The organism is Rurimicrobium arvi (assembly GCF_039540495.1).
GTDB lineage: Bacteria > Bacteroidota > Bacteroidia > Chitinophagales > Chitinophagaceae > Rurimicrobium > Rurimicrobium arvi.
The window spans coordinates 1-57,671 of the sequence record NZ_BAABEZ010000022.1 but is presented as its reverse complement, the minus strand read 5'-3'; the positions used below and the strand labels follow the sequence as shown (position 1 = coordinate 57,671).

Genomic DNA, 57,671 nt, shown 5'->3' with positions numbered 1-57,671 from the left:
CTGGAGCGCTGCGGTTAACGGAACGCTGAGCGCCGACTTTTACAGCACGCATTTCCGCAACCAGTTTTTTCCTGATTATGATACCGACCCGACAAAGGCTTTTATCCGCAATTTTGAGGGAGTGTCGCACTCCAACGGACTGCAGGTGGAAGCATCGCTGGTATTCTTCAAGCGACTCGAATTCCGAACAGCTTATAATTACCTGGACGTGTACCGGATAGAAAACGGCAGTAAAATACTGCTCCCCTTCAACCCAAGGAACCGGGCAATGGCCGCACTCTCCTACCGGACAAAGCAGGACAGATGGCAGGCAGATTTAAACGCACACTGGTTCGACAGGATGCGCCTGCCCAACACCAGCAGCAATCCCGATGCCTATCGCCGGCCCGCCTTTTCGGTGCCGTATGCAACGGTGAACATGCAGCTTACTTTCCGGTACCGGAAATCGCTGGACATTTATGCAGGTTGTGAGAATGTCGCCAATTACCGCCAGCCCAACCCGATTATCAGCGCAGATAACCCCTTCGGAAAGTACTTCGATCTGTCATCTGTATGGGGACCTACGAGAGGCCGCGAATGGTATATCGGTGTGAAGTATCGTATTCTTTAGTTAAATACCGGGGCGAAATGATCGGGTTTTTAACTTTGATCAGGCAGTCCCATCATCCATAAATACCTTTTAAAAAAAAGCAACACATGAAATCCGGCAAGCTGCAATTACATTTACCCGTTCCCGTGTTACTGAGCCTGGCCCTGCTGCTTACAGGACTGGTACTGGATTATTTCATTCACCCGGCCTTCTTTACCGGCCTTGTGCGGATCATCTGGTATGGCATCGCTTACATTCCTGTAGGATACCCGGTGGCCACACAGGGATTCACGCTCCTGCTGAAAGGCGACGTGTTTACCGAATTTGTACTGATGACGATCGCAACCCTGGGGGCATTTCTGATAGGAGAATACCCGGAGGGCGTTGCGGTTATGCTGTTTTATACCATTGGCGAGCTGTTTCAGGATGCAGCGGTGCACCGCGCCAAACGCAGTATTCAGGCTTTACTGGATATCCGCCCGGAAACAGCGATGCTGCAAACAGCCGGTGGTTTTGAAACAGCCGATCCCAAAAATATAGTTGTCGGCGACATCATACAGGTGAAAGCCGGCGAAAGAGTCCCGCTGGATGCAGCAATGCTGAGCGAAGCAGCACTGTTTAATGCGGCTGCGCTTACCGGTGAAAGTAAGCCGGTGCGTATAACTGCAGGCGGGCAAGTGCTGGCGGGAATGATTGTGCTGGATAAGGTAGTGGAACTGAAAGTAAGTAAACTTTATAAGGACAGTGCCCTGGCACGTATATTGTCGCTTGTGCAGGAAGCTACCGGCCGCAAAGCGAAAACGGAACAGTTTATCCGTAAGTTTTCCCGTATTTACACACCTATTGTGGTATTGCTGGCCCTGTGCATCACAGTGCTTCCCTGGCTGTTTGTGCAGGATTATGTTTTCCGCGATTGGTTATACCGCGCCCTGATTTTCCTCGTGATCTCCTGCCCCTGCGCATTGGTGATCTCCATCCCATTGGGCTATTTCGGCGGTATAGGGGCTGCCTCGGCAAACGGTATCCTGTTTAAAGGATCGAATTTTCTTGACCAGCTCCCGGAAGTGAATACAATTGTAATGGATAAAACCGGTACGCTTACCGAGGGAACATTTACGGTCCGGGAAGCAAAATCATTTGCACAGGCACCTGAAAACTGGCTGGTAATGGCCGCAGCGCTGGAAGCCTCATCCACCCACCCCGTGGCGCAGGCGGTGTCTGTGTATGCCGGAGATCAGGCAAAAGCCCTTCAAGCAAAGGATATACAGGAGATCGGCGGAAAGGGGCTGAAAGGAACGGTAGACGGACAGGAAGTTTCGGCCGGCAACCTGAAGTTGATGGAACAGATGCAGATAGCCGTGCCGGAAGAGCTGCGCCGCATAAGCGATACATTTGTGGCAGTGGCGATCAACCGCAAAGTTGCAGGCTATATCACTATTGCAGATAAGGCAAAAGCAGATGCCCGGCCGGCGGTTGCAACGCTGCAGCAAAACGGTATCCGGGTGGTGATGCTGTCCGGTGATCGCCAGGCAGTGGTAGACAAGGTGGCGCTGGAACTTGGGATTACAGAGGCATTCGGAGAGCTGCTGCCGGAAGACAAAGTGAGCCGGCTTGAAGCCATTAAGGCAAAACCGGGAACCCTGTGTGCTTTTGTCGGGGACGGAATCAACGATGCTCCCGTACTGGCGCTCAGCGATGTGGGTATTGCCATGGGCGGGCTCGGAAGCGATGCCGCAATAGAAACTGCAGACGTAATCATCCAGACGGATCAACCTTCACGTATTATCAGAGCCATACAGATCGGCAAGGCAACAAAGCGGGTGGTCTGGCAGAATATCATTTTTGCGTTTGCGGTAAAAGCAGCGGTTCTGGTATTGGGCGCTGCCGGCGTTGCAACGATGTGGGAGGCCGTATTTGCAGATGTTGGAGTTGCATTGCTGGCAATCGTAAACTCCGGTCGTATACAGCATATGAAGTTCGCGTAGCGGCCTCGACTGTAAGCCATCGTTTTGCTGACTGTTATTTTCCTTTGATTTAATGGAGCAATCGTTCGCTGAACGAACTAATGATGTACATTTAATATTCTAAATACTCCCCCAATGGCAGCAATCCACCCTCACGTTAATTTCAACGGGAATGCAGAAGAGGCATTCAATTTTTACAAATCGGTATTCGGCGGCGAGTTCGCGAATATTGTACGCTTTAAAGACATCCCGGGAGCCGGGCATGTACAGGAGCATGAAATGAATAATATCATGCACATCGCTTTGCCGATCGGCGGAAATATGCTGATGGCCAATGATGTCCCGGAAAGTCTGGGTCGTGTGAATGAACAGGAGAACCGATCAAAAATCGTGATCACCGCCGACAGTCGTGAAGAAGCGGACAAACTGTTTCATGGACTTTCTGCGGGAGGCGATGTGGAAGTACCCATCGGCGACAGTCCCTGGGGATCTTATTTTGCGATGTTCCGCGATAAATACGGCATCGAATGGATGATCGATTTTATGCCCGACAGAGCATAACAATTTCTATATACAATACAGTTCCCGCACTGGCGGTGCGGGAATTGTATTGATCCCTTTTCCGTAACACTACGGATTTTTATCACTATACGCCCTCCTTATTTATCTTTGGCGCATGAAAAAACTGTTACCGTTATTGCTGCTGCTCACAACGCTGGTCTCTTCAGCACAACAAAAACAGGATTATAAAATCATCGCTTATTATACCGGAGATGGACTGCAACTGGAGCAGTTTCCGCTCAACAAACTGACCCACATCATTTACAGTTTTGTAAAACTGCAAAACGACAGCCTTGTATTGCGGGACTCTTCTCAGGAAAAAACGGTACGGCAAATTGTGGCACTGAAAAGGAAATACCCACATCTGAAGATTATGGTATCGATGGGAGGATGGAGTGCCTGCGCGCCCTGCAGCGATCTGTTCGCAGATGCACAGCACCGCGCAACCTTCGCCCAAACGACTGTTGCTTTACTCCGTAAATACAATCTGGACGGTGTGGACCTCGATTGGGAATACCCCGCCATTGAAGGATTTCCCGGTCATAAATATGAGACCGCGGACAGGCTGCATTTCACGGAATTAATACGAACCATCAGAAAAGAAATGGGTAACCGCTACCTGCTGAGTTTTGCCGCCGGTGGCTTTATCAAATATTTGGAGCAGTCGATCGACTGGCCGGCAGTATACCCGATGGTGGATTTCATCAACCTGATGACCTACGATCTTGTGGGAGGATATGCTACTGTAACAGGTCACCATACCCCACTCTACAGCTACCGCGACAGACAGGAATCCACCGACAAGTGCGTAAACTGGCTGCTGGACCATGATGTGCCCGCGTCCAAACTGATCACCGGTGCTGCATTTTATGCACGGGTTTGGGAAAAGGTACAGCCGGAAGGCAATGGCTTATACCAGTCGGGGGTATTCAAGGAAGCTGTCGATTACAACCGCTTCAATGCTTATTTCAGCGACAGCTCGGGCTATACCTACTATTGGGACGACCGCGCACAGGCGCCTTACCAGTATAATCAACGCAAACAACTTTTTGCAACATTCGACAATGAACGGTCTGTCTCAGAAAAAGCAAAATACGTACGGCAAAAGAAACTCGGTGGTATCATGTTCTGGGAACTCACGCTGGACAAGCCTTCCGGGGGGCTCGTGGAGCATATATGGGAGGTATTGCGGTAGCGGTATCGTTACCGGCATTTAAGAATCAGGAATCCGACTTTAGAGTTTTAGCAATAACCTGTCTCAGACGGTCCTCATTTTTGTCTCCCCAATTCCCCAATTCAGCAATTATCGGAATTAAGGTTTTTCCAAAATCCGTAAGGCTGTACTCCACTTTCGGCGGCAGTACAGGATAAATTTTCCTGCAGATCAATTCGTGATCTTCCAACTCCTTTAACTGCATATTCAGTACGCGCCTCGTGGCCTCGGGTATTTTTCGTTGTAACTCACTCGGACGCAAATGCCCCTGACTGATAAACCACAACAATCGGATTTTCCATTTACCATACAATACTTCACCAATAAGGTCAAGACCACAATTCAAATTCAGGGGAATTTTCCTTTCACGCATATCGCTAAATTAACACAAGGTTTCCGGTATGCAATAGGGATAATATTATCCCTATGCCATTCCGGTTTCCCTTATTGCCAGAGACTCATATACGGTCCAATTTTGTAAAAAATAAAACAATGGATCAAGCATTCAATTTCAACAATGAGCTATCAGGCAAAATTGCTTTGGTTACCGGCGGCACCAAAGGAGCAGGCAGAGCAATTGCCGAAAGGCTGTTACAGGCCGGAGCCACAGTAATTGTCACTGCACGGAATACCCCGGAAAAAGAAAACAGCAAATTGCATTTTATCGCTGCAGATTTAAGTACGGCAGCCGGATCTCAGCATGTAATAAGTGAAGTGCTGTCTACCTATGGCAGACTAGACATTCTTGTAAATAACCTGGGCTCCTCGGTCACTCCGGCCGGCGGCTTTGCTGTCCTGACGGATGAAGACTGGGAATCAACCCTGCAGGCCAATTTGCTTGCCCCCGTCCGGATGGACAGAGGATTTTTACCTCAGATGATACATCGCAAAAACGGGGTGATTATTCACATAGCTTCTATTCAGGGCAAACTGCCGTTGTATGATTCAACCTTGCCCTATGCAGCTGCAAAAGCAGGATTGATCAATTACAGTAAAAGTTTATCCAATGAAGTTACTCCGAAAGGCGTTCGCGTGCTTACCGTTTCACCGGGATGGATCAATACCTCAGCATCGAAAGACTGGCTGAGTGAAATTGCAAGAAATGCAAACAGCACGATAGAACAGGCGCAACAAGGTGTTATGGATGCACTGGGCGGAATACCTTATGGCAGGCCTACCGAACCCGAAGAAGTAGCCGAACTGGTGGGCTTTCTCGTGTCTCCGAGAGCCAATTACTTATCAGGAACCCAATTTGTAGTCGATGGCGGAACAGTGCCAACAATCTAATAATCTTCAAAAAAATCAGAAATGAATTTACCTAAAGTAGTAACCGATTTAATCGATGCACAAAATACATTTGACAGTGTTGCCTATGCAAACTGTTTCTCCGAGACCGGAATAATGTGTGACGAAGGAAAAGATTTTGAGGGGAGATCGGCAATCCGGCATTTTATAGAGGAAGCAAACAAAAAGTATCAGTCAACCATGAAGCCGCTTGATTATACAGAAAGCGGCAATTCCGGTATCCTTTCGGCGGAGTGTTCCGGCACCTTTCCGGGCAGTCCGCTCATTCTTAAATTTCATTTTAAAATTGATGACGGACAAATTCAGTATCTGAAAGTGACCGGATAAGCGATAAAGATGAGTGGCTGACTGGCCACTTTTTCTTTTTTAGGGATTTTCACCCGCAAATACGATTTTACCTTTCCTGAATTAAATTCAGTATTTTAGTTTTCCTAATACCCGCTTATGAAAACACAATTATTCCTTATCCTTTCGATTTGCCTGTTTCCTTTTCTGCTGAAGGCCCAGGGCGAATGTGGCAGCAGTATTGCGCAGCAAATGCTCATTCGGCAAATGCCGGCGTACCAGCAGCAGATAGCGCTCCATAATCAACAGTGGGCGGAGCAACAGACGGACCTGCGCACTGCCAAAAAAGTAATCAGCGGTAAAGACACCGTATATGAAGTGCCGGTAGTATTTCATATCATTCATTCCGGCGAGCCGCTTGGTTCGTTGTACAACCCTGCCGACAGCGTGATAGACAGTGTACTGGTATTCCTCAATAAAACATTTGCCGCTACCTGGCCGAGTCATCCCGATGTCACTGCCGGAGGTGTGCGTATCCCGATACGTTTTGTATTGGCCAAACGAACTCCAGACTGTAAACCTACCAATGGAATTACCCGTACAGACGGACGCTTCATCAAGGATTATGAAAGATATGGAGTCAGCATTGGCGCCCGCGAAGACTCACTGAAATCGGTAACTGCCTGGCCTAATACCCTGTATTACAATATCTGGATCGTCCGGCGCATAGAAGGATATGGAGGCTTTGCATACCTGTATTCGAGCGCAGGAAGACGGGATGGAACCATGGCGGATATCTCTTCCGTAACCCGCATTTCGGCAGCATGGGGATATAACTATATTCTGCCACATGAACTGGGACACGCTTTTTCTCTGTACCACACCTTCGAGGGTGGTTGCCTGGATACTAATTGCCTGATGAACGGAGACCTTATCTGTGATACGGAGCCTCACACCGTTCAGGGATGTGTAAGCGGCACGAATGCCTGCACCGGTAAACCCTATGGCAATACGGTCTACAACTACATGAATTATTCTAACTCCTGTGCCGACCGTTTTACACCGATGCAAAAAGAGCGTATGGTATATTCTGTTCTGGGGGATCGTCTCAGTCTGCTTTACTCTGAAGGGGCTACCCCGCCTGACCCGTCCTTTGTCGCTCCCACTGCGGCCTGCATCATCCCGGCACTGCCCAAAACAGGCAGAAATATCGGCCCGGCCCGCGTGATGCTTGACAGCTTGTACAGTAGCACGGGAGGTTTCTCCCAGGACGGTGATACCGGCTATCTCGACAGAACCTGCTTTTACCCGCCTGTACATCTTCAGGAAGGAAAGAGCTATGCACTGCAGGTAGGTTCCGGAATTGAATACCAGTACCACCGCGCGTGGATTGATTATAACAATGATGGCACATTCTCTGCATCTGAGGAGGTGATGAAAACAGGTGCTTTCTATGGCAATTATACCCTGCAGACCGATACTTTTACAGTCCCGCGCACAGGGGTGGTATACAACACTCCGCTTCGCCTAAGAGTATCCGCCGACGTCACTGCTTCTTTTACGGCCTGCAGCCTTATGATTGGTCAGGCTGAAGATTATTCGGTAATTGTGCATCGCGATACGACAAGTGCTATTCCTTCGGTGTCGGCAGAAAATGACATCCGGGTATTTCCCAATCCTGTGGCTGATCAGCTGCACATATTGTCCCCGCAACCGCTGGATCTGTTCCTGTACAGCCTGGAAGGCCGGCTCCTGATGCAGACCCATGCGCAGACCACGCTTCAGGTAGGTAGTCTGCCGAATGGCTTTTACCTGCTCCGCATGGCAGACGCCCACACGGGAGCCACCATCCGGTACCATAAATTACAGAAATGGAGCAATTAGCTTTTTGCAGATCAGGCCGGGCGGTATATTGTTTTGGCAAGTCACGCCGGATAAGCCTCCCGGCGGACCCGTGGGGAAGATATGGGGGGCTGCGGTAGCGGATGCCGGTATAATAATAAGATCTGTGCGCGCTCCGACCAGCGAACAAAAAATCAGAAAGGATGCACCGGCTTCTGTAATTTAGTCATCAATAAGACCCTGATTGCGCTGTGCAGAATTGAAGATGTGTGTTTTATTTTCGCTCCTGCGCAAAGCGCAATAACCCGGACAGATGTAATGACAATAAATAACAAAATAGTAGAGTACATCAACAGGTCTGTAAACCTTACAGATCAGGAGGCAGATGTTTTCAGTGCCGCTTTCAGAGAAGTAAAAATCAAGAAACGTCAATTCATTGTTCAGCCCAACTTCGTTGTGAAGAGCAGAAACTTTGTCACAGAAGGTTCGTTCAGAGCTTATGTTGTGGACGACAAAGGACAGGACAGTACGATAGCTTTTGCCATTGAAGACTGGTGGATTACGGATTACAATAGTTACATTCTGCAAAAGCCGGCAACGATGTTTGTAGTGGCGTTGGAAGACAGCGTAATTTTGGAAATCTCCTATGAAAAGGAACAGGCGCTCAAACAGCAGAACCACAAGTTTGAAACTTTTTTCAGGATCCGGGCAGAGCGCACCGCCGCTTTTATGCAGCAGAGAATAATATCCAATCTTACGCTTTCAGCCGAAGAACGCTATGAAAACTTCATAGACAGGTATCCTCAGATTGTGCAACGGGTACCGCAATATGCACTGGCATCGTACTTAGGGATGACAACCGAATTTTTATCCAGAATAAGGAACAAAAAGACCGCAAAAAAATAGTTGATCTACTTCAACCGAATTTATTGACGTACTTCATTTTTTACTTTTTACAGTCGTTGGATTTTTGCACTGTCAATAACGACAACTAAAATTTAATAAAAAGCAAAATGACAACTACAGCGAAAAGAACCTTCACGGTTCCTGCAAAAACAGAAGTATCTGAAAACAATCAGGGTATTTTTGACAACCTTCAAAAAGCACTGGGCTTTGTGCCGAATCTGTATGCTTATTTCGCCAAAAGCGACACGGCACTGGGCGACTATCTTGCTTTACAAAACCGCAAGAGCTCTTTAAAAGCCAAAGAAAGAGAAGTAATCAACTTAGTAACAAGCCAGATAAATGGTTGCCGTTACTGCCAGTCTGCTCACACAGTCTTAGGAAAAATGCACGGCTTTACAGACGAGCAGATTGTAGAAATCCGTAAAGGTTCAGCGGGTTTCGACAGCAAACTGGATGCGTTGGCAAAATTTACGGCATCCGCAGTAATCAACAGAGGAAGAGCTACAGAAGAAAGTAAAGAAGCATTTTTTGCAGCAGGTTATAACGAAGCGAATATGATAGATGCGATTATTGTTGTGGGCGACAAAATCATCAGCAACTACCTGCACAATCTTACAGACTTCGAAATCGACTTTCCGTTAGCAGAATCAATTTAGGCCACGCGCAGTCACACATCACGAAATATCGGATGTCGTGCAAACGGAAGTACAATCGGTATTGTACTTCCGTTTTGCTTTTCTGTAGACGGCGACGAGAGGGTCCATTACCTACAACTAGCAAGCCCGGCTGCGTGATGATCCTGGAACGCACGCCGGACAAGCGTTTCCGCGGACTCGCAGATGATATATGGTAGTGCTGAGGTAAGAAGCATGATTGCGTGACAGAATATCTGCTCAAATGCGAAGCGTGCTCCGTGCCGGCATTGACTTGTTATTAACGCTCACAGCCTGAGATTCAGGTAAGCAGCTGGTTCATTTGGGCTACCTTTGTTGTCCTGTTTAGGGTCACATTTCCGGGCAATCGAACATGAGAAAAACAACAATTGTAAAGGGCTATTTCAATCTTTTCATCAATGCAGTTATCGCGGGTATACTGGCCTCGCTGTTGGCTATATCCCTGAAAGAAATGACCGCGCATGTGCAGGAAAGCCTTTATGAGCTCTGCAGAAAGCATCCTTCCCTGTTTGTTATATTTCCTTCGGTGGGCATCACCCTTATCTACTTTACCCGGAAGTATCTGTTCAAAGGCAGGGAGAACAAAGGGATCAAAGAAATTTTCGAGACCTTGAAAAAACGCAAAAATGAACTTCCTTTATACAAAATACCATCCCATTATATCAACGGCTTTTTAACGGTGATATCCGGTGGTTCTACCGGAGTGGAAGTGTCTACTGTTGTGTCCACTGCCGCTATCGGCGCCAACACGTACAAAACAGAGAGAGCCGTGAATGCCTATAAAACCGAACTGGTTTGTGCAGGCGTTGCTGCCGGCGTTGCCACTTTGTTCTGCAATCCGATAGCGGGCATGCTGTTTGCCGTGGAAGCTATCTCAAAAAAAGCGTCTAAGACTATCCTGTTTAGCAGCGGTATTGCGGTTTTGGTTTCCTGGGGCATTATTTACCTGTCCGGCAGCAAGCCATTGTTCAACTTCAGTGTCACCGGTTGGTACCGGACTGCCCTACCCTACATGATCCTGCTGAGCATATTGGCGGGTTTCCTGGCGGTGTATTTTACCCAAACCGTTATCCGGATCAAAAGCAGGTTTGCCGCGATCCGCAACAATTTTTTACGCGTGAATACCGGCGCCGTTTTGGTGGGCATCCTGATTTTTATATTCCCCCAGTTATATGGAGACAGCTACCATGCATTGCCGGAATTACTAAAGCACAGCGGGTCATTTTCTGTAAGCTTCCTTGGTTTGCTGCTGTTGCTGATCTTCTTAAAACCACTGGCCGCATCCCTCACTCTGGGAGCAGGCGGCGATGGCGGCGTTTTTGCCCCAAGTCTGGTTTCGGGAGCCGTATTAGGGATATTGATAGCGATTGTATGCAATCACTTCCTTCATACCCATTTGATCGTTCTGAATTTTGCGCTGATCGGCGCCGCTGCTATGCTGAGTGCGGCCATCCATGCACCGATGACTGCTGTATTTTTAGCATGCGGACTCACACCCGGCGGCTTCATACTGTTTATTCCGATACTGATCGGCACGATGCTTTCAAAAGCAGTTGCTCAAAAGCTCTGCAGCTATACGGTATATACTTATCCGGGAGCACTTATATCCGGCAGATAGTGGAAAAGGTAAAAGAAGTAGCAATGTTATAAGCTGAAAAACCTATGCAGATTATTTTCACTGCTGTTGAAACTTATTTTTTCAGATAGAATTCAAAATGTTTCTTATCGCAGATCGCACATTTATTTACTAAATGAAAACTATCTAATAATGCCACAGCCGAATTGTCCTTTGGTTTAAAATTAAATGCCCCATCAATTTCCACAGGGTGTTTCAAAATAATTCCATGATAAATGATCGTATCAGGTGCTTTGTTTTCACCAGCAGACTTTTTGATTTCCGTTCCGGCAGGATATCTTCCGTCCAGCTTTGGAAAAAGGCTATTAAATTCTTTATACAGAAACGGAAAGTGCCGGAGAGCGCGAAAATGCCTGAAATATTGCTTGCCCTTCTTTACATCTGAATTTTGAAAAATCATTACCGCAGACTTTTTTCCGGAAGCAAATAACGCACCATTTACTTCGTAGATATAATACTTATTTACAGGGGTTCCACATGGCCCGATCGTTAATCCCTGAGCAAACAATTCATTAAAACCCAATACGAAAAAGACGATAAGTATGGATAATTTTTTCATGTTGGGTATGGTTATAAAAGGCACGCACGAAAATTTGCTAATCACACGACAGAGTCAATTCTCTTTACCGCAGTTACTTCCCGATGCACAAAGTACCACAACCACTGTTAGCAATACTTTCAGCGTTTTGGAGACGGTAAAGTGCTAAATAAACAAATTAGCGTGCCTGATTCCAATCAATTCAATATACTGCTCCTGCATTGCTTTGCTTAAAAAACTTTGTTTAATAAACCGTATCCAAATTGGTAAAACGCTTGCAAATCTGATGTAAATATTTTCTACAGATTTGGTGTTAATCCCCATATTAGCAGCTAATGTATCAAAATCACTTTTCTTTAGTTTACGCTTCTTGCCATTAATATTAAGCGCAGATTCGTCCTTATCATCAGGTATCACTAAAGCTGTGCTTAATAAATCGTAGGCAGGTGATAATTCATATTCACCGAAAGAATTTTCGATTAGTGCAAAATTCTTCAAGTGCATATCTGCATTGCCAGTCAGATAACAAAACACAACAAGCTCAAATAAGCGTATCAATTCTATACCCTTGTTTGCGGTATATTCTCTTGCTGTTTTTCCTATATTTTCAATAGAACCCCTGTATTTATGTTCCGTCAGGTTTTCGGTTAATTGACAAAAATCCTCCAAGGCTACTTTACCATTCTTATTTCTATCAAAACGTTTGGTGATGTAGGTCAGTTCACCCGAAGCTAACCGGATCAAGCAATGCTGAGCAGTTTTTATTTTTGCCAAACTTGCCAAATGCATAGTTAAATCTTCATTTTGTGGCAATTCCCGATACTCTGTAGATGGTGGTTTTAAAATGTAATCTCCATGCAAGCCAACAATCGTCAATCTGGATGCTTCATTTTTATGCTTTTCCAAATGCAGAGACAGCTTAGGCTGAACACCAGTCACAGCAACACTTTTAATTACAATCTGCATTGCCAATTCTTCTAATTGCTTTAGATCAAAATCAATAACAGGAGGTATCTCTGTACCAAACATCTTTTTAGCACATGCAGGATGAAAATCTTGTTTGTTTTCATCAAGACCTTCATAACAATAAAGGCAATTTATTCTCTCCTTCATGCTTCAATGGATTGAACGGATACACAGCCGATACAGTCTTTGCACAACGTAAGTAGCAGACCAAATCTATCTCTTGCATTAATTTTCCAGTTTGCTACAGCAATATTCAACAACCAGCCTTCAGGTATTAATCCATCAAAAAAGGGGAATAAAATTTTATTTTGATAGGCCTCTTGTTGAAGCGGCAAAGTAAGGCTGATGGACTTGGCGGATTCATTGTTCAAATATGCTTCATCATACTTAAATGTAAACCCTTCATCATTTTCGGCGATCACTCCTGCTATTAAATTATTGTAGTATACTCTACCTTGCCTCATAAGTCAGTAGTTTTGATTACACCAATAGTAGCACCAAATAAAGCTAATACTTGATTTACTTTATCTAATCTAAGGGTTTTCTTACCTTGCTCCAATTCACGCAGGAAACGTAAACCAACACCAGCCTTCTCTGCTAATTCAGGCTGCGTTAATTTCAACTGCTTTCGCTTCTCCTTGATGAATTGATCTATTGAATAATTCATTTTATACCTTTTAGGGTGCAAATATAAGAACTATATTTTCAATTATACCTTTTAGGGTATAAAGATAAGAGAACAATAACATAATATACCCGATAAGGTATAATATTAAATATCAATAAACACAACTGCTAAATTTCCATAGGGACTTGAAAGCTACCCTTTAAACCGTAGCACGTAAAAATAAAAATGCAATTCTAAAAAAGGAAAAGGCATTCCCAGACCCGGGAAAGTGGCGGATTGCCGGAAAAACCTTGCTTTGACTTACGTTTGTTTCTTATAGTTCCCTCTTCCTTATCACAATTACTTCCCGATACAAAACTTCCCGAAAATAGTGCCTAAAATATCGCGGTCGATTTCGACTTCGCCGGTGATGGTGCCCAGAAAATACAGGCAGCGGCGGATATCCAGCGCCAGCAGTTCGCCGGAAATGTCCATCGCCATGCCGCGCTCAATCTCGTCCAGACACTCCGCTACTTTCAACAGTGCTTCATGGTGGCGGGCATTTACCACCACGGTGTTCTCCATGGAAATATTCTGATCAATTGCTGTATCGTACAACGCGTCTTTCAACAGTTCCAGGTGCTGCTTCTCTTTTGCGGAGATCAGCAATGCCTGCGGGAAAGCCTCCATCCAGGACCTGCGCTGCGCTTCGTCGAGTAAATCTGCTTTATTCAATACAGGCAGACTCCGGATGCCTTCCGCTTCCAGTCCGGCCAGCTGCGCGGCAATAGTTTCCCGGTCGCTGAGCAACACATCGTGCAACGCGATCACCACATCGGCCTGGCGCATTTTCTCCAGGCTCTTCCCCACCCCGATCTTCTCGATCTCATCTGTAGTATCTTCCCGCAGCCCGGCAGTATCAATAAGCCGGAACAGGATACCGCGGATATTCATCATCTCCTCTATCGTGTCGCGCGTGGTACCGGCAATATCGCTCACGATCGCACGCTCTTCATTCAGCAACGCATTTAACAGGGTACTCTTACCGGCATTGGGTTTCCCGATAATAGCCACGCTTACCCCATTCTTAATAGCATTGCCGAGACTGAAAGACTGTACGAGTTGCCGCGTGGCCTGCTGCATCGTACCGATTAGTGCAGCCAGCTGGGTGCGATCGGCAAATGCTACGTCTTCCTGACTGAAATCGAGTTCGAGTTCAATAAGCGCAGCAAAGTTGATCAGTTGCTCCCTCAATTGCTTCAGATCGCCGGAGAATCCCCCGCGCAATTGTTTCAATGCAGTCTGCTGCGCCGCAGCACTGTCTGCCGCTATCAGATCGGCTACAGCTTCGGCCTGCGTCAGGTCCATTTTTCCGTTCAGGAAGGCCCGTTGCGTGAACTCTCCCGGCATGGCCATGCGCGCACCCTGCGCAATACAAACGGCAACAATCCGCTGCAATATATACAGCGATCCGTGTGCGGTGATCTCTATCGTATCTTCCCCCGTAAAACTTTTAGGTCCGCGGAAAAGACCGGCCACCACTTCGTCTATATGCTGCTCCGCATCGGTACCTTTTCCCTCGGCGATATAGCCGAAATGCAGGGTGTGCGTAGCCTGCAACCGGAGGTCTTTCCCTTTGAACACTGCATTCACAATTGAAAAAGCCTCTTTCCCGCTCACGCGCACCATACCGATAGCACCGGCGCCGGGCGCTGTGGCAATCGCAACAATAGTATCCTGGGTATTCATTCAGATAATTGAAACTGTAAATTACATTTTTACTCGTTCAGGCGGTGCTGCCTGTTTTCCATCGCCACCGCACGATTCCATTCGATACGGTGCACCAGGCTATGTTGTCGTACTGCACAGTCGGGCATCGTGCAAATAGCACAGGAAAAAGGTTTGCAGGCATCTATATGCACAAAGCATTCCACCTTACCTCCAAAATGCGCGCGCACCACCTCTTCCATATGGTGGATTTCCTCCCCTGCCTGCTGCACGGAATAATACCAGGGCAATGTCAGGTGTGCATCTATATGCAGCACCGAACCGTATTGTATGCTGCGGAGATTGTGCAGATCGATCCAGGCGGGACGGCGATGTTCATTCAGCACAGCGATCACTTCATCCAGCAGGGCTTCATCGGCCTCATCCATAATACCGCCAAGCGATTTACGCAGTACTTTATACCCGGTAACAATGATGATCACGCCAAACACCATAGCGATCACCTGATCCAGCCATGCCCAACCGGAAAGCCGTACGATCAGCAATCCGGCCACCATCGCAAAAGTGGAATAGGCATCCGATTTGAGATGTGTGGCTGCCGCTTCCACCGTCATACTGCGATGCTGCCTTGCGACGCGCAGCGCATATACGCCCAGCAGGAAATTGATCACACCGGTGATTGCCGTTAAGATCATACCACTGTCGAGACGGGATAAAGGATGCGGAAACAGGAACGCGTCAACGGCTTCATAGATGATCATGATGCCGGCGATAAGCACCAGTGCGCCTTCCAGCGCGGCGGAAACATATTCGGCTTTACCGTGTCCGTAAGGATGGTTTTCATCGCTCGGACGCGATGCAAGCGAGAGACTGTACCATCCGATAAAACCGGTGATCACATTAACGGTACTTTCCAGTGCGTCGGTGAATATGGCGACGGAATGCGTAAGATACCAGGCCCACATCTTGCCGGCAAACAGCAGGACGGAACATAAGGCTATCAGCCTCTGAATGCGTAAAGTAAGGTTCATCGGAATGCCGCAAAGATAAGGCAATTATACCGCCCGTCAGGGCTCTGCCGGCGGCGGGGGCAAAGGGCCTTCTGTATCTTCTTTTTCCTCAAGCGGGTCCGATTCCTCCTTGCCCACTTTCACCTTGGGGTTGTCGCTCGTACCCGTGATGGTCATCGGAATACCTATGATACCAAGGGGTGGCAATCCCAATCGTGCTTTGAATTTCAGATGATGGTCGAAATCGCTCTGTCCCTCTATCCGGAAGCGGAATCCCGCCATTTTGATCTTTACTTTTTCCAGTGTGATGATGTTTTTAGCAACCGTGGTTTTAAGGTCCACGTTTTTCACATCCGGGTCTTTCAACCCCTCTTTACCGCTCTCCCGGGATGCATTGTTCAACAGCTTAAAACCTTTGAATTTTACATTGCGTACGGAAAGCACGCCGCCTCCTTCCAATGAAGGATACACCGGAGACATGTTTTTATCAAGTCGTCCGCGCAACTTGTAATCAAGTGAAATAATCCCCTGCGCCGATGCTGCGGAAGGTGCCATCTGGTGAAACAACTTCACTTCTTTGTAGGCGCGATGCACATCAAACTCCTTTGCCAGAATCGAAAAGTCGAACCAGGCTTTTTGCGTACCCGTATTGCGGTACGATGCATTCAGCGCTATACTGGTTCCTACCATCATGAAGCCGGTATTGTTCAGCCGCAGCTGCCCGCTGTCGATCATCATTTGTCCTGCGAATTGCTGAAGGATCAGCCCGTCGTAAGCAATGGTCTTTGCCTGCGCATTGAAGACCATGCTGATATTGCGTGGGATCACAATCACGCCCGATGTATCCGCCGCGGCAGTATCTGCAGCTGCGGTGCTGCTCATAAATTCATCCACGAGCAGGTAGTGCGACTTAAGATCGAATGAGCCTTTCAAGGATGCATTATCGCTTAATGCATAATTGATGATATGCTCCAGGTGACCATTTAAAGTAATGTCAGACGAACCGTATTGTGCGCGGAAGCGCTCAAACCAGCATTGGTCGTTCCGGAAACGGAAGCGGCCTTCCCGCAGCACAAATGGTTTCGGCAGGTATTTCAGCTCCCGGATCTCAATGTCTCTGAGCAGCAATGTTCCTGAGTTATTGAGCTTACCGAAGCGCTTTTTCATTGCATCGCTCTGCGTGCCGGCAAAATGCAGATCCATCTGTGCAAAGCCGCTTACATTCAGTCCGTCCTGTACAAACACTGAATAGATCTTCCCGATGTCCAGTTCACCTTTTGCGGTAATATCGTAGTGCAGGTCACTCAGATCAGCCAGCTGCGCCTGCAATACAAAAGGTTTTCCTTCGAAGTCGAACGAAAGCGGGGCAACGGCAATCTGCATCTCTTTCGCTGTGCCGCCGGTATTGCTTACCTGCAATGCCAGTTGGATATTGCTGACCGGATGCGGATAATATTTCGTCTGCACGGAACCCTGCTGCAGATCCAGCTTCATGCCGATTTTCGGAAACTGTTTGTGCTCCGGTGCATAAGGACCTTTTGCGGTGAGCTCCAGCGCCATTTGTCCGGAAAGCGTAAGACTGTCCATCGGCAGGAACTCCCTTATCTGCGCAAGGTTTACCCGGGAGCGGATTTCCGCATCCATCAGGTAGTTTTCGAGATTAGCGACAGAGATATGTCCCTGTACAAAATTATTCAGTGCCGTTGCTTTTAATCCGTCGATGCGCAAATTGGTGTGGCGGTAATTGCCATCCTTACACGAAGCAAGGATATTGAAACTGATATCCCTTATACCCTGCGGCAGTTGCGCCATTTTAAAGTAACCGCTGCTCATGGCAGCGTTGCAGGTGAACACGGGAACCTGATCGATAACACTGTTCCCCTTCACGTCCGTATGATAGCGGAATGGTCCGTTCACATCTGTTTCCAACCGGAAATGCCCCCGCAGATCGGCCGTTTTAAAACCGGTAGCCTGTTGCAGCTTTGCCAGATCCATATCCATACGGACACGTGCTTTTACAAGCGGACTGTCCAATCCCAGCGTATGCACTTGTGCATCAAAATAACCCTGATCCATACGGAACGAAAAGGTGTCGATATCGATGCCGAGGCTGTCTGTATTCAGGGAAGGCATACGTGTATGTAAAGCGAAATACAGCGAAGATGCCGGACTTTGCTTCTGATAAGCCACGTAGCCGTCACGGATATTCATATCGAAATGCATATCCGGCTTTTTGTTCAGCGAAGCGATATAATCCCCTTTAAGGCTGAAAGCCAGATCGGCCTCACCCTTTACGTCAGTTTGCTCCAGCCATTTGAGGTAAGCAGGAGGTAATGCTGTTACAAGCGCATACAGGCTGATTTTATCTGCACCTGCTTTGAAGTTCATGGAATATCCATTGGACAGGAAACTGAAATCGCCTGTGAAAGCCAGTTTCAGCTTATTGATGCGCAGATCGTTTTTACGGAACAGCAATACCAGGGAATTGGTATTTACCTGCGTCAGCAGTTCGGCATTGATCTTTTTATCGCGCAGGTATTCTTCTCCGTCGAAAGAGAAGTCCAGCGCATCTATATTCAGTTGGCTGGCCAGATCGAACACCGCATTGCTCAGGTCTCCCCTGCCTTCATAATTAAATCCGTCTGCATTCAGGTACATCGGAATCGACCGGTCGTGGTACGTAAGGTGGCAGCGGCGGATGGCGATCATACGGATCTTCAGACTCGCACTTGCTGAGTCATTCACCTGTTCCTGCTGTTTCTGCTCTTTTGTTTTGAGGATATTATAGTTCGCATTACCGTTTGTATCCACCTGCACATTCAGGCGCGCATCGTCCAGGTAGATTTCATCCACCAAAACAGTATGTTCAAACAACACGCTGCGCAGGTTTACGCCGAATGCAATTTCCTCCGCTGCCGCCAGCGTGTCATTGGGGTAAGGCGGAGCACCCTTCAGCGAGAAATCGTGCAATGTGAGGGTGAGGGAAGGAAAATGATCGTAGAAGGACAGACGTACCTTCGAAAAGTTCATTTTCCCGTTGATATTATTGTTGGTCCATGTCTTGATCCCGTCGGATATAGTCCGGGGAAACAGGTAAGGGAGCAAAAACAGCAATAATAACAGCGATACGACTCCGATACCCAGATATCTGAGTACCCGGAGCAGACGTTTGCCGGCCTTTTGTAGCGTCATAACGGTGAGATGGCGGATCAGGAATGGTTTTCCAGACTTTGCCTACGGAGCAGGTATTTTCCCAACACGTCAAATTCGATATTCACTACGGTACCTGCTGCTATGGCAGAGAAATTGGTATATTCAAAAGTATAAGGGATGATCGTCACGGTAAGCTCGTCGGTGCCGAGATTAAACACGGTAAGACTGACGCCATTCAGGCATACGGAACCCTTTTCTATCAGGAGCGCGGCGAAAGCCTTATCGAAGCGGAATCGGAACAGCCAGCTGCCTTCAAGCGCCCGTTTTTCAATACAGGTGGCGGTGCTGTCTACATGACCCTGTACGAGGTGTCCGTCCAGCCTGTCGCCCAGACGCAGGGATCGCTCGATATTCACGTGATCGTTCACCTGCCAGAGGTTCAGGTTGGTTTTGCGCAGCGTTTCCTCTACTGCCGTTACGCGGTAAAAATTCCCTTCTATTTCCACAACCGTAAGGCACACGCCATTGTGTGCGACAGACTGGTCTATTTTCAGTTCGGGCGTAAGCAGGCATTCCATCCAGAAATCAGTGTTGGTGCCACTGCTGATGATGCGGTCTACCCGCGCCTGGGTTTCAATAATTCCGGTAAACATGGTTACTTTTTGTAGGCTCTTCCGCGGTGTACCGCAGTGAGCGTATCGCTTTTAATGGTGAATTCAATATATAATGAACTGTCGGCGGGCCGGTAATCCAGGGTGCCGTTCAGCGTATCCAGTTCCCGGCAGAATAGTTGTGTACCGCCTGCAAGTACAGTATCGGAAGTGGCGTGGTAATAGCGGTTGGCCGTAAAGGGCAGACTGCGCGAACTGCAATAACCGGTAATGTCGAAGCGTGCAGAATCCCTTTTCACGATGGAGAAACCGATACTGCCGTAGAGGATCGCCGAGTCGATACCATCAATATAAACGGAATCCTCGAAAGTATAGTTACCCGTAAACGGATCCGAAGGAAACACGCAGGTGCTGTTGTCTTCAATACCGGGGAAATTCCAGTTGTAGTTGACAGCCGAAGGAATATTGCAATAGGTATTTGTGAAGCCCAGATCCTGCGCCTGCTTATCCTTCCATTTCTGGCAGGAGCTTGTTGCCGTAATTACCGGGAACAACAGAATAAAAATGCGGAAGGATCTTTTCATATGGCAACAAACGCCTGAAGCTGCGGCAAAAGTATTGAAAATAAAAAAAATTTGCTGTGAATAGTAATTATATTAATTTTGCGACTTCTCATTAAAAAAACTACCAAAAGGAGGTATATTAAAGTATGTTAATCATAGATGCTAAAGACTGCGAAAACATTGACAAAGCGCTGAAGAAGTACAAGAAGAAATTCGAAAAATCCCGTACTCTGGTTCAGTTGCGCAGACGTCAGGCGTTCGTTAAGCCGTCTGTAAAACGCCGCACTGAAGTGCTTAAAGCAGTTTATGTTCAGCAAATGACCAACGGTCAACTGGACTAGTCGCAGTTTTTGCTCGTCAAAAATAAATTGTAAACCGTTACCCAAATAATTATATTTGTGGTAACGGTTTTTTATGTGCGCGTTGTTTCATAGTTATTTTGAGGATTACAGACACTACCTGCGGTTCGAAAAGCGCTACTCCGCTCACACCCTCGCTGCATACCTCTCCGATCTGGAGCAGTTCCGGTATTACTTATATCCCGATCCAAACAACAATCTTACTGAAGAAAACCGCCTTCCGCTCCGCGAAGTAGGACTGACACAAGTGCGCAACTGGCTACACTCCCTGCGCGAACAAGGTCAGGAAGCGCGTTCCATCAACCGGAAACGCTCTTCGCTGAACGGCTATTTCCTCTTCCTGATGCGCCTCGGGCATTGTGATAAAAATCCCGTGGCACTCATGCACGGTATGCGCCTGCCACAAAGAATCCCCCAGTTTTTGCGTCCTTCCGAAACAGAACAGCTGTTTGAGTCCGTAACTTTTCCCGAAGGCTTTGAAGGCCAGACGGAAAGGCTGATACTCGAATTACTGTATAGTTGCGGATTGCGCCGCAGCGAACTGAGCGGACTCAGAGAAACGGATATCGAGTGGAGTCTGCAACAGCTGCGGGTATGGGGTAAAGGCGGAAAAGAACGACTGATACCATTGGGAGTGGCGTTGCTGGATCAGTTACGCGATTACCTCTCCGTTAAAGAGCAGCAAAGCGACTGCAACCGTGATGCACTGTTTGTCACGCAAAGCGGTAAAGCAATCAATGACAGCCAGGTGTACCGGCTGGCAAAAAAATACCTGGCACAGGTGAGCAGCCTGAAGCAGAAAAGTCCGCATATCCTTCGCCACACCTTTGCCACGCACCTGTTGAATAACGGCGCGAACATACAGGCGATCAAAGAGTTACTGGGACACAGCAGTATTGCGGCCACGCAGATTTATACGCATCTTAACATTGACAAACTCAAAAAAGTTCATAAATTGAGTCATCCGAAAGGGTAACCAATCATTTTTAATAACCTAAAAAAAAGTCAAGATGAACATTCAAATTCAAACCGTACATTTCGATGCGGACAACAAATTGCTCAGCCATGTGAACAAACGCATCGAAAAACTGAAAACCTTTCATGACCACATCTTAGGAGTTGAGGTGTATCTGAAATTGGACAATGTCGTTCATCAAATCAAAGATAAAGTTGCCGAGATTAAAGTAATAATCCCTCGTCATACCTTCTTTGTAAAACACGAGAGCAAAGTTTTTGAGGAGTCTTTCGACTGTGCATTCGACGCTCTGGTGAACCAAATCAAAAAAAGAAAAGAAAAAGCACTGGCTTGATTTTCAGGCACACAAAACACAGTAAATCCGGTTATGAAAATAATCGGATTTTTTTTTCAGATGTCTTGCAAGACTAAATAATTAGCATTACTTTCGTGATTATACTATTTCGCACTCATGAATTATAATTGGACTAAAGCGTTACTTTCATCTGTAGTGGCAGCAACCCTATTCACCTCTTGCAAACCCACCCCGGATACGGATACTCCGTTTCCCCCCACTGCTTCTACAGCTGTATTCATTGGCAGTCAGAACCAATTCATTTATTCACTGAACCCGATGACGGGAGCCAAGAAATGGGAAGTCAATGTAGGCGCCCCCGTTTATTCTTCTCCGGTACTTTATAATAATATTCTGTTTGTAGGTACTCCCTCTTCCACCTTATATAAAATAGACCCGATCACCGGAACGAAAAAATCTTCCAAAGTGGCCATCGCCTACGGAATGACCACAACACCTATAGGTCAGGAAAACCTGCTGATCTATACAACCGGCAACCGGATCGCTGCCATTGATATTACACCCGATACAACCGAATGGTTTGTCGATTTCCCCGGCACGCTGAACTCTTCGCCGATCGTAAGCGACAGTATGGTCATTTTCGGATGTGACAACGGTACCGTATATGCGCGGAATTTCCGCAATGGTAATGCTATCTGGTCTTCTGCAAATTTCTCCACTCAATTTAACTGTTCCCCAACCGTTGATACCGGAAACGTGTATATCGGCGGGGAAAATGGTGTGATGTATTGTCTTGACCGCCGCACCGGAAGCCTTAAATGGCAGTTTGCATCCGGCGCAGGCAAACCCATCAAATCCTCTCCTGTTGTTTTCGGCGGCAGTGTGATCTTCGGTAACGACGATTATAAACTGTTTTGCCTCGAAAACGTATTCGGAACACCACGCTGGACCGTTAAAACCGATGACCGTATCCGCTCTTCACCTTATCTCTACGGAGATCGCGTTTATGTTGGCAGCTACGACAAAAAACTGTACGTGATCGATGTGCTGAACGGCGCAATCCGCTGGATCAAAGAAACAGACGGCCTGATCGCTTCTTCCCCTGTATGTTATCAGAACTATGTGTATTTCGGCAGCTACGACAAATACCTGTACGCTCTCGATACCGCAAAAGGATCACTGCTCTGGAAATATGCGGTAAACGGTCTGATCGACTGTTCTCCTTCTATCGATCCTAACGATGGTAAAGGAATGGGTATCAACTCCTCTGTAAGCGGCGCCTCTGTTTACTAATAAATACGCCTTTATAATACTATTTTATAGCGACCGGTATACCGGTCGCTTTTTTTTGCCCCTCAGGATTGAAGATACGCCGGCAGCGAAATCCCGATAATATGATTCCAGCCTGCTTCGAAATTGCTCCGCGCGAAATCGGGCAGCTCCGGAAACGATGATAAGCCGCTATGCGTGAGGCGCAGCAATGTCTGAGCTCCCTGCTCCTCCAGTGCAAACATAACATAAGAAATACCATCGTAACCTTCGTACCGCCAACTGTAAGCGAGTCTCCGCTCCGGTACCACTTCCGTTATTTCGCAAATATGGACATATTGTGTCCCGTCCTCCGGTCCGCCTGTAAACGAGAAACGGAAACCCGGCTCAGGAATAAATTCCGATAATGCGAAATACCATTTTTTCATTTCCTCCTTATTGGTAAGCGCACGCCATACCCTTCCCCGTGAAGCGGGTAACAATCTTTCGACAATCAGTAATTGATCAGACATGATATATTATTTAAAATGATTATTGTGTATCGGATAACTGCTGCTCCGGAAAATCAAGGTGACGTTGCTCCATACGCTGCAGCCAAACACGTAAATCTTTAAGGCCGTCGGGTTGAAAACGGCACACCTGATCCCTGCCCTGCTTTTCCAACACCACCAATCCACACATCTGTAAAGCATGTATGTGTTTAGCCGCAGCCTGTCGACTCATCCCAACAGTATCGGCAACCATACGCATATTTGCAGATCGCTCTGACAGGTATTCGATAATATTTCTTCTCGTGGGATCCGATAAAGCGAAAAACACCTGCTGTTCCATATATATTTTAATATCGATACAAACAAATATACGCAACTTAAAAGTTTCTTTTCCTTAAAATATCCATTCTCCCTTAAAGCTTTGGCGTGCAGTGATTGCATGAGGAAAAGCCAAATAAGAATTTGTCAATTTATCCATTTAACTTCGCGACACAAATTTTTGGCTACTTTTCTGTTTTACAATGAAATATCCTGAATATAAGCAACTAAATATGCCTTCGATAGAGGCGGATATACAAAAGATATGGTCGGAAAATGATACATTTAATAAGAGTATCAGCACACGGGACGGGGCTACCCCGTTTGTGTTCTACGAAGGTCCGCCCAGCGCAAACGGGATGCCCGGTATTCACCATGTCATCTCCCGCACGCTGAAAGATCTGGTGTGCCGCTATAAAACCATGCAGGGATTCCAGGTAAAACGGAAAGCCGGATGGGATACACATGGCCTTCCGGTAGAGCTGGGTGTGGAGAAAGAACTGGGCATCACCAAAGAGGATATCGGTGTTAAAATCACTGTCGAAGAATACAACCGCAAATGCCGCGAAGCGGTAATGCGATACAAGGATCAATGGGATAACCTGACCCGCAAAATGGGTTATTGGGTAGACCTGAGCGATCCATATATCACATTCGATAATAAGTACATAGAAACGCTATGGTGGGCTTTGAAAGAATTGCACAAAAAAAATTACTTATATAAGAGCGTCTCCATACAACCGTACTCTCCTGCTGCGGGAACCGGACTCAGTAGTCATGAAGTGAACCAGCCCGGTACTTATAAAGAGGTAAAGGACACTACCATCGTGGCAATGTTCGAAGCAATCCGCAACAGCGAGAGTGAACAGCTATTCGCGGCATTGCCGGCATCGGAGGAGAAGTTGTACTTTATGGCCTGGACGACTACCCCCTGGACCTTACCTTCCAACCTGGGACTGACCGTCGGACCTAATATCGATTATGTGCTGGTGCATACGGTAAACCCTTATACTCACGAGCGTATCAATATCGTTCTGGCCGAAAATCTGCTGAAAAAATACTTCAAACAAGAGTTTGAAAATACTGATTTTCAGGAATATAAGAACGACGGAAAAAACCTGCCCTACCAGATCCTCAAACGCATGAAGGGCCGTGAACTGGAGAACATGCGCTACCAGCAGCTATTGCCTTTCGAAGCAAATACAGCAGCGGTAGCCGGAGGGGATCCGTTCCGTGTGATCCTGGGCGACTTTGTTACCACCGAAGACGGTACCGGCATCGTACACACGGCACCTGCGTTCGGCGCAGATGACTATAAGGTGGGAAAAGCAGCCAATATCGGATTCCTGGTAATGGTCAATAAAGAAGGAAAGTTCATAGACGGACTCGGAGAACTATCCGGAAGATATGTAAAAAATTACAAAGACGATCCGGACTATAAAGAGGTGGACGTGGATATAGCAGTCCGACTCAAAACTGCGGGACAGGCATTTAAGGTTGAAAAATACGCCCATACTTACCCCCACTGCTGGCGTACAGACAAACCAATCCTGTACTATCCGCTCGATGCCTGGTTCATCCGCACAACCGCGGTAAAGGATCGTATGATCGAACTGAATAAGACGATCAACTGGAAACCCAAAGCAACCGGGGAAGGCCGTTTCGGAAACTGGCTGGAAAATATGGTGGATTGGAATCTGAGTCGCAGTCGCTATTGGGGAACCCCACTACCGGTCTGGAGCAACGAGGACGGAAGCGAACATAAATGCATCGGTTCCGTAGCTGAATTAATGCAAGAGATCAAATACGCTAACGAAAAACTTAATTTACAACAAAATACGTCAGACTCTGATATCGATCTGCACAAACCGTTCGTTGACAATATCGTGCTCGCCGACAGCCAGGGCAAACCCATGCGCCGCGAGCCGGACCTGATTGATGTATGGTTTGACAGCGGTGCAATGCCTTATGCGCAATGGCATTATCCTTTTGAGAACAAAGAGCTGATCGATCAGCAACAGGCATTCCCTGCCGACTTTATCGCGGAAGGCGTAGATCAGACGCGCGGATGGTTTTACACATTGCATGCACTTGGCGTAATGCTCTTTGATAACGTAGCGTACAAAACGGTTGTTGCCAACGGACTGGTTCTGGATAAGAACGGCAACAAAATGAGCAAACGCGTCGGAAACGTAGTAGATCCTTTTGATACAATCGAACGATTCAGCGCCGATGCCACCCGCTGGTACCTGATTACCAACGCATCTCCATGGGACAGCTTAAAATTTGATTTAGAAGGCATTAAAGAGGTTCAACGGAAGTTTTTTGGAACCCTGTACAATACGTACCAGTTCTTTGCATTGTATGCAAACGTAGACCGGTTTACTTTCAAAGAAGCGTATATACCTGTTGCAGAACGCCCGGAAATCGATCGATGGATACTCTCCTCGCTGCAATCGCTCATCAAGAAATGTACGGCCTACTTCGACGATTATGAACCGACCCAGGCGGGCCGTGCAATAGAATATTTCCTGGATGAGCAACTGAGCAACTGGTATGTACGTCTTTGCCGCCGTCGTTTCTGGAAAGGGGAATACGAAGCCGATAAGATCGCTGCTTACCAGACACTGTACGAATGCCTCGAGCAGATCAGCCTGCTGATGGCTCCTATATCTCCGTTCTTTGCGGATTGGATGTTTAACAATCTGAATAAGATAACCGGCAGAAATAACAGTGAATCAGTTCATTTGTCGAAATATCCTAAACCAAATGAGGCGTATATAGATCTGGAGTTGGAAGAGCGCATGGAATTGGCGCAGCTTACCTCTTCGCTGGTACTTTCTATCCGTAAAAAGGTGAATATAAAGGTGCGCCAGCCTTTGCAAAAGATCATGGTTCCTGTTTTGAACGATTCTATTGAAAATCAATTGAAACAAATTGAAGCATTGATCAAAAATGAAGTGAACGTAAAGGAAATCGCCTACATACGGGAGGCAGAAGGTGTGATCAGCAAGAAGGCAAAGGCTAACTTTAAAACGCTGGGCGCGAAGCTCGGAGGTAAAATGAAAGCCGCCGCTGCCGTTATCGGCAACCTGGATCAGCACCAGATTGCGCAGTTTGAACGTGACAGGAGCTTATCTCTGGATATCGACGGTGCTATGGTTACATTTACTCCGGAAGATATAGAGGTGGTTGCCGAAGACATACCGGGATGGTCTGTTGCCAGCAAAGACGGACTTACGGTGGCCCTGGATGTGACGATAACGGATGAATTGCGGGATGAAGGAAATGCACGGGAATTCATCAACAGAATTCAAAAGATCCGCAAAGACAATGATTATGAGTTAACTGACAAGATCACTGTTTCCGTGGAAAAAAATGACCTATTAAACTCTAGTATTATAAAGTTTTATTCGTACATTTGCGCCGAAATTTTGGCTTCAGATATTATATTTTCCGAAAATATATCTGACGGAGTTGATGTAGAAGTAAATGAAACAACCCTTAAAGTTCAAGTTTTAAAAAACAACTAAACAAGCATGGCCACAACTAAGAAAAATGCTGCTAAAGCGCCTGCAAAAAAAGCGGCGGCTCCGGCTAAAAAAGTTACAGCTGTAAAAAAAGCAGCACCGGCTAAGAAAGCGGCACCAGCTAAAAAAGCTGTTCCGGCTAAAAAAGCAGCTCCTGCCAAGAAAGTTGCTCCGGCTAAAAAAGCGGTGCCTGCGAAAAAAGCAGCTCCGGCTAAAAAAGCCGCGCCAGTTAAAAAGGCAGCTCCGGCTAAAAAAGTTGCACCAGTAAAACCAGCTCCCGCCAAAAAAGCAGTTCCGGTAAAAAAAGCGGCTCCCGCTCCAAAACCAGCTCCTGCTAAAAAAGCGGCTCCTGCAAAACCGGCCCCTGCTCCTAAACCAGCTCCAAAACCGGCTCCGGCTCCTGTAAAAAAGGAAGCTCCGGAAAAGAAAGCATCTTCAGGCCGCAGATCTGCACCAACACCTAAAGTCACTAAAATCATCAAACCTGTATTGAATAATAGCAGCGGAACCCCGGTTCACCCTGCCAAACCGAGTCCTGCCCCTGTAGGCCGTAACCTCCGTGAAGAGAAAAAAGCTCCTGTAATTGTGGCTCACCGCCGTCTGCAAAATGAAAGCGGAAGAGAAGAACGCCAGGCGTCTTTCAATGAATTCAATCGTTCCCTGCTTGACGAAGCGCCTAATGCGCCGATAGTAGGCAAGCGCTACAGCGACGAAGAATTAGCCGAATTCCGCGACATTATCAACTCCCGTCTGGAAAATGCCCGTAAAGAGCTGGCTTACCTGCAGGGATTGATTATGCGCAAAGACGGAGAAGGTACCGAAGATTCGGAAAACCGCTTTAACGCGGAAGACGGAAGCGGCGCTATGGAACGCGAAACTGTTTCTCAACTGGCCAGCCGCCAGATCCAGTTTATCACCAACCTGGAAAAAGCGCTGATCCGTATCGAAAACAAAACTTATGGTGTTTGTCGCGTAACGGGCAAGCTGATCGATAAAGCGCGTCTGCGCGCTGTACCGCATGCCACATTGAGCATTGAGGCAAAAACTACCATGAAAAAATAACGATTGCCAGTAACCTGGTAATTTCTGAGAAAACGCGTGCTACGGCACGCGTTTTTTATTAACCCAAGTTTCACAGCGGCAAAAAAAATACCCCCGGCAAATCCGGTATTTTTGGCATTATTTTTTAGCTTGCAGACTATTCTGAGAAAAAATACCTAAACAGACAATATGAAAAAATTAGTCCTTGTGTTTTCCGCTTTCGCGATCAGTACCGGAGCTTTTGCTCAAAAAGCAAAGATCTACACTGCGAAGGAATATATGAATGACGGAGACATGGCCAAAGCAGTCAGCGTTATCAACGAAGCTGTGAACAGTGAAGCAACCAGCAGAAGCGGCGACGCATGGTTTACCCGCGGAGAGATTTATGAAAAACTGGGAGATAAGGATTCCGTGGCTTTCGAGGAAAGCAAAAAATCTTACCTGAAGGTAGTGGAAGTAGATCCGAAATATGACAAAGGTCTGATCAACGCAAAGCTCGGCCGACTGGCGGAGATCTCTTTCAATAAAGGAGTGAATGCTTATAATGCCGGCGATTTTGCCGGTGCGGAAAAAAATTACGGCTTTGTACTGTCCCTGTATCAACTGAACGACGGTAAACAATTTGCAGGAAACGACGCATTTAAAAAGATTGCCGCAAGCGCTCAGCGTTTTGAAGCGTACAGCGCCTACAACCAGAAGAAAGATGACCGCGCGATCGCGATGCTGGAAAAAGTAAAGGCCAATCCCGATGCGCGCGAAGTATATACTTACATTGCGCTGATTGATGCTTATGCAGATAAAAAGGACAATGCTGCAGTGGAAAGAACCATTGCGGAAGCGAAAGCCGCCTATCCGAAAGATGAGCAGATCAATGCCCGTGAACTGAACTATTATGCCAATTCCGATAAAGCAGATGTATTCCTGAAAAAACTCGAGGAATCGGTTCAGAAAGATCCGGACAACGCAGTACTTCAGTTTAACCTCGCAGTAGCCTACAGCAATGCCGCTAATCCGCGTAATGCAGAAAACCAACCTGTAGCGAAACCTGCAAACTCAAAAGAACTGGAAGCTAAGGCTGAAACAGCCTATAAAATGGCTATTGACGCAGAACCGGGTAACGCGGACTATGTATACAATCTGGGCGCACTGTACTTCAACAATGCTGCCGATCTTACCAATCGTATGAATGAGATCACCGGTACCTCTGAAGCAGAGAATCGTAAATACGATGAATTGAAAGGACTGCGTACACGCGAGTTTTCAAAAGCGCTGCCTTATTTCCAAAAATCATATGACCTGCTGAATCCTAAAGTGGGCAATATGAACCAGGATCAGTTCAACACATACCGTGGAACACTGATCGCTTTGCAAACGATTTATGAAGATCTGGGTCAGAAAGAAAAGAGCACCACAATCGGTGCCAAGATCGCCGAGATCACTAAATAGCGGATATAGTCCCTGTTAAGTAATAACATAAAAATGCCCCGGAACAGAAATGTTACCGGGGCTTTTTATAAGCTTAAAATCGCAACAACTAAGCGCCTTTCTTAGCAGCAGCTTTCGCAGCCTGCAAAGGTCTTGCAATACGGCTTTTACCGTAGCTTCCTTTAGTACGCTTTCCTTTAGTTGTACGTTTGTCTCCTCTTCCCATTGTAGGTAGTTTTTATAAGTTACAGATTAATTAGGCTGCAAAAATAAAAAAAGCAAGCAGTATTTGGTACTGCTTGCTTTTCTTTTAGCAGGAAAAATTATTTTTTACCGCTCGCGATTTTTGTAGAGAACTCTTTACCGGCTTTAAACTTAGGCACTTTGCGTGCTTTGATTTTAATTACAGCTCCGGTTTGAGGATTGCGTCCATTGCGGGCTGCGCGCTCAGATACAGAGAAAGTACCGAAACCTACCAGGGTAACGCGGTCGCCTTTTTTCAGAGTTGCAATCACTGTGTCAGTGAAAGAATCCAATGCAGCATTAGCTTGTGCTTTTGTGATGTCTGCATCTTTCGCAATTTTGTCGATCAAATCCGCTTTGTTCATTTGAATTGATTTTTTGTTTTGTTGAGAAAATAATTTTTTTGTGTGTGAGGCAAATATACAGCGGTTTGTTACATTTCAAAATTTTGGTTGAACTTTTTTTTTGCTCAAACCCTTATCAGTAGCGAATTGTAACAGATCGCCGGTCTGAAAAGCCCTGTTTTTATGTAATCATTCCGCATGCTGATCTGCAAAGCGGTACCAGATAAGGCTATTGCAGTTGCATAATGCTGCGGAACGCCACAATTTTGTCCCCCCAGAGCTTCAGTGTTTCCGCCCGCATAGCCGACGCAAAATCATTGATATAGCGGTCGTAATCGGCACGGGATGCGCAATAATATTGTGCGCAGAATGTTGGTCCGTCGCTATCATCCTGCTCCAGTAAACGGAACATCTTCGCATCGGTAAAACAACCCGTATCCATCAGCATCGGAATATGCTCGCGCAGCATCCATATACGCCAGTCGGCCGCTACAGCCGGATCCACTTTGATCGTTACGTTATATACTATCATTGCTTTTTGTGCCGAAAGTACGTATTCGCAACGGAATGTTCCGGAAAAAAAGAACGCCCGTACTCAGCAGCACGGGCGTTGAATAACAGTTGTACATGCGACTAAACTTTGCGCAGTACGATCCTCCGTTGCAGCGCAAAGGTGTTTTTCGAAACAGCGATAAGCATATTATCGATGCCATTGAACAAATTGAGCATCGCGCGCGGCAGTTGTACCGTTTTAGTCTTGGCCGTCACACCGCCAGATAGCGGGAAAATGAAAAATTCAGAGTAATGCTGCGACTCAATCCGGAAACGGAAATTGGATTCGAACAGTTGCTGATCGTCGAACAGCAGATTCGGTAATACATTGTTCCCCGACCAGAGATTGTCGGGATCATTGCAGACGCAGTTTTTATCAAACGGATCAACATTATAGTTGTATCCTTCATGCTTCATAAGCTTTAATATCAACCGCAGAAAGAAAGAGCCGTTGATCTCCTGGATCAGCAGCTTTCCACCCGGTTTGAGCACACGGTGGCATTCGTCGAGGAATTTATACGGATGAGCAAGATGGTGAATCATATTGCTGCTTACAATAAAATCCAGGCTACCCGATTCATACGGCATATTCAGCGCGTCTACCTTACGGTCCAGCCATTCAAAGTCTGCATAATCCGTTACTTCATAGTTGCCCTTTGTAATAAACAATTTCGACAGTCCGTTGCCGGCGCCCACTTCAATACCGGTATCTCCATCGTTGATATAATCGTTCATCCAGCCATAGCGCTTTTCGAGCAGGTAATTGAGATTGCCCGGTCGGTTGCGGATGAAATCAGCCCTGGAAGCGGATACGTCGTCAACGTTGCTCATTTTATTCTGAGAAGCGTCGGGAATAAATGTCTTATTCAGGAACAGGGGTTTCTTAAACATGTTCGTTGTCTTTTTTCGATACGATTTCTTCTACAATAAAAAACGGTCGCTTTTTCACTTCAAAATAAATGCGGCCGATATATTCCCCTATCACACCCAATATCACCATGATCACCCCCCCGAGGAAAAACACGCCCACGGCCAGCGTAGCGAGGCCGGGAGTATCCGATGCGGAATATCCGAAGATCTTGAAGTTGAATATGCGATGGACAATGAAAAACAATCCGATCAGGAAAGACGGAATGGCAATCATAAATCCGAGGTAGGTGGCAATGCGGAGCGGAAATGTTGAAAAATCCAGCAGACCGTCTATTGCCAGTTTCAGCAGTTTACGGAAAGTGTACTTCACCTCGCCGGCAGCGCGCTCGGAACGTTCGTATTTCACGCCTACCTGTTTAAATCCGGCATAGGCACGCAATCCCCGCACAAAGCGGCTCTGCTCCACCATCTCGGCGTTCAGCACTTTCACCACACGCTTGTCCATTACGCAGAAATCACCGGAGTCCAGCGGAATATCAATATCACTGATCACATGCAGTAAGCGATAAAAAGTGCTGTAGGCAAGCTTTTTGAAAAATCCTTCCTTACGCTTCGTGCGTACTGCATACACCACGTGATAGCCTTCCCGCCATTTATCCAGGAAGCGGTGCAGTTCTTCAGGAGGATCCTGCAGGTCGCCATCCATAATGATCACCGCATCTCCTTTTGCATAACGCATACCGGCTGAAATAGCTGCCTGATGGCCGAAATTCCGGGACAGCTTTACGCATTTGATATGTGCATCACGTGCACAGATCGACTGCACCATTTCGAACGTATCGTCGTAAGAACCGTCATCCACAAGGATGATCTCATAATCGTCGTTCCACGAAGGACTGGCTTTCGTGAGCCGGTCGTACAGATGGTCGACGTTTTCCTGTTCGTTGTATAGGGGTATAACGATTGATATCATAAGTTTAAAAACCTATTTTACCGGATAATGAACGATTGTAAGGTACGCAAGTTGCATCAATTCCCATTTTGTTCAGCGCTTCCGCAGCGATACGGATGGAGTTGTTCACGCTGCGCTCATCAGGATAAATATGACTCATGTTGGCGATATACACATTCTGTAGCGGCGTCTGACAAGGTAATACCTTTTTTGAAAAATGCAGGTCGCATACCGTAGCTGCCGTATTGGTACGGAAACAATAAACACGAATGATATCTTCGGGATCGAAATGCGGGTAGATCTCACGGAGGCGTGGCAGCATCAGTTCCTTCAGCTGCTCTTCGTTCATGCCGGCGATGGGTTCTTCATGTGCAAAGTAGCGCGATAAATACGCAATATGACTACCCTGATACTCTTCAGGACCTACCAGGTTGGTATGTTCGATAATGCCGCCGAAAGGGAAATTATTTTCTGCAATGTTGAGCCAGTATACTTCGCTCAGCGGTTTTTTCATTTCCAGCACAAGGCAGATCGCACCGAAGTACTTTATCTGGCGGGTTGCAGCGGCGTAATCGGGCAATAGCGGCTCCATCAGCTGCGCAAAATAAGTAGAAGGAATGGTGAACAGGAATTGAGCTGCTTTCAGTAAACGGCCGTCAGTAAGCTCGAGTGCGTGCACCGTTGCGCCGTCGTATTGCATGCGCGCCACTTCCGTTTTGTTCATGAGCACGACGCCTTTTTGTTGCAGTTCCTGTAATATCCGCTGCAGCAGGGTATCCAGGCTTCCGTCAAGATACCCGAGGCGCTCGTCCCCGGAATCGCGGGAGCCCATGCGCTGACGCAGGCGTCCGATCATCCAGGCCAGCGGAACCTGCTCGGCATACGGCCCGAATTTAATTTTAAGTAACGGAAACCAAAGTGACGCTGCCGTCGTTTTACCGGCCCATTTACGAAGCCAGGAAGCAGCGCTTACATGCTCATATTGCTCCCAGCGGGCAAACTTACCCATGTACACAGAAGACAAACCGAATTTGAACTTATCCAGCCAACTGATCGGCTTAAAACGCAGCAGATCGGCGGGTGTATTGAAGTCGTAGATAGCGTTATTGCGGAAGACACCCATCGATGTTTTTTTGAACACCAGCTTATCGGTCAGCCCGAGCTCACGGATGAGCCAGTTCAACTCCGCGTCATGCGTAAAAAAATGATGATAGAAATATTCCAGACGGTTACCGCCGATTTCAAAAGTGTTCAGCAGACCGCCGAAAGTATCACTCTTTTCTACCAGGGCAACTTTTTTACCTTCCCGCGCCGCGAGGTAAGCGGCAGCAAGTCCGGTGATCCCGCCGCCGGTGATCACAAGGTCGAATTCATTGTGTGTTGTATCGCTCATAACATTTGCCGGTACAAACCTTTATGGTTCTTCTGTTTTTCTCAGGGGGTTAAACAAACAAACTCCCGAACCTACAGAGCGCCGGCCATTGTACGGACTGATCCGCGGATGGCCTTTCTGCATTGTTCGGGAGCCTAAATATGCCTGGTCGCTTAAAGCGTACGTTTTGTCTCTACTTCGTCGTAACCTTCGATGATATCGCCGATGCGCACATCGTTGTAGTTCTTCACCATCAGACCGCATTCGTATCCGGCAGCCACTTCCTTCACGTCGTCTTTGAAGCGTTTCAGCGATGACAGCTCTCCGGTGTACACCACGATACCATCGCGGATGATATTCAGCTTGGTATTGCGGGTCATCTTTCCGTCGAGCACGTAACAACCTGCAATGGTTCCTACGCCGCTGATCTTGTACACTTCGCGTACTTCGATATTGGATACCACTTTCTTTTCCACTTTCGGCTCCAACAGTCCCTCCATCGCGCTCTTGACATCCTGGATAGCGTCGTAAATGATGGAGTAATTGCGGATCTCGATATTCTCCTGCTCGGCAAGCTTCCCTGCCTGAGAAGAAGGACGCACCTGGAAGCCGATAATGATCGCATCGGATGCCGTTGCCAGCAATACGTCGCTTTCTGTGATCTGGCCTACCGCTTTGTGTACGATGTTCACCGCAACTTCTTCCGTAGACAGTTTTTGCAGTGAGTCGCTCAATGCCTCTACCGAACCATCGAAGTCACCTTTGATGATGATTGCCAGCTCCTTGAAGTTACCCAGAGCCAGACGGCGTCCGATCTCATCCAGGGTAATATGCTTACGGGCGCGGATACCCTGCTCACGCAGGATCTGTGCACGGTGCGTGGCAATATTTTTTGCTTCATTCTCGTCGGTGTACATACGGAATTTCTCACCCGCCTGCGGTGCACCGTTCAAACCGAGTATCTGCACGGGTGCAGAAGGGCCGGCTTTCGTAACACGTTGTCCGCGTTCATTGAACATGGCCTTTACTTTACCGTAATACTGACCGGTAAGGATCATATCACCCTGCTCGAGTGTTCCGTTCTGTACCAGGATCGTGGAAACATATCCGCGACCTTTATCCAGCGAAGCCTCGATCACGCTACCGGAAGCATATTTGTCCGGGTTCGCTTTGAGTTCAAGCAATTCTGCTTCCAGGAGAATTTTCTCCAGCAGCAGATCAATATTGATTCCTTTTTTAGCGGAAATTTCCTGGCTTTGGAATTTACCACCCCAGTCTTCCACGAGGATATTCAATTGGGCCAGTTGTTCCTTGATTTTTTCAGGGTTGGCGCCTTCTTTATCTATTTTGTTGATCGCAAAGATCATCGGCAGGCTGGCAGCCTGGGCATGTGAAATGGCTTCCCTTGTCTGAGGCATGATCGCATCATCCGCTGCCACCACAATTACCGCTACGTCCGCTACTTTAGCACCACGTGCACGCATCGCGGTAAACGCTTCGTGACCCGGCGTATCCAGGAACGTGATTTTCTTTCCTGTAGGTGTCACCACCTGATAAGCTCCGATATGCTGGGTGATACCTCCGGCTTCCCCTGCCACCACATTCGCTTCGCGGATATAGTCGAGCAGGGATGTTTTACCGTGGTCTACGTGACCCATGATCGTTACGATCGGAGCGCGTTCCACCACATCATCCGCACTATCCACTTCTTCCACTTCCTCATCTTCGTTCTGATCCAGGTTGATGAATTCAACCACATAACCGAGTTCGCTGGAAACCAGTTCGATGATCTCCGCATCCAGGCGCTGGTTGATAGACACCATGATGCCAAGGCTCATACATTTGCTGATTACGTCCGTAAACGGAACGTTCAACAGGCTGGCAAGCTCGCTTACCGAGATGTACTCCGTAACCTTGATTACCTGACCATCTTCGTGTTCGGCTGCGGCACGCTTTTCCGCCATCAGTTCGCGCTTGTCACGACGGTATTTCGCTTTCTGCGCTTTATTGGCATTGCGCCCGCCCATACCACCGGCAAGCTTATTCTGTGTTTCCTGTAACTTCTTCTGAATTTGTTTTGCGTCGATCTCCTGTGCAGGCTGTTGCGGGTTGTTTCTGCCACCACCCTGTTGCGGGCGACGGTCGTTACCACCCTGACGGTTGCGATCGAACCCTCCGCGGTCATTGCGGCCTTGTCCGGGCTGACCCGGGCGATTGTTATTCTGCCCTTGAGACTGACCGGGGCGCGCTCCGCCGTTATTGTTCGTATTATTTCCCTGACGTTGATCCGGGCGGAAAGTTTCCGGCTTTTTCTGAACCGGAATCCGTTTACGATTACGTTTCTCGCGACTGTCGCGGCTGTCTGCGGAATTAGACACCGGCAATTCGATTTTACCGATGATCTTAGGTCCTTCGAGCCGCGGAGCTTTCATTTCGATATGCTCGGTTTTAGGCTCTTCAGCTACAGGAGCAGCTGGTGTTGCCTGAGCAGCCGGTTTGGTTTCCGGTTTTTCTTCGGCTACAGGAGCTGCAGGTGCTTCTTTCGGTGCGGCAGGCTCAGGAGTCTGCTCTTTCACTTCAGGTTTTTCTTCTGCCACAGGAGTGGGAGGCGCAACAGGCGCAGGAGCCGCTTCGGGCTGCTCTTCCTGTTTGGCGGCTGTCTTTTTAACCGGCTCTTCCCTGGGCTCTTCTTCTTTCTTTTTAGCCGTTTTTTTAGGACGGGTCGATTGGTTCAGCTCATCCAGATTGATCTTGCCCAGAATATTGGGGCCGTCTTTCTTAACCGCTTTTTCCGGTGTTTCTGCTGTCTCAGCGGGAGCTTCCTCTGCGACTACGGGAGCAGCCGGGGCAGGAGCTTCTTCTTTCTCAGGTGCCGGGGCAGATACAGCGGGCACCTCTTCCTGTACTGGAGCAGGTGCAGTTTCTGCAACCGGGGCAACCTCTTCCGTCTTAGGCTCGTCTTTGGTTTTCGCCTTATCCGCAACAGCGGCATCCGGCTCCACTGCAGCTTTCTTACGAGCGTCACCACCCTGGCTTTTGGGCAGGGCGATTTCATCACTCTTCTTTTTGGCAAGCTTGTCTTTTGCAAACTCAGCCTGAAGAGCGAAATACATCTCTTCTGTCAGCTTTGTGTTCGGATTGCTGGCGTTTACCTCAAAATTTTTCGAAGTAAGGAACTCCACTAAGGTTTCCTTACCGATATTAAATTCTTTGGCCGCTGCCAGCAATCGCGGTGTGGTATTTTCTGTAGCCATTCGTTAGATTACTCAATAAATTTTTTCTGCTATAGGAGATTCACAATCAATCAACATAACACCAGGTACAAACGTACACATTTTATGCCAATTTCGGAAGCCGCCTACCGCGGTAACATTAATAAATTATCGTTATTCCGCAGACTCTTCGTCGCGTTCAAACTCTTCCCTGAGGATGCGCTGCACATCGCGGATCGTTTCTTCTTCCAGATCCGTACGGCGTGCCAGTTCCTCCACGCTTGGTCCGAGAATGCTTAATGCAGTATCGTAACCCACTTTTTTAAATTCGTCAATAACCCAGCTGTCGATCTCATCGCTGAATTCATCCAGATCGATATCGAATTCACCGAAATCTTCTTCCGCCACATCGCGGTACACATCGATCGTATAGCCGGTCATTTCCTGTGCCAGCTTGATATTCACTCCTTTCTTACCGATTGCCAGAGACACCTGATCGGGTTCAAGGAAAACATCCGCATGGTGTTTGTCGTTATTGACATCCATGCGGTTGATTTTTGCAGGAGTCAGCACACGCTGGATCATCAGGTTGATGTTATTCGTGAAATTGATCACATCAATATTCTCGTTCTTCAGTTCACGCACAATCCCGTGAATACGACTTCCTTTCATACCCACGCACGCACCAACGGGATCGATACGATCGTCGAAGCTTTCTACCGCCACTTTTGCACGCTCTCCCGGTTCACGCACTACTTTTTTCACGGTAATGAGTCCGTCCATGATCTCCGGCACCTCCAGCTCAAGCAGTTTTTCGAGGAACGACTCGTGCGTACGGCTCAGGATGATCACAGGGTTATTGGAACGCATTTCCACTTTTTTAACCACCGCGCGAACGGTTTCTCCTTTTTTGAAGAAGTCAGCGGGAATCTGCTCAGATTTTGGCAATACCAGCTCGTTTCCGTCTTCATCCAGCAGCAACAACTCTTTTTTCCAGATCTGGTATACCTCACCGTTGATGATTTCACCGATACGATCTGCATATTTTTTCATCAGGCTGCTTTTCTTCAGATCGCCAATACGCGCTGCCAGCGTTTGTTTTGCGGCAAGGATCGCACGGCGTCCGAAATCCAGCACATCCATCTCTTCATATACTTCCTCACCCACGCTGTAATCAGGCTCGATTTTAACCGCCTGTGAATAGGGTATCTGCGCGTTTTCGTCTTCCACATCATCGTCTTCCACGATTTCGCGGCGACGGAAGATTTCCAGGTCACCCGTCTGGTCATTCACGATTACATCAAAGTTTTCATCACTACCGTACTTCTTACGGAGCAAGGTCTTGAACACATCTTCCAAAACCTTCATAAGGGTCGGCCGGTCGATATTTTCCGCTTCTTTGAATTCCTGAAACGATTCGATGAGATTGATACTAGACATGATCAGTCATTTTTTTGATGTTAAAATGATATTTGGACAATTGCTTGTTTAATAGATTCGAATGGGATTTCGATTGTTTTGACTTCCTTTTTTTTAGGACCCGCCGGTACTTCCATTGTAATGTGCGTGTCGCTGACTTCCCTGAGCATTCCCAGTTCCACGGTATCGTCCTTACCGGTGACTTCGAGCTTGCGCCCTACGTTTTTCATATACTGACGATGAAGCAATAACGGCTCGTCTATACCGGGACTGCTGACCTCGAGACTGTAGTCGCCATCCGGAAACATCCCGGACTCATCAATAGCTTTGCGCAACTGACGGTTTACGGACGAGCTTTTGGAAACCGGGAAACCGTCGTCGGCATCCAGATAAACTTTTACGTTGTTTGTCGGCTTGATTTTCAGCCGTACAATAAAAATGTCTGTGCCCTCAATGATGGGCTGCAGCATCTCTTCAATTTTTTGTAATACTTCCATATAGGTATAAAAGAAGGGGACACGCTGTGTCCCCTCTGTAATTCCTCCGCAAATGTAATACTATTTCAATTGGCGACAAAATTTTCTTACGAAACTACACGCTCGTTCAATCCTATTTTACGTAAAAACAATTTTCCCGTCAGTATACCGATCAGCGCACCGAGCAATCCTCCCGATAAAACATCCGCCGGGTAATGCACACCCACATATACCTGCGCGTATGCCACGGAAAATGCCCAAAGCACCGCAGCCCAGGGAACCCATTTATAGCGGGGGCCGAGTGTCACCGCCATAAACAATGCCAGCGCGAAGTGGTTGGTGGCATGAGTGGATGGAAAACTGTACCCCACCCCGCATTCCACGATATGACGCACCCTTTCGGAAAAAACAGGATCGTTACAGGGTCGTATCCTTTGCACCTGCTGCTTCAGCACCGATGCGCTGAAAAAATCGCTGATACCGAACGTAGCAATAAACCCCAGACACCAGTAAATCCCGGTACGCCCGAATTTCCAGGGCAGGAATATTGCGAGGAACAGGTACAGCGGAATCCATGATTTCGGTTCCCGCAATACAGGGGCAAGCGTGTCCAGGAAACCATTCTGCCAATGCCTGTTGATTTGCTGCTGACATTGCTGGTCTATCCGGATAATAGTCTCTGTAAACCCCATATTATTTTTTAAACACCATAATCAGGCGTGAAGAGCGCTCATTGTCGAAACCATTCAGCTGATAGTCTCCGAAAGTGGCCTCAAGCGTAAGTCCTGCTTCCTCAAACAGCTTACGGAAATCTTCCAGTCCGAATGCCGAAACGCGCTCTGTAAAGTGCTGCGGGTTTCCTTCCCTGTCCGTAAAACGGATGTGCTTGATGATATGGCTTCCGTCATAATCTTTCTGAATATCGAAGTCGATATCCTCACGATGGATGATTTCACGGGCCTTCATTTGCTGCAGCACCAGGTCTCTGTTCAGGTAATCAACCACCAGCCTGCCTCCGCGCTTGAGTCCGCCGGCAAAAGAACGCGCCGCCAGCACATTATCACGCTGGGTTGCGAAATAACCGAAGCTGGTAAAGAAATTAAAAGAAAAATCGAAGTAGTTGATATAAAAAGGCATGCGCATATCATGCACAAAAAAATGCAGCGTATCCGTTTCTTTCTCTTTGGCTTTGAGGATGCGATTTTCCGCCAGGTCAATGCCGATCACGTCATAACCTTTTCTGGCCAGCTGAACCGCAAAACGCCCTTCGCCGCAACCGATATCCAGCATACGTGCACCCGGCGCAGGCTTGAGGTAGGCAACCAACGCTTCCGTAAAATCTTCCGCCTCATTCATATCCCTGTTCTGATACAGGACTTTATAATAAGGGGAATTAAACCAACATTCAAACCAGGCTTTTTTCTTCATAAACAACCCTGCAAAACTAATCGCTTTTGCCGATACAGCCCAGTCTCGCCCAAAAATCATACCCTGCATAGGGGTAAACGCCTGCAAAGCTGTCCTATTTGCAAACACTCAAAAAATGATGCACTGCCGCACAAGCCTGCCATTCCTCTTTTTCCTGTTCTCAGCAATACTATATATACCGCATGCTGCAGCACAGGAACTCCGACAAACCATACGCGGAAGAGTGACAGACGGAGATACACGCCAGCCGCTGGCAGATGCCACAGTACAGCTCCAACTGCCTCTGAACAGTATCGCGTCCGGGACAGACAGCAACGGCTATTTCTCTCTTCCCGGATGCCCGGTAGGACGCGTAGACCTGCAGGTAGTGCTTCCGGGATATGAAACAAGATTATTGCACGACCTGGTATTGAGCAGCGGAAAGGAACTGGTGCTGGAACTCACTCTTAAAGAGGCCTATAAAGGTCTGAAAGATGTGGTAATAAAAGGACGGCGCCATAAGTCGTCTGTGGCCAATGAAATGGCTTTGGTGTCTGCCAGAAGTTTCAGCGTGGAGGAGACGAAACGCTATGCCGGTTCGTTAAACGATCCTGCGAGGATGGTATCCGCATTTGCAGGAGTGAATTCCGATGGCGCGGGCAATAACGACATCATCGTACGCGGTAACAATCCCCGCTACATACAGTGGCGGCTGGAAGGGATTGAAATTCCCAACCCAAACCACTTCGCAGCCGAAGGGCTTACCGGTGGTCCAATCAACGCACTGAACAGTCAGATGCTCGCAAATTCCGATTTCTACACCGGCGCCTTTAATCCGCAATACGGCAATGCGCTTTCGGGTATATTCGACATGAAGTTGCGCAACGGTAACGATGAACGCAGAGAGTACAGCGTATCACTTGGCGTACTCGGAACGGACGTAACGCTGGAGGGACCTTTCAGTAAAAAATACAAGGGCAGTTACCTTGTCAATTACCGCTATTCCACCCTGGGTTTGCTGGATCAGGCTGGTATTGTTCACTTTAACGGTATCCCCAAATACCAGGACGGTTCTTTTAAATTACAGCTGCCGGCCGGCAAAGCAGGCGACTTTACCTTATTCGGGTTAGGTGGCCGCAGTATAATGAACCTGAAATATTACGATGAACAGGACGATACCCGCTTAATCGAAACATGGAACCAGAGCAGTACAATAGGTGTTCTTGGTCTGCGGCACTTTTACCGTCTTTCGCGTGCTGCATTCCTAAGCACAACGCTTGCTTTTACCCATAACGCAAGTCAGGGCGACGGAGATAAGCCACTGCATGGCAACAACTTTGAAAATTACAACCACCTGCGGCTCCGCAACAATATTATCCGCAGCAACAACACACTGACATATAAATGTAACAGCAGGCATCAACTACAGGCCGGGCTGACACTTACAAACTATTTTTATAATTTCCGGAATACCTATTTTGACCAGCTGCTGCAACAATATCAGACCGGCCAGCAAAACAACGGAAATGCGCAGCTAATGGAGTTGTTCGCATTGTGGAAATGGCGCATCGCACAGTCGCTAAGCGTTGTAAACGGAGTGCACGTAACCCAAAACAGCCTGAATGCTCAATGGAGTATTGAGCCCAGATCCTCATTGCGTTGGCAATTCAGCGAAACGCAGGCATTTTCCGCGGGACTCGGTATACACAGTAAGATGGATGCGCTTACCAACTATTTCTCGGTTATTGACGGCTCTATGCCGAACAGAAGTATGAAGCTTTCCAAAGCATTTCACGCTGTGGGCGGATATGAACACCAGCTCGGCAGGCAGCTTTTCCTCAAAACAGAGGTCTACTACCAGTATTTGTATGATATCCCGGTAGAAAACAAAGCCGGAAGCAGCTATTCCTTACTGAATCAGGATGATCTGTTTACAGACAGGATACTGATCAACAAAGGTGTTGGCCGCAATGTGGGCTTTGAATTCACGCTCGAAAAATATTTTCACCGCCACTATTATTTCATGGCGACAGTATCATTGTACGACTCACGCTACCGCGCCCGGGAAGACATCTGGCGCAATACCCGCTACAACGGTCATTATACGGCAAACCTTTTAGGTGGTAAGGAATTCCTGATCAAACAATCGGCTGCAAGGAAAAATATACTTACGCTAAACACCAAAATCGCTTTGCTTGGCGGCAGGCGTTTGCTCCCGGTAAACCTGAGCGAATCTGTTCGTACAGGCAAATCAGTGTATGAAGAGCAGGCTGCTTTCGACAAAAAGAACGGGGATGTGTTTTATATTAACCTCGGAGTGCAATACCGGATGGAACGAAAACACCTTACTCACGAGTGGAAACTGGAAATCCAAAATATTACAGGGAACGCTGCAATTATCGATTATTACTATAATAACACGACCCAAAAAACAGAGGCGCTCAAACAACTGGGTACGCTACCGACCCTTTCCTATTACCTGTCATTTTAAAAAAAGAGTCGTACAGCTGGCTTTCCTGCACGACTCACTACCTACTTAAATTAAGGACTACCAAAGTCCTGATATAAAGTTACGAAATTAATTAAGCGATTCCGCTGAGCGGCTTATAGTATGTTGTTAAACTATAATGATAAAGGAGCCGCCGGCGCAGGCCTGCGACTCCTTGGTTATTTGCTGGATGCACTTGACAAACATTCAGAAACTGGTCCGTCATTTATTGGTTTATTTCATGTTCCCGGATATAGGTGGATATTTCGGGTATGAATAGCGGGCCTTACGTCTTAATAGCAGGTTGAAGTTATTTCCAGCGTTCTCTTTTCAAACTGAACGACAAAGTTGACAAAGTATAGAAATCGATCCTTACGTGTTATGAGAAAATCCTTACACTATTTCCACATTTTGTTTTTGAGGGTGGTGCATTAACATACCCTATAGATTGTTTTAAAATAACCTTATCAGGCATCGCGGAAAGTGTCTTTTAGTTTTACCGCCAGACAAAAACCATAAAATTGACAATTATGAAAAAGCTACTACTGCAAATTGCCGGACTCTGTGTATTGCCTATGATGAGTATTGCAACTCCCAACCATTATAAAGGCGATTATCTGGGTCTTATCGGCGAACTGACCTATATCCAGGAAAGCAGCGAAATGCATGCGCGACAGATATTAAATGATGGCTCTGCAAGTCCCGAGCTGAAAAGCCGCACGCTTGAGGCCTACAATACCGTAAAACAGCTGGACGACCAGCTGCTGAACCAGCTTGAAACAGACAGCCGTATCCACAACTCTGTATGCAATTACAAAAAACTGGACAAGATGCTTACCTGCCATACCATGAAAGAGGTAAAACGCGACTTCAACAACCCCCGTCATCACTATTGCAATGCTAAGCTGGAAGCGTATGTGTACAATCTTGTTTTGCTGCATAAAGCACATAAAGAACTGATGCAGACAGGAAATGAAATGGAGTGGAACAACGCTTATGATTCCTGGAAGGGCTTTGCCGGACAAGATCATAAACGCAGTTTCCATTACGGCGATTGCAAAGTGGAAAATATGGCGAATGAACTGGACCAGACTCGTCTTTGCCCTGTGAGCAAACTGATGAAAAAGCCGGAGCCTCGCAAGGAGCAGACAATCATCCTGAAACAGGTTTGCGATAAAGACATGCCTGCCCCACTGCCTCCTCATGCAATGCGCACGGTAAAAAAACACCGCCATACCGGCAAAAAATGCAGTTGCGGTAATCGCTGATTCCTTCATACAACCCAACAATAATAAACGTAACGCCCGCCTGTCATCTGAAACAGGCGGGCTTTATTGTTTGTATATTGTCGAAACGAAGCAGAGAAACGGAAATTTACTCCCTTGTAAATGCTGTTAAGCATACAACAGCAAAAGTCTTAGCTGGCCATATCAGAAAGGATAACCGATCGCAAGGTTGAAAATAAGGTTGTCGCTACGCCATTCGGGACTTCCGAAATCGATCTGCCTGAATACCCAGCGATCGCCTTCCGGCAACCAGGGCTTACGAACCGGAATTGCCGCATCGAAACGCAACAGCAGGATCTTGAAGTCGAAGCGCAAACCTAACCCCACGTCCATCGCAAGCTCCCGCATGAACGATGGACTGAACTTTCCGCCCGGGAAAGCCGGATTATCATTGTAGAGCCATATGTTTCCCGCATCTGCAAAGAAGCCAAGCTTAAAAAAGCGATACACATTCACGCGCATCTCTGTATTTAATTCCAGCTTGAGATCGCCGAGCGTCTGAATGTAGTTCGTTGTTCCTTTCAAATATTTTTCATTAAAAGTTCCGGGTCCCATAAGCCGCGAACGGAATCCGCGTAAACTACTGTTCCCCCCACTGAAAAACTGTTTGATATTGGGTAACTGCGAAGAATTGCCATATGGAATACCCGCGCCGATCAATATCCTGTTCGCCCAGATGTTTCCGCCGTTGAAGCGATGGTAATACCGGAAATCTGTCTGCAGTTTTGCATACTGCGCATAAGTCTGACCCAATATGGTGGAGGGGTTTGTCTTATAATCTGCGCGGTCTATTGCCCCTACCAGCACACCGGAAAAATCTGCAAGACCATCGAAATAATAGTTGTCCGGACTGGACGAACCGATCTGCGAATTGTAGGTAAACTCATATGTAGGTCCTATGATCAGTCCGTTGAATAAGAGGTTGGCATAAGTGGCCTGCGTGGAAACAGAAGAAAAAGTATCTGTCTTAACGTAATTGATATTAAACGGATAAAACTGATGTTCTTTTTGCAAAGTTTCTTTCCAGTCGTAACCGAAGGAAACTTTGTAGGAATTGATGCGGAGCAGTCCTTTCTGGGATTCATAACCGTAGGACGTTTTCAGAACCGTGCGTGGCACAGTGGATGAGTTGGAAGGGATCTTGAAAAACGGTACTACGAAATAAGGAAACGATATTCCCAACTCTCCACCCACCGTGTAAATGCTTGGCTGTTGTGCAATGCCGGTGTACTGCGACTCAAAGCCGCCATTCAGTTTTACATAAAACTCTTCTGCAGCACGGAATGCATTCCTGTTGCGCCAGCTGATACTGACGGAAGAACCCGCACGGCTGTCATTCTGCGTATTGGCGCCGACCTCGAAACGCAGGGATTTGCGCGGGAACGGACTCAGATAGTAGTAAACATCCAGCAAAGTATCGCCTTTCAATTCAAAACGGTTCTTCACGAACTTGAATGTATTGAGGTTCACAAAGCGGCTAATGGTACGGTTTTGGATCGTGCGGTTATACACCTGGCCGGAGTCGAATAACATCATGTCACGAAACAGGAAAGGACGGTACCGCTTGCGTTTATCCAGAATATGCAGTCCTTTGTAATAAACAGCGTTGTTGAGATTGGTGTCGCTTACCGTACGGTTCAACTGGTAATTGGCATAAATAAATACCTGGTTCAGCTTATGGATACGGTATGCATCGTCGGGAATGGAATCCCGCTTTACCCGGATACGCATATCCACCTGAAAATTGCCGGCTGTCGTGTCAGCTTCCACATACAGGTAATCCGGTTTAAACAAATAGTAACCCCGGTCTTTAAGATCTCTTTCTATCCTCAGCCGCTCTGCCTTTACTATTTCCAGATTAAAAGGAGCATTAGGTTTCAGCAAAGTTTTGTTTGCAGTCTGTTTTATGTCGTTCGCAACATACAGATCGCTGTCGATTGCAAAAACCGTTTCCCGGATATGATATTGGGGACCGGTACTTACTTCAAACGCAGCGCTTGCTTTTCGTTTGTGAACTTTCATGGTACCCGTTACGCGGGCAAAAAAATAGCCCCTGTTTTGCAGTTGGTTTTGCAGCAGCTTTTCATTGGTCGCGATATTGACAGACGAAGCGAGCACAGGCGGCTCGCCGAATTTAGCCCCTAACCAGTGCCGCAACCCTTTGTTCTTTTTCGATGCTCCCGCCCAGTTGTAAAAGCTCAGCCGCAGGCGCATACCCAGCGTTTTGCGGTTCGGAAGCGGCCGTACAACTGCATTAAGTTCCGATTTAAGGTTCTTTCTTTCCTTTTTGGGAGCGTTTTTATCGGTGATCTTTACGCTGCTGCCGGTATAGAGCTGTTGCTGTTCGCTCAGGTAGCGCGTATTGGAGCATGCCGGCAGCAAAAGCGTGCTAACCGCCAGCAGTAACAAAAGATATATTCTGTTTAAAGGCATGTTACTTTTTAGATATAGTCCGCTGTTCCTGTCTTTGTTTACGCATCTGGTCCAGTTTTTTGCGACTGATGAATAAAGTCCGGAAGCGGTTGTAGTCGTACGTGATAATAAAATTGAGCCCGGTTTCCGTAACAAAACCCTGAATAACTCCCTGATCCAGGCTTTGGCGATAAGCGCGTATGGAATAACGGTTGTCTGCAGATAAACTGTAGTCAACCGCCAGGTTACCGGGTATCAGCGAGCTGTTGGAATTATTTGTTTTTGTCTGCGGGCCCTCCAGCTCGAAGTTATTGCCTATCGTCACTTTCAGACGGTCGTTGAACAAGCGTTTTGAAGCTGCGATGCTCAGATCGGTACGCTCTGCGCGGGCGCCCGTGGTGTAATCTTCTGTGGAGGCAAGGTCGACGGAAAGGTCGACTCCGTTCAATAACTGGTTTGCCACCTGGTTCAGCTGTTCTCCGATAAACCGGCTGACACTTTGCTTTGCTGCAAATTCAGCCGTGCTTCCGGAACTGGATGAGAACGGGTCATCGGTGATAAATCGTTTGAGTATCAGCAATGCGAAAACCTGTTTATTAAGTTCCGAAGTGTCTATACGCAGCTGACTCAGCTTTGCCTGTACAATTTGTACGGCATCGGAGGAAAGTCGATACGTCTGGTTCTCTGGCAGAAGAATATCGAAGTTCAGAAACGGGGCCATAATGGGGCCATTCATATGCAGGGCCACCTGAAATGGCAGGGCCTGCCGGTAGTAGATCAGTTGAGCCGGGTCCGGAACCTGGCGTTCAACAAGGTCGTAAGGAGCAACGTTCGCTTTATAAACCGCAGTAATATTCATTTCTGCGTCGAGCGGATCTCCCGCAAAGGTGATCGTGCTGCCTTTACTGATATCAAACTTACGCTTGATCAGGTTATAATTAAGCTGGTAGGCTCCGGAGCTGAGCTCGTAAATGCCGTTCATGGTAAGGCTTCCGCCCCGATCCATGGATGTATTGAGCTGTGCCTTTCCGCGAACGCTGAGGAAGTCTCCGGTAGACTGATCAATGATCACATTGAATTCTGCGTTTTCATCGGTGGTCAGATTTACATTAATATCCGAACCGGGTGCAAGGCGCGCAAACTGAACCGTATCTTTTACAGGTAAAGGCTTGATCCGCGCAGGCTGATCACGATCAACAAACACGATAACACCTGCCTGGTCTTCCAGGGAAGTTCCGCTCTCCGGTAATACTATAGTAAGGTTTGTACCTTTCTGGATATTGATATTACCATTAACCGAAGGTTGTTTCAAAGAACCGTCAATATTCAGATGAGTCGATAGAATAAGACTTCCATAGAATAGATCATTATCCCCTTTTACGGAGCTAAGCGCTTTCCAGTTTTTCGCATCCACCACCATACTGAGACTCAGATTGTTCAGATCGCGTGTATCGACAGATCCGTCGATAGAAGCGACATTGCCCGAACTATCCAGTATTTTAAAATGATCAAAACGGATCCCGTCGCTACTGAAACGTATTGTTTCCGAAGGCATGCGGAATCTTGCCTGTAGTGCGGTTACTGTCGTTTGCAATTCCTGTGTGCTGAGCGAACCTTCGATAAGTGGCGCAGCAGCGGTGCCTCTTAATTTGAGATCACCTTTTATGGAACCAGAACTTTCCCTGATCTGATGTTGTGCAAGCCCTTCGAGCGACTGAATATTCAGTGAACGGATATTCACTGCCAGGTCGAAATTGTTTCCGTTTTGCAGCACAGGATAATATACCCCTTCTGCTGTGAGATCATTGCTCCGTCCGCTGAGCACTATTTTCGTATTGATATTTTCAGCCTCATTATTGGCCGCGGTCATTGTCAGCTCGCCAACCGTATCATTCAGAAACGCGAGTTGTGACACCTTAATATCAGCATCAAACAAGGTTTTGGGTTTCAGTTGGCGTAACGTGGCAGTTCCGTCGATAATACCCGAAGCGAATAAAGTATCTCCTGAGATCATCTGCATGACGTCAGCAATATTAAAATTGGCTATCTGCACCTGCATCGGAGATTTAAAGTCCGGCTGCTCGCTGTTGAGCGAAATACGTGCACTATTACCGCTGAGTGTCACATTCTGCGCATACATCCCTTCAGGCCCGAACACAAGCTTATTCGGTTGCGCAACGCTCCAGCTGCGGTAGTCGAGCATCAGACCGGGACTAATGGACAATTCTTGTTCCTTTCCGCGCGTATACAGGTTAGCACCTATCTTAAAGCGCTCTTTTCCCGATGCGTCATGCGTCTTTACATCTGCCGTAATCAGGTTCGTATCCACCCTGCCCTTCAACTCGGTCTGCAGCAACTGTATGCTTCCCTGCGCAAAACGATCGAGCAGTACAGCATAGGTGAATGCAGAATCGCGTTCGGATACATCCACGGTAAGCCCGTCCAGTTGTTGCGTTCCGTAAACAACGCGACGCGCATCGGCTTTAAGGCTGAGCGCTGCCTGATCCAATGCGGCATTCAGATGCACGGTATCCAGTTCTTTCAGCTGTGGCAGGAATGCCTGGATAAAAGGTGTGGGAAACAATGATGCCTGGAGTTCCAGATTATATTGTTGCGGAACGGATGTATCGCGCACCGCAAGCACTTTTCCGGAATCCGAACCAAGGTTTTTATAGTGCCGGTTGATGTGCTCCGTTATAGCCGGAGCGATTGCCCGTAAAGGTGTTTTCCCGGTAAGGTATCCCTGGAAAAAATCAAAGTTCACAGTAATATGCTGACCACTGTCGGCGTTTGGCTGCGAGCGCACATACAGCGAATCGACGGTATATACTTTTCCCGGCGTTGCTATTACCGGATTTTGTATGGAAACGATTCCTTCCGGGTAATCGGGATTAAGTACTGGCATATCCGCACGGATATTACCCTGAAACTGTAAAGGATTTGCAGCAAGCTTTATGGCATAAAAATCAATGCTGTCGATATTTACCTGTGCATAGACCGCCGCAAATTCTTTACGCAGGTCAGCATGCGCGTTGAGCGCTAAACGAACATTCGGATCGTTTGCACGCAGTTGCAGGTTGCCCAACTGTTCTTTAAGTTCCCCTTTAAAATTAATATCTCTGTAAGCATACCCTTTGAGTAACGCAGATTCTATCGCTCCCTCCACTTTTGCAGACATTGCCGACGGGTCGAAACTGTAACCCTGAACATGCACCGAAGCCGTGATGGCTCCCATCAGCGTATCTTTCCGCAATAAACGTCCAAGGTTCAATCCACGCGTCTGCAGCGTGAGGTTATATTGTTCGCGGTTTTTTCCCCCGGACATCCTGAGCATTCCTTTCACATGAGCATTACCATCCGAACTGCGCAGATACAGATCGGGAAAGTAATCTTCTGCGGTTCCCGATACTTTTCCTGAAAGTGCAAATACATCCGGTAAACGGAAGTTTTTTTCAGACGCGGGTGGCAGAAAAGGATTCAGGTCACTTCTGGACGAGCGAAGCTCACGGACAGTAAGCGCATAACGGATCCTGTTCGCATCCGGTAATCCGTCCAGGCGGCCCTGAATATCTATAAGCGTATTATTGCCGGCCATGATCCTTGTCCTGCGCAGGTTCAATGCCCCCAGATAACCTTCCCAAAAAGCATCCAAAAACACCGTCTCTTTTTTTAATGTGCGCAATTGTTGCATGGTGTCCATTTGCGGAGCGAAAAGCAACACATCTTGCATATCTATTTTTGAAGACGGCAGATCCACATATACATAAAGCGAATCCGGCCTCCGCTTGATTTGTGCAAACGAAGCGTAAGCAATGCGGATATCCTGCTTCAGAGTGGTTCCGGGCGTCTGCAGGAGCAGACCGCTTAATCTCGCCCCCGTATCGGAATAATAGAAGGCAGTTTTCAACTGCTGTAGCTGAAAACCACTTTGCTCGGAAAGCATTCCCTTTGTAATAACACCGGATATGAATGAAGGACTGTATTTCAGATCATGCGCATTCATATGCATATCCTGAATATCCAGGTGAGCGTAATCCATGCCCTTTTTCATCCTTGGCTGCGCAAGATCATCCATATGGAACGCAAGGGCATTAATATCCAGTTTACCAAGCGTTACGTTCCAGGCTGCAGCAGAATCCGCAGCCACCACGCTATCACTACTAATTTTGTCCTGACTTTTATAAATGAAGCTGATCCGGGTTTGATCCAAAGACAAATTTTCCAGGCGAATACGCTGTTGCGCGAGGTCGATTTCCTCCGGTTTTGCGGCAAGCAGTTCCATCACGATTGAAAAGTCGGTATGTGTCGGAATACTCGAGAATGCAAAATCCGTATTTTTCAGGGACAGGTCGTCCAGGCCAAGCGTAACAGGTTTTCCGGATGCGGAAGAATCAGCAGGGATTAAGGAAGAGTCTTGTGCGAAACGTGCATACAAACCATCTGCGTACAAACTTTTCAAACGAAAAATCATCTTTTCCGGATCCAGTTCGCGCATGCGTATATCCAGCTGCTTTAACCGGGTATGCAAGTCAATACCTCCTGTTTGGTCTGCGAAGTCAATACGGATGTTATTCAGCCGAACGGTACCCACATCAAATACGAATGAACTACCGCTTGTATCCACCTTTTTTGTTGCGGCTGTGTCGGGCGACCCGGCAAAAGCCTGAATGATATAAGAAAAGTTGTACAGGGTATCCGGCTTATTGCGATGCGCATTAATAACTGCATCTTCGAGAATCAGATCATTTACAGATATTTTTTTATTCAGCAGTTTGAGCAGGTCAATATCGACTTTAAGAAGACCTACCGACAAGAGGGTATCATGCTGCTGGTCTTTAAGCAACAATCCTTTCAGGCCAACCATTTTGGGCAATTCGTATTCGATTGCGGCGAGCTCGACCTGAGTATGTAATTTTTTTCGCAGGAACGAAAGCAGCTGATCGCGTACAATCCGCTTCCCGGGAGGACTTACAAGCAACGCGATCGCAAGAATAAGCAACGTCAGAATGATTCCAACGCCCCATAAAAAGATACGGAGTATTTTTTTGAGTATGACTGGTTTGGTGCGCATTCAGCTGCGATATTACCGCTTTATGTGGTAAACGGCATTTCAATTTACCGCCAAATGCTTATACAATTACCAGATACACATAAAAAAACCCGCATATAAATGCGGGTCTCGTTGTAATTTGCGTGTCTTAGCTTTTAACGACCTCATTAAAAAAGAGGCCTTTTTTCTCCAGCCTGTTTAAAACCGGCTTATATACTTCAGCGTTTGTCGGGATGATCACACCATGTAACGGTTTGATCAGTTTAAATGCGAGCAACTCGGCGGCAATGGCCATAGGCAGGCCTACAGTTTTGGCCATAGCAGAATGCTCGTTGTCGTCACCAACCACTACCATGCTGCTTTTCAATTTGCAGATCTCGGATTTTTCAGGATGCGCATATTCCACTTCATGCTGCATCACAACCATGTCCTTATCTTCCGGCTTCATGGCCCACTTCTGCTTCAGAACGTCCAGCAATATTTCACCGGAAGAACGAAGCCCGATGTTTAACCGGGTGTCCGTGAAAAACCCAAGCCAATCGATCATTTTCTGAATCTGGGGATTGCGGATATCGTATTTATCGAAAGTGAAATCACGCAGGGAGATATTGGTATTGTCATACCCCACTACTGTTTTGATCCATTCCTCTTCTGTAAGTGCTGCTGTATCATGCAACACCGCATTGTCTGTAACACCCATGGCAACCAGGGCATTCCATCCTTTACAAAAGTCCGGATGGCGCAACGTTGCGCGCATAAAGTCTTTTACATAATGCAGGTTGTATTTGTGGATATAGTCCAGCGAATCGCGGTTGGGGTAATAAGCCAGGTCGCCAACACCTTCGCAGGTGATATGCTTCTCATGTGCGAACATGTCGTGGTAGCCAACCTCTATCGGAGTACCTCCTTCCAGAAACCGGGCACCATCTTTGCCGGCATTGATAATATTGATCGGATTCCAACTGAATTTATAATGCCATGGATTGTCGTCGCTTTCCGGAGCAACCAGTCCACCACAATAAGATTTAAAAGAAATCACCTCACAGTTGACACGGTGAATGCTGTCGAAAAGAAGACTGGCACTCATATGATCCAGTCCCGGATCAAGGCCCATTTCACAAAGGAACATCAGACCTGCTTCTTTCGCAGCTTTGTCCAATTCCTTCATTTCATCGGAAACGTAGGAGGAGGTAATGAGGTGTTTATGAAATTGCAGGCAATCTTTGGCAAGCAGGATATGCAGGTGCGGAGGCATGAGCGACAGAACGATATCCGCGCGCTTCACCAATGCCTGGCGTTCGCGTTCATTCGTAACGTCAAACACCGCTATCTCACCGTTAGGAAAATGCTTTACCTTGTTTTTAAGACTTTCTTCATCGCTATCTGCAACAATAACTTTCCATGGAGCTGATTTACGTTGCGTAAATTTCAGCATCGACTCTATCAGAAATGTCGAACTTTTTCCTGCTCCAACGATTAATATTGTTACCATAGAAATTGGGATCTTCTTTAGTAAATAAATATCTCAAAAATTATGCCAAAAATGAGTTTTTTTTGGTCAAAGTCGATTTTTCTTTAAAAAAAGAAGCTATTTATAAAGAAGTTAATACTTGAAGTACAGATTACACCACAGTTTTACTTCCCTCGTTTCCAGTAAATCCCTTGCACGGCCATCAACACCAAGCCTTGCATTAATATACTGCCTGGTTGCCGGAAGTGGTCCGATCACCTTCGCAAATATGAATTTCTGATTAGACGGATTGATGATCTTGATCACGCGGCCTTTACGAACTTCATTACTGAATGCAAACAGCATTTTGCTGTTGACCGTTGTCTGAGGCTTAAAGAACACCACCATTCCGCTCGCAGAATCCAGATATTCTTCATTGGTGGTCTGGTAATTATAAATTTTCTCCAGTTCAGAAGCCGGTTCCCGCAACGTGTCGCGCGGGACAGGGTTTGTATGGATCGTGGTCACGCCGGAAGCAGCGGAACTGACAACCACATGAGACGAGGGTTTATCTGAAAGATAGCTGACCCATCCTATGAGTATGGTGGAAGACGGTTCCGGATTCAACGCTCTGAGCGCCGGTTCGCTTACATCCGCGGCCCTGGCAATCATAGCCATATTTTCCTGTCCTGCCCGGTAATACAGCGGGGCAGTTCCTTCAGTAGCCGTTTTATAAAAATTGTAATTCCCCAACGGAATTACGAGAAGACTGCCATCCGCTAAAGGATCGTAAAACGATATATTATTGTTCTGGCTTAACACCAGTGCGGGTACGGAATACTTTTGTGCAATACTGTAAAGCGTCTCCCCGTGCACCACGTTGTGCATTGCGTACATGCGTCCGTTTCTTATCCCCGCATACAGCGTGTCTGAAGCCCGCACTGCGCCCGGGATACATAGGAGCAGGGTGAGGACGAAACCGATGTACATGCTTCTTTTCATAGTCAATGTTTTAATAGTGCTCGTCTTATTCGGCACCGTCATCGAACTGCCCGACCGCCTCCGTATTTTTGATCAGGTTGTAAACCACCGGCGGTTGACGGTAAATGGCGTTCGAATGTTTATTGCCGAGTACGATAATGGTGAAATTATCTTTGATAAACCGGTAAAAGCAGGTATTATTTCCATGCCACCAGCCATTATGGTAAATGATCTTATAGCCGTCCGGATAACAAAGCATCCGCCATCCTAACCCGTAATTTTTTATTCCCGGACGCTCAAATGAACAAGGCCCGTAAGCGAGTTCCAGCGTCTCATTCGACAGAAATTTATTGGAGTAAAAGGATTGATCCCAGCGGTACATATCCTCCACGGTACTGTAGATATTTTTGTCCCCATAAACCCCATCGCGGAAATCCAGCGGAAAAGGTACATAACCACCCTGGTAGCTGATAGTGGCGCTGGACGGGAGCTGTTTGTCCGCCGTATACACGAAAGTATGCGTCATGCCAAGCGGTTTGAAGATATATTGCTGCATAAACGCATCAAAACTCATTTCCGTTACTTCCTCGATAATACTTGCCAAAATCAGGTAGTTGGTATTACAGTATTTAAAACGCGTATTGGTTTTAAACTCCTGGTGTGGCTTGTGCTGAGCCATGATACGCAATACTTCATCGTTGGAGATGAAATCCTTGCTTTTACGGTACAATGGTACGAAATGTCCGTAATCAGGCAATCCCGATCTGTGGTTCAGCAGCATTCTTACGGTAATATCCGGGTACGGGAAGTCTTTGATGTACTGAGCAACCGGATGATCGATATCCAGGTACTTATTCTGATGCAAATACAGAATTGCAGCTCCGGTAAATGTCTTGGATGTGGAAGCCAGTTGCACGGCATTATCAGAAGACAAAGGAATGTTTTCACGTTTATTGCTGTAGCCGATATACTTCTCGTACAGGATTTTTCCCTGGTAACCAACCAGTACACTGCCATTGAATCCGGCACGCTCCTGTATGCGGTAAAAAGAGTCCAGACGGCGTGCTATTACCTTCCATTCGGGACTGTTCGTATCGCTGTAGGAAAGCTGTATCGCCCCCATTTCAATAGGCGGCAATCCGAGTGAAGGCCGGGCATTTACTTTTTCCCTTCCTGACTGGCAGGCAATAATAACTATGGATAAAACTACGCTGAGAAATACGGTTCGTTTCAAAATAATCATTCTTTCAAGTACTAAAAAAAGCTGGTAGGCTTGCAAATATAAGTTCAGGTGCCCGTTCCGTCCAGACTCAATTCAACTTTAACATATCGAATTATATCACCTGCAAACGCTTTGTATAACTGGTGCATGGTGTCGAAGTTTTGGCGGAAAAGAGCGTAGGCTGTGTCTACCTCTACTATTTTACCGGCACGCCGCATCAGGCCGTTCAGCGAACGGCGCAAGCCGGTATCACTCCGGTAGCCGAGCAACCAGTTATGTTGCACCATACTCTCAAAATAAGGTTCGAATCGTTCGGGAAAATAGCTCCGTTGTCGCTGCAGCTTCTGATATACATCAGCGGCAAATTCCGCTAAAGTACCCTGGGTTGGAAATAATTCGGCGTCGTTCGCTACAAAGTGGTCGGTAAGTGTATCCACCACGGCCCCTGAATAAAGCCCGTAATTAGGGCGGAAGATCTGTTTTGCCTCACCTATCGCCCAATGCTGGTCCGTAAAAGAATCTATTTTCCGGTGCAGCATCAACCCCGCCCGTACGCGATCCGGATATTGCATTAAAGCGACGCTACCCTTAACAAAATCACCCATCATATTCCCGACCAGAATCTGTTCGTCTTCAAAAGAAAGGACGGCATGTCCCAGATAATTCATTAGCTGAAGGTACAAAAAGCCCGGCAACATCAGGAGGCAGACCGAAAACCAATTTGATTTTGTGATCAGAAATTAAATACCTAATTTTATTAGGCATATCTACGAATGGAAACCGGGAAAATCATCAAAGGAAGCTTAAGTGCCATTATTCTGCAATTGCTCGAAAATAACGGGGCAATGTATGGATATGAAATGACCAAGGCAGTCCGTCAGGGGAGTATGGAAAAAATGAAGGTCACCGAAGCGGCTCTGTATCCGGCTCTGCATAAACTGGAAGAATCGGGTATGCTTGAAACAGAAATAAAATTTGTAGAAGGCCGGCAACGGAAATATTACCGGCTTTCAGAAAACGGAAAAGCGGAAGGAAGACGCCAATTGGAGCACTTGCAGGAAATGATTGCGTCGTTACAACAGGTATTGGATTTTCGCCTGCAAAAAAGCTGATAAAAATGCTTAGGAAAGAAGAGTTACAATTATTGGAAACGTACATCAAAAAACGTTCCTTACGTTTTGCGGAACCTGCGATCTTATCAGAGATTCTGGATCACTTTGCATGTAAGGTGGAAGAGTTGCAAGCAGAACATCCGGGTATAGAGCTGGAGGAAGCTATGTTACGCGCACACCGGTCTTTTGGTATCAGGGGCTTCGGTCCTTTAGCGGATGTGGCGGAAAACAGCGTTTATCTGAGATACCGTAAATATGCCTTTGCGGAAATACGTCAGCTGCTGCTCTCGCCACACATGCTGTATATATTATCAGCGGGGGCTTTTTGTCATCTGCTGTTACGTATATGTTCCGGCAAACTGCCTTACAACGATTTGCTGTGTGCGTTGGATATACCGTTGCTGGTATATGCGGTTAGTCTATGGATAGTAAGAGCCTATCGCTTAAAGACGCAGAAAAAACACCGGCTGGAGTTTCAGATGTGTCAACGTTGCAGCCCTTTGGGATTGGCTTTCAACAATACGCTTATCTTCCTGAGTTTCGTCTGCCTGGCAGGCATCACTGATACGCATTTTCAGCTCAACCTGATAATTTTGCCGGTAATGGTGATGTTCACATTGTTTAGCGGTATTGTGGAGTTAAGGCTTCAGAAAAGAGCACTGCAAGACATAGCATCTTCTGAAAAAATGTCTGCCTTTGTAAATTAATAAGTAGCGATCTGGTATATAGTGACCTGGCGATCTCGAAAACCCAATAATTGAGTAATCAACTACTATGCTTGTGTGAGTTGCACCAATGCATTTGAAGATCGACGCAACGAATACGAAACAGCAAAACCGGTCTTGCTTTTGCTGTTTTGCTTTCAGTATTACAGTAGGGTAAGCGCAAAAAAAAGCGTCTCAGATTGCTCTGAGACGCTTGTAATAAATATGGCAGCTACCTACTCTCCCGCATTGTTGTGCAGTACC

At 47.0% G+C, this 57,671-nt stretch carries 51 protein-coding genes (1 of these 51 running past the window's edge); 21 read left to right on the top strand and 30 right to left on the bottom strand.

The window, feature by feature from the left end:
* The 4 genes from ABD846_RS06945 to ABD846_RS06930 form a co-directional block, all read left to right on the top strand.
* Positions 1-610: the final stretch of a TonB-dependent receptor gene (locus tag ABD846_RS06945; RefSeq protein ID WP_344824375.1), read on the top strand. It extends 1,637 nt beyond the left edge of the window; 610 of the gene's 2,247 nt are visible here — the last part of the coding sequence; its start codon lies off the left edge, out of view; the stop codon is at positions 608-610.
* Between the two features lie 86 nt (positions 611-696).
* A complete protein-coding gene (locus ABD846_RS06940; RefSeq protein WP_344824372.1) occupies positions 697-2,574 on the top strand; it encodes a heavy metal translocating P-type ATPase in 1,878 nt (625 codons plus the stop codon).
* Positions 2,575-2,688: 114 nt separating this feature from the next.
* Entirely contained in the window at positions 2,689-3,114 is a 426-nt protein-coding gene (locus ABD846_RS06935; RefSeq protein ID WP_344824369.1) for a VOC family protein, read from the top strand.
* A 115-nt stretch (positions 3,115-3,229) separates the two neighbouring features.
* Positions 3,230-4,309: a glycoside hydrolase family 18 protein gene (locus ABD846_RS06930; RefSeq protein WP_344824367.1), complete on the top strand. Its 1,080-nt coding sequence runs from the start codon at positions 3,230-3,232 to the stop codon at positions 4,307-4,309.
* A gap of 25 nt (positions 4,310-4,334) precedes the next feature.
* Here ABD846_RS06930 and ABD846_RS06925 read toward each other — a convergent pair whose 3' ends face one another.
* Entirely contained in the window at positions 4,335-4,700 is a 366-nt protein-coding gene (locus ABD846_RS06925; protein WP_344824365.1) for a winged helix-turn-helix transcriptional regulator, read from the bottom strand.
* Positions 4,701-4,819: 119 nt separating this feature from the next.
* Between ABD846_RS06925 and ABD846_RS06920 the strand changes: the two genes are divergently transcribed.
* The 6 genes from ABD846_RS06920 to ABD846_RS06895 all read left to right on the top strand — a co-directional run bounded on the left by ABD846_RS06920 (position 4,820) and on the right by ABD846_RS06895 (position 10,957).
* Positions 4,820-5,614, top strand: coding sequence for an SDR family oxidoreductase (locus tag ABD846_RS06920; RefSeq protein ID WP_344824363.1), 795 nt, complete (start codon positions 4,820-4,822; stop codon positions 5,612-5,614).
* 21 nt (positions 5,615-5,635) lie between these two features.
* Complete coding sequence (locus ABD846_RS06915) at positions 5,636-5,959, top strand: nuclear transport factor 2 family protein (protein WP_344824361.1); 324 nt, start codon at positions 5,636-5,638, stop codon at positions 5,957-5,959.
* Between the two features lie 117 nt (positions 5,960-6,076).
* Positions 6,077-7,801 (top strand): zinc-dependent metalloprotease, encoded by a 1,725-nt coding sequence (locus ABD846_RS06910; protein WP_344824359.1) that lies wholly within the window; start codon positions 6,077-6,079, stop codon positions 7,799-7,801.
* A gap of 276 nt (positions 7,802-8,077) precedes the next feature.
* On the top strand, positions 8,078-8,665 hold the full coding sequence (locus tag ABD846_RS06905) for a Crp/Fnr family transcriptional regulator (protein WP_344824357.1): 588 nt from the start codon (positions 8,078-8,080) through the stop codon (positions 8,663-8,665).
* A 107-nt stretch (positions 8,666-8,772) separates the two neighbouring features.
* Positions 8,773-9,321: a carboxymuconolactone decarboxylase family protein gene (locus ABD846_RS06900; RefSeq protein WP_344824355.1), complete on the top strand. Its 549-nt coding sequence runs from the start codon at positions 8,773-8,775 to the stop codon at positions 9,319-9,321.
* A gap of 370 nt (positions 9,322-9,691) precedes the next feature.
* A complete protein-coding gene (locus ABD846_RS06895) occupies positions 9,692-10,957 on the top strand; it encodes a chloride channel protein (RefSeq protein ID WP_344824353.1) in 1,266 nt (421 codons plus the stop codon).
* 73 nt (positions 10,958-11,030) lie between these two features.
* Here the strand turns inward: ABD846_RS06895 and ABD846_RS06890 are convergent, their stop codons facing one another.
* The 9 genes from ABD846_RS06890 to ABD846_RS06850 all read right to left on the bottom strand — a co-directional run bounded on the left by ABD846_RS06890 (position 11,031) and on the right by ABD846_RS06850 (position 20,172).
* The gene (locus ABD846_RS06890; protein ID WP_344824351.1) at positions 11,031-11,534 is read right to left on the bottom strand and encodes a hypothetical protein; all 504 of its coding nucleotides are present in this window, start codon (positions 11,532-11,534) and stop codon (positions 11,031-11,033) included.
* A 144-nt stretch (positions 11,535-11,678) separates the two neighbouring features.
* A complete protein-coding gene (locus tag ABD846_RS06885; protein WP_344824348.1) occupies positions 11,679-12,626 on the bottom strand; it encodes a HipA domain-containing protein in 948 nt (315 codons plus the stop codon).
* A complete protein-coding gene (locus tag ABD846_RS06880) occupies positions 12,623-12,943 on the bottom strand; it encodes a HipA N-terminal domain-containing protein (protein WP_344824346.1) in 321 nt (106 codons plus the stop codon). The genes ABD846_RS06885 and ABD846_RS06880 overlap by 4 nt, the downstream gene beginning before the upstream one ends.
* Positions 12,940-13,146, bottom strand: coding sequence for a helix-turn-helix transcriptional regulator (locus ABD846_RS06875; RefSeq protein ID WP_344824343.1), 207 nt, complete (start codon positions 13,144-13,146; stop codon positions 12,940-12,942). The genes ABD846_RS06880 and ABD846_RS06875 overlap by 4 nt, the downstream gene beginning before the upstream one ends.
* A gap of 300 nt (positions 13,147-13,446) precedes the next feature.
* On the bottom strand, positions 13,447-14,835 hold the full coding sequence (gene mnmE, locus ABD846_RS06870) for a tRNA uridine-5-carboxymethylaminomethyl(34) synthesis GTPase MnmE (RefSeq protein WP_344824340.1): 1,389 nt from the start codon (positions 14,833-14,835) through the stop codon (positions 13,447-13,449).
* Positions 14,836-14,864: 29 nt separating this feature from the next.
* A complete protein-coding gene (locus ABD846_RS06865) occupies positions 14,865-15,845 on the bottom strand; it encodes a cation diffusion facilitator family transporter (RefSeq protein WP_344824337.1) in 981 nt (326 codons plus the stop codon).
* A gap of 36 nt (positions 15,846-15,881) precedes the next feature.
* Entirely contained in the window at positions 15,882-19,016 is a 3,135-nt protein-coding gene (locus ABD846_RS06860) for an AsmA family protein (protein ID WP_344824334.1), read from the bottom strand.
* A gap of 17 nt (positions 19,017-19,033) precedes the next feature.
* Positions 19,034-19,630, bottom strand: a complete 597-nt coding sequence (locus ABD846_RS06855; protein ID WP_344824331.1) for a riboflavin synthase — start codon at positions 19,628-19,630, stop codon at positions 19,034-19,036.
* A 2-nt stretch (positions 19,631-19,632) separates the two neighbouring features.
* Positions 19,633-20,172 (bottom strand): hypothetical protein, encoded by a 540-nt coding sequence (locus ABD846_RS06850; RefSeq protein ID WP_344824328.1) that lies wholly within the window; start codon positions 20,170-20,172, stop codon positions 19,633-19,635.
* A 125-nt stretch (positions 20,173-20,297) separates the two neighbouring features.
* On the opposite strand from ABD846_RS06850, the gene rpsU reads away from it, so the two are divergent.
* The 4 genes from rpsU (at position 20,298) to ABD846_RS06830 (ending at position 23,074) form a co-directional block, all read left to right on the top strand.
* The gene (rpsU, locus tag ABD846_RS06845) at positions 20,298-20,492 is read left to right on the top strand and encodes a 30S ribosomal protein S21 (RefSeq protein ID WP_344824325.1); all 195 of its coding nucleotides are present in this window, start codon (positions 20,298-20,300) and stop codon (positions 20,490-20,492) included.
* Between the two features lie 73 nt (positions 20,493-20,565).
* A complete protein-coding gene (locus tag ABD846_RS06840; protein WP_344824322.1) occupies positions 20,566-21,486 on the top strand; it encodes a tyrosine-type recombinase/integrase in 921 nt (306 codons plus the stop codon).
* Positions 21,487-21,520: 34 nt separating this feature from the next.
* Positions 21,521-21,820 (top strand): HPF/RaiA family ribosome-associated protein, encoded by a 300-nt coding sequence (locus ABD846_RS06835; RefSeq protein ID WP_344824319.1) that lies wholly within the window; start codon positions 21,521-21,523, stop codon positions 21,818-21,820.
* 117 nt (positions 21,821-21,937) lie between these two features.
* Positions 21,938-23,074 (top strand): PQQ-binding-like beta-propeller repeat protein, encoded by a 1,137-nt coding sequence (locus ABD846_RS06830; RefSeq protein ID WP_344824316.1) that lies wholly within the window; start codon positions 21,938-21,940, stop codon positions 23,072-23,074.
* A 62-nt stretch (positions 23,075-23,136) separates the two neighbouring features.
* Here ABD846_RS06830 and ABD846_RS06825 read toward each other — a convergent pair whose 3' ends face one another.
* Entirely contained in the window at positions 23,137-23,562 is a 426-nt protein-coding gene (locus tag ABD846_RS06825) for an SRPBCC family protein (protein ID WP_344824313.1), read from the bottom strand.
* 19 nt (positions 23,563-23,581) lie between these two features.
* Complete coding sequence (locus ABD846_RS06820; RefSeq protein ID WP_344824310.1) at positions 23,582-23,881, bottom strand: ArsR/SmtB family transcription factor; 300 nt, start codon at positions 23,879-23,881, stop codon at positions 23,582-23,584.
* Between the two features lie 181 nt (positions 23,882-24,062).
* Here ABD846_RS06820 and ileS point away from each other — a divergent pair, with 181 nt between their 5' ends.
* Complete coding sequence (gene ileS, locus ABD846_RS06815; protein ID WP_344824307.1) at positions 24,063-27,392, top strand: isoleucine--tRNA ligase; 3,330 nt, start codon at positions 24,063-24,065, stop codon at positions 27,390-27,392.
* Here the strand turns inward: ileS and ABD846_RS06810 are convergent.
* Positions 27,389-27,871: a hypothetical protein gene (locus ABD846_RS06810; protein WP_344824304.1), complete on the bottom strand. Its 483-nt coding sequence runs from the start codon at positions 27,869-27,871 to the stop codon at positions 27,389-27,391. The genes ileS and ABD846_RS06810 overlap by 4 nt on opposite strands.
* Before the next feature lie 7 nt (positions 27,872-27,878).
* Here ABD846_RS06810 and ABD846_RS06805 point away from each other — a divergent pair, with 7 nt between their 5' ends.
* Positions 27,879-28,451 (top strand): TraR/DksA family transcriptional regulator, encoded by a 573-nt coding sequence (locus ABD846_RS06805; protein ID WP_344824301.1) that lies wholly within the window; start codon positions 27,879-27,881, stop codon positions 28,449-28,451.
* A 168-nt stretch (positions 28,452-28,619) separates the two neighbouring features.
* Complete coding sequence (locus tag ABD846_RS06800; protein WP_344824298.1) at positions 28,620-29,876, top strand: hypothetical protein; 1,257 nt, start codon at positions 28,620-28,622, stop codon at positions 29,874-29,876.
* An 88-nt stretch (positions 29,877-29,964) separates the two neighbouring features.
* On the opposite strand, the gene ABD846_RS06795 is transcribed toward ABD846_RS06800, so the two are convergent.
* From ABD846_RS06795 to ABD846_RS06745, 11 genes are all read right to left on the bottom strand, one after another.
* Entirely contained in the window at positions 29,965-30,081 is a 117-nt protein-coding gene (locus ABD846_RS06795) for a 30S ribosomal protein THX (RefSeq protein ID WP_344824295.1), read from the bottom strand.
* Between the two features lie 97 nt (positions 30,082-30,178).
* Entirely contained in the window at positions 30,179-30,520 is a 342-nt protein-coding gene (locus ABD846_RS06790) for an HU family DNA-binding protein (RefSeq protein WP_344827495.1), read from the bottom strand.
* A 151-nt stretch (positions 30,521-30,671) separates the two neighbouring features.
* Positions 30,672-30,974, bottom strand: a complete 303-nt coding sequence (locus ABD846_RS06785; RefSeq protein WP_344824292.1) for a DUF4286 family protein — start codon at positions 30,972-30,974, stop codon at positions 30,672-30,674.
* Positions 30,975-31,075: 101 nt separating this feature from the next.
* Entirely contained in the window at positions 31,076-31,885 is an 810-nt protein-coding gene (locus ABD846_RS06780; protein WP_344824289.1) for a class I SAM-dependent methyltransferase, read from the bottom strand.
* Positions 31,878-32,837, bottom strand: a complete 960-nt coding sequence (locus ABD846_RS06775) for a glycosyltransferase family 2 protein (RefSeq protein WP_344824286.1) — start codon at positions 32,835-32,837, stop codon at positions 31,878-31,880. The genes ABD846_RS06780 and ABD846_RS06775 overlap by 8 nt, the downstream gene beginning before the upstream one ends.
* A 4-nt stretch (positions 32,838-32,841) precedes the next feature.
* Positions 32,842-34,209: an NAD(P)/FAD-dependent oxidoreductase gene (locus ABD846_RS06770; RefSeq protein WP_344824283.1), complete on the bottom strand. Its 1,368-nt coding sequence runs from the start codon at positions 34,207-34,209 to the stop codon at positions 32,842-32,844.
* 152 nt (positions 34,210-34,361) lie between these two features.
* Positions 34,362-37,442 carry a translation initiation factor IF-2 gene (infB, locus tag ABD846_RS06765; RefSeq protein ID WP_344824280.1) on the bottom strand — a complete coding sequence of 1,027 codons (3,081 nt, stop codon included), beginning with the start codon at positions 37,440-37,442 and terminating at the stop codon, positions 34,362-34,364.
* Between the two features lie 132 nt (positions 37,443-37,574).
* Positions 37,575-38,840, bottom strand: a complete 1,266-nt coding sequence (gene nusA / locus ABD846_RS06760; RefSeq protein WP_344824277.1) for a transcription termination factor NusA — start codon at positions 38,838-38,840, stop codon at positions 37,575-37,577.
* Between the two features lie 20 nt (positions 38,841-38,860).
* Entirely contained in the window at positions 38,861-39,316 is a 456-nt protein-coding gene (locus ABD846_RS06755; RefSeq protein WP_344824274.1) for a ribosome maturation factor RimP, read from the bottom strand.
* Positions 39,317-39,402: 86 nt separating this feature from the next.
* Positions 39,403-39,987 (bottom strand): phosphatase PAP2 family protein, encoded by a 585-nt coding sequence (locus tag ABD846_RS06750; RefSeq protein ID WP_344824272.1) that lies wholly within the window; start codon positions 39,985-39,987, stop codon positions 39,403-39,405.
* Position 39,988: 1 nt separating this feature from the next.
* The gene (locus ABD846_RS06745) at positions 39,989-40,723 is read right to left on the bottom strand and encodes a class I SAM-dependent methyltransferase (protein ID WP_344824269.1); all 735 of its coding nucleotides are present in this window, start codon (positions 40,721-40,723) and stop codon (positions 39,989-39,991) included.
* A 115-nt stretch (positions 40,724-40,838) separates the two neighbouring features.
* On the opposite strand from ABD846_RS06745, the gene ABD846_RS06740 reads away from it, so the two are divergent.
* Both ABD846_RS06740 and ABD846_RS06735 read left to right on the top strand, forming a co-directional pair.
* A complete protein-coding gene (locus tag ABD846_RS06740) occupies positions 40,839-43,193 on the top strand; it encodes a TonB-dependent receptor (RefSeq protein ID WP_344824267.1) in 2,355 nt (784 codons plus the stop codon).
* 527 nt (positions 43,194-43,720) lie between these two features.
* The gene (locus ABD846_RS06735; protein WP_344824264.1) at positions 43,721-44,458 is read left to right on the top strand and encodes a hypothetical protein; all 738 of its coding nucleotides are present in this window, start codon (positions 43,721-43,723) and stop codon (positions 44,456-44,458) included.
* Positions 44,459-44,620: 162 nt separating this feature from the next.
* Here the strand turns inward: ABD846_RS06735 and tamL are convergent, their stop codons facing one another.
* The 6 genes from tamL to ABD846_RS06705 form a co-directional block, all read right to left on the bottom strand.
* Entirely contained in the window at positions 44,621-46,909 is a 2,289-nt protein-coding gene (tamL, locus tag ABD846_RS06730) for a translocation and assembly module lipoprotein TamL (RefSeq protein WP_344824262.1), read from the bottom strand.
* A 1-nt stretch (position 46,910) separates the two neighbouring features.
* On the bottom strand, positions 46,911-51,959 hold the full coding sequence (locus tag ABD846_RS06725) for a translocation/assembly module TamB domain-containing protein (RefSeq protein ID WP_344824260.1): 5,049 nt from the start codon (positions 51,957-51,959) through the stop codon (positions 46,911-46,913).
* 127 nt (positions 51,960-52,086) lie between these two features.
* Positions 52,087-53,430 carry a saccharopine dehydrogenase C-terminal domain-containing protein gene (locus ABD846_RS06720; protein WP_344824257.1) on the bottom strand — a complete coding sequence of 448 codons (1,344 nt, stop codon included), beginning with the start codon at positions 53,428-53,430 and terminating at the stop codon, positions 52,087-52,089.
* Between the two features lie 111 nt (positions 53,431-53,541).
* Positions 53,542-54,390 carry a LysM peptidoglycan-binding domain-containing protein gene (locus tag ABD846_RS06715; protein ID WP_344824254.1) on the bottom strand — a complete coding sequence of 283 codons (849 nt, stop codon included), beginning with the start codon at positions 54,388-54,390 and terminating at the stop codon, positions 53,542-53,544.
* A 25-nt stretch (positions 54,391-54,415) separates the two neighbouring features.
* Positions 54,416-55,603, bottom strand: coding sequence for a serine hydrolase domain-containing protein (locus ABD846_RS06710; RefSeq protein ID WP_344824251.1), 1,188 nt, complete (start codon positions 55,601-55,603; stop codon positions 54,416-54,418).
* Between the two features lie 53 nt (positions 55,604-55,656).
* Positions 55,657-56,259, bottom strand: coding sequence for an acyl carrier protein phosphodiesterase (locus tag ABD846_RS06705; RefSeq protein WP_344824248.1), 603 nt, complete (start codon positions 56,257-56,259; stop codon positions 55,657-55,659).
* Positions 56,260-56,364: 105 nt separating this feature from the next.
* Between ABD846_RS06705 and ABD846_RS06700 the strand changes: the two genes are divergently transcribed.
* A complete protein-coding gene (locus tag ABD846_RS06700) occupies positions 56,365-56,703 on the top strand; it encodes a PadR family transcriptional regulator (RefSeq protein WP_344824246.1) in 339 nt (112 codons plus the stop codon).
* 5 nt (positions 56,704-56,708) lie between these two features.
* Positions 56,709-57,410 carry a hypothetical protein gene (locus tag ABD846_RS06695; protein ID WP_344824243.1) on the top strand — a complete coding sequence of 234 codons (702 nt, stop codon included), beginning with the start codon at positions 56,709-56,711 and terminating at the stop codon, positions 57,408-57,410.
* The last annotated feature ends 261 nt before the right edge of the window (positions 57,411-57,671 follow it).

Bases quoted from the DNA above. Each gene is read 5' to 3' on its own strand.
- ABD846_RS06940 (WP_344824372.1), top strand. From the start codon at position 697: ATGAAATCCGGCAAGCTGCAATTACATTTACCCGTTCCCGTGTTACTG.
- ABD846_RS06935 (WP_344824369.1), top strand. From the start codon at position 2,689: ATGGCAGCAATCCACCCTCACGTTAATTTCAACGGGAATGCAGAAGAG.
- ABD846_RS06930 (WP_344824367.1), top strand. From the start codon at position 3,230: ATGAAAAAACTGTTACCGTTATTGCTGCTGCTCACAACGCTGGTCTCT.
- ABD846_RS06925 (WP_344824365.1), bottom strand. From the start codon at position 4,700: ATGCGTGAAAGGAAAATTCCCCTGAATTTGAATTGTGGTCTTGACCTT.
- ABD846_RS06920 (WP_344824363.1), top strand. From the start codon at position 4,820: ATGGATCAAGCATTCAATTTCAACAATGAGCTATCAGGCAAAATTGCT.
- ABD846_RS06915 (WP_344824361.1), top strand. From the start codon at position 5,636: ATGAATTTACCTAAAGTAGTAACCGATTTAATCGATGCACAAAATACA.
- ABD846_RS06910 (WP_344824359.1), top strand. From the start codon at position 6,077: ATGAAAACACAATTATTCCTTATCCTTTCGATTTGCCTGTTTCCTTTT.
- ABD846_RS06905 (WP_344824357.1), top strand. From the start codon at position 8,078: ATGACAATAAATAACAAAATAGTAGAGTACATCAACAGGTCTGTAAAC.
- ABD846_RS06900 (WP_344824355.1), top strand. From the start codon at position 8,773: ATGACAACTACAGCGAAAAGAACCTTCACGGTTCCTGCAAAAACAGAA.
- ABD846_RS06895 (WP_344824353.1), top strand. From the start codon at position 9,692: ATGAGAAAAACAACAATTGTAAAGGGCTATTTCAATCTTTTCATCAAT.
- ABD846_RS06890 (WP_344824351.1), bottom strand. From the start codon at position 11,534: ATGAAAAAATTATCCATACTTATCGTCTTTTTCGTATTGGGTTTTAAT.
- ABD846_RS06885 (WP_344824348.1), bottom strand. From the start codon at position 12,626: ATGAAGGAGAGAATAAATTGCCTTTATTGTTATGAAGGTCTTGATGAA.
- ABD846_RS06880 (WP_344824346.1), bottom strand. From the start codon at position 12,943: ATGAGGCAAGGTAGAGTATACTACAATAATTTAATAGCAGGAGTGATC.
- ABD846_RS06875 (WP_344824343.1), bottom strand. From the start codon at position 13,146: ATGAATTATTCAATAGATCAATTCATCAAGGAGAAGCGAAAGCAGTTG.
- mnmE (WP_344824340.1), bottom strand. From the start codon at position 14,835: ATGAATACCCAGGATACTATTGTTGCGATTGCCACAGCGCCCGGCGCC.
- ABD846_RS06865 (WP_344824337.1), bottom strand. From the start codon at position 15,845: ATGAACCTTACTTTACGCATTCAGAGGCTGATAGCCTTATGTTCCGTC.
- ABD846_RS06860 (WP_344824334.1), bottom strand. From the start codon at position 19,016: ATGACGCTACAAAAGGCCGGCAAACGTCTGCTCCGGGTACTCAGATAT.
- ABD846_RS06855 (WP_344824331.1), bottom strand. From the start codon at position 19,630: ATGTTTACCGGAATTATTGAAACCCAGGCGCGGGTAGACCGCATCATC.
- ABD846_RS06850 (WP_344824328.1), bottom strand. From the start codon at position 20,172: ATGAAAAGATCCTTCCGCATTTTTATTCTGTTGTTCCCGGTAATTACG.
- rpsU (WP_344824325.1), top strand. From the start codon at position 20,298: ATGTTAATCATAGATGCTAAAGACTGCGAAAACATTGACAAAGCGCTG.
- ABD846_RS06840 (WP_344824322.1), top strand. From the start codon at position 20,566: ATGTGCGCGTTGTTTCATAGTTATTTTGAGGATTACAGACACTACCTG.
- ABD846_RS06835 (WP_344824319.1), top strand. From the start codon at position 21,521: ATGAACATTCAAATTCAAACCGTACATTTCGATGCGGACAACAAATTG.
- ABD846_RS06830 (WP_344824316.1), top strand. From the start codon at position 21,938: ATGAATTATAATTGGACTAAAGCGTTACTTTCATCTGTAGTGGCAGCA.
- ABD846_RS06825 (WP_344824313.1), bottom strand. From the start codon at position 23,562: ATGTCTGATCAATTACTGATTGTCGAAAGATTGTTACCCGCTTCACGG.
- ABD846_RS06820 (WP_344824310.1), bottom strand. From the start codon at position 23,881: ATGGAACAGCAGGTGTTTTTCGCTTTATCGGATCCCACGAGAAGAAAT.
- ileS (WP_344824307.1), top strand. From the start codon at position 24,063: ATGAAATATCCTGAATATAAGCAACTAAATATGCCTTCGATAGAGGCG.
- ABD846_RS06800 (WP_344824298.1), top strand. From the start codon at position 28,620: ATGAAAAAATTAGTCCTTGTGTTTTCCGCTTTCGCGATCAGTACCGGA.
- ABD846_RS06795 (WP_344824295.1), bottom strand. From the start codon at position 30,081: ATGGGAAGAGGAGACAAACGTACAACTAAAGGAAAGCGTACTAAAGGA.
- ABD846_RS06785 (WP_344824292.1), bottom strand. From the start codon at position 30,974: ATGATAGTATATAACGTAACGATCAAAGTGGATCCGGCTGTAGCGGCC.
- ABD846_RS06780 (WP_344824289.1), bottom strand. From the start codon at position 31,885: ATGTTTAAGAAACCCCTGTTCCTGAATAAGACATTTATTCCCGACGCT.
- ABD846_RS06775 (WP_344824286.1), bottom strand. From the start codon at position 32,837: ATGATATCAATCGTTATACCCCTATACAACGAACAGGAAAACGTCGAC.
- ABD846_RS06770 (WP_344824283.1), bottom strand. From the start codon at position 34,209: ATGAGCGATACAACACACAATGAATTCGACCTTGTGATCACCGGCGGC.
- infB (WP_344824280.1), bottom strand. From the start codon at position 37,442: ATGGCTACAGAAAATACCACACCGCGATTGCTGGCAGCGGCCAAAGAA.
- nusA (WP_344824277.1), bottom strand. From the start codon at position 38,840: ATGTCTAGTATCAATCTCATCGAATCGTTTCAGGAATTCAAAGAAGCG.
- ABD846_RS06755 (WP_344824274.1), bottom strand. From the start codon at position 39,316: ATGGAAGTATTACAAAAAATTGAAGAGATGCTGCAGCCCATCATTGAG.
- ABD846_RS06750 (WP_344824272.1), bottom strand. From the start codon at position 39,987: ATGGGGTTTACAGAGACTATTATCCGGATAGACCAGCAATGTCAGCAG.
- ABD846_RS06745 (WP_344824269.1), bottom strand. From the start codon at position 40,723: ATGAAGAAAAAAGCCTGGTTTGAATGTTGGTTTAATTCCCCTTATTAT.
- ABD846_RS06740 (WP_344824267.1), top strand. From the start codon at position 40,839: ATGATGCACTGCCGCACAAGCCTGCCATTCCTCTTTTTCCTGTTCTCA.
- ABD846_RS06735 (WP_344824264.1), top strand. From the start codon at position 43,721: ATGAAAAAGCTACTACTGCAAATTGCCGGACTCTGTGTATTGCCTATG.
- tamL (WP_344824262.1), bottom strand. From the start codon at position 46,909: ATGCCTTTAAACAGAATATATCTTTTGTTACTGCTGGCGGTTAGCACG.
- ABD846_RS06725 (WP_344824260.1), bottom strand. From the start codon at position 51,959: ATGCGCACCAAACCAGTCATACTCAAAAAAATACTCCGTATCTTTTTA.
- ABD846_RS06720 (WP_344824257.1), bottom strand. From the start codon at position 53,430: ATGGTAACAATATTAATCGTTGGAGCAGGAAAAAGTTCGACATTTCTG.
- ABD846_RS06715 (WP_344824254.1), bottom strand. From the start codon at position 54,390: ATGAAAAGAAGCATGTACATCGGTTTCGTCCTCACCCTGCTCCTATGT.
- ABD846_RS06705 (WP_344824248.1), bottom strand. From the start codon at position 56,259: ATGAATTATCTGGGACATGCCGTCCTTTCTTTTGAAGACGAACAGATT.
- ABD846_RS06700 (WP_344824246.1), top strand. From the start codon at position 56,365: ATGGAAACCGGGAAAATCATCAAAGGAAGCTTAAGTGCCATTATTCTG.
- ABD846_RS06695 (WP_344824243.1), top strand. From the start codon at position 56,709: ATGCTTAGGAAAGAAGAGTTACAATTATTGGAAACGTACATCAAAAAA.